Raw genomic sequence first — 55866 nt, 5'->3', positions numbered from 1 at the left:
GGAGAGGAGAATGGCACTATTCAAACGTGGGATCTCGCATCAGGGAGATCCTTCGGTCAACCGCTCATCGGGCAGGACCGTCGGCTGTTTTCAATCACATGTGCGACGCTAGATGGTCGGGTGATTGCTGTCTCAAGCGGAGATGGCATCGCAGAGGTCTGGGACTTGGATGCCGGACGACTGATCGGCGAGCCATTCATCCCCCATCACGGCAGTTCTGGGCCGGTAGTGGGAATTACTGATCTCGACGGACAGTGTATTGCCCTGACCAGTGGAGATGATGGCGCGGTACAGCCTTGGCTTCTGGCCACGAGACAATCCATCGGTGAACTTCTCGTTGGGCACGATGATTTCCTGAACGACATCGCGTGCACCGAATTGGAGGGTCGCCCCGTTGCCGTTACCGGTGGTTCTGACGGCACGGTTCGAGTGTGGGATTTCGCGAGCAGGCGTTCGGTGGGAAGTCCGCTCACGGGGCACCGTGAGATTGTTTTCGCGTCAGCGTGTACAGCCATTGAGGGTAGGCCGGTCGCCATCACTGGTGCTCGAGATGGCGTGGTGATGCTGTGGGATCTCACCTCGGGGAAGTCTATTGGTGAGCCGCTCACCATCGCGCGCGGTGAGGTGCACGCGGTGGCGTGTGCCGTAGTCGCCGGGCGATCGTTGGCCGTTACCTGCTCGTACGGCGGTGCGGTTCAGCTGTGGGACCTGACCTCCAGGAGGTTCATAGGTGAACTACTCGGTACTGGAAGTAATGCTGCTTCGGCAGTGGCGTGTGCCACGATCGACGGTCAGTCAATTGCCGTTACCGCTGGTCGAGATGGCACGATACGGCTGTGGGATCTGAGCTCGCGGAAACCCATGGGCAGGCTGCCAGCGACCGCGCGCAGTGGAGCACGTGCAGTGGCGTGCTCCATGGTCGATGGGAAGCTAGTCATTATCGTCTCTGGCATGGACGATCAGGAGCGGGTGTGGTCTTTACTTTTTCAACAGACCATCGACGAGATTCTGGGCGGCAGCGATGGCATTTTGGACTGGCCTGAATGCATGTTGACGGATGAGGAATCTGTCGCTGCTTCAGGGCCTGAACACAAACTGCTGACCCTCGACGTTGCCTCGAAGAAGCCCCTCGGCCACGGCGACTCGTTGAACGATGTCACCTGTGCCGTAATGGATGGTCGCCCCGTTGTTCTCACCGGAAGCATAGACGGCACAGTGTCGCTATGGGATTTGCTTACTCGGCGTTGCCTGGACACTTTTATTCTGCCCGGTACATGCACAAGTCTGGCAGCGAATGGCGAATATCTTATAGCTGCCTTCGGGGCAGACATTGCTACCTTTGAGAAATTTCGTTGAACTTAGTCGTGCACGTCCTCGGCAACCCCAAGGCGGGTCCTGGCAGCAGCCGTCACCTGCTGCATCAATACCTGATCAGGCAACAACGCCTGCTCTAGCCTTACCTTTCCGAGCAGGGCGAGAGTGCGCGTAAGTCCATCCTCTACCAGCCGCAGTCCAGACAGGCGGAAGGCATGTCGATCACGCTGGGGTCAGCCCTCGAGAAGGACGGAAACGATGTCGCGGTGATGTCTGTCGACACCGGTGAGGAGGAGTTACGCGTCAGGCAGCTGCACGTCAACGATGAGTGGCAGCGTGATCGTCTCTGGATCACCTGATAGCTGTGACGTGGTGAGCCGCTTTACGGAGCCAGTCCACAGTGGCGGGAACCCCTTTCTGGAGGGCTACGGGGGCGATTCTCGGGAACAGAGCTCGCAGGCGCCTGCTGTCAGCCTGTGAGTGGGGGACGTCGCCGACGCGACCCGGCACGTGTTCTCGGTGCACGCGGAGGCCCGTCGCCGTCTCGCTCCTGGACCAGGTCCAGCAGCGAGGTACGGGTACCGAATGCCAGGTTCACAGGGCAGGGGTCCGCGACCCGGCGGACGAGAGCGTCGGTGAGGACGTGGCAGACGGTGCCCACGTAGGTGAAGTCCCGAGTCTGGGTGCCGTCGCCGTGGATGGTCACCGGCTGGCCGGCGAGGGCGGCGCTGATCCACTTCGGGATGACGGCGGCATAGGCGTGGTCGGCGCGCTGGCCCGGGCCGTACACATTGAAGAAACGGAAGGGGAGGACTGGTAGGTCGAAGCTGTGGTGGTAGGCGCTCAGGTACGCCTCCGTCGTGAGCTTGGCGACCGCGTACGGGCTCATCGGGGCGGAGACGAGCTCCTCGTGCTTCGGCAGGTGGGGGTTGGCGCCGTAGACGGAGGACGAGGAGGCGGCGATCACGTGCGGCCCGCCGGCGCGGCGGGCGGCTTCGAGCACCTGGAGGGTGCCGGTCGCGTTGGCGTGGTGGCTCGCCAGAGGGTCCCGTAAGGAGCGCGGCACGGAGGGGAGTGCGGCCAGGTGGACGACGGCGTCGGCGCCGCGGAACGCCTGGTTGAGGAGAGCAGCGTCCTGGACGTCTCCCTCGAAGAAGTCCACGTCGAGGCCGGCGAGGTTCGCTTTGTCCCCGGTGGAGAGTTTGTCGACGACCCGGAGTCGGGTGACCTGAGGCTGCTCGGTCAGGGCGCGGACGAGGCTGCCGCCGATGAATCCGGCGCCGCCGGTGATCACGATCTTCACGTTGTTTTCCTTCAGAGGGAGTCGACGTGGGCGCCGGTGAGCCGGCGTCGGCAGTCGAGGATGTATGGGGCGTGCGCACTGATCAGGGGGTAGCCGAAGGCGTCGTGGTCCGCGAGGAGGACGACGGCGTCGGCCGCCGTAAGGCGGCCGGGGGCCACGTCGACCCGCTGGAGGCCCTCCAGGTCGGCGGCGCGGGGGTGGGCATCGTCCAAGACGTGGGGGTCGGCGGCCTGGACCTCGGCGCCCATGCCGGTGAGGAGTTCGGCGATGCGGGCCTCCGGAGTTTCACGGGCGTCCCCGGTGTTGGCCTTGTACGCCACACCGAGCAGCAGGATCCGGGAGCCCTTGAGTGGCTTCCCGCGCTCGTTGAGGCCCGCCACGAGACGCTGCACCACGTAGTCGGGCATGTGGTTGTTGACGTCGTTCGCCAGCTCAACGAAGCGGAAGTTCTGCCCCAGGGTCCGCTCGGCCCGCCGCGACAGGTACGACGGGTCGACGGGCAGGTAGTGGCCTCGGACTCCCGGGCCGGGGGTGAAGCGCATGAACCCGAACGGTTTGGTGGACGCCGCGTCGATGGCCGCCCGGACGTCGATTTTCCACGGCGTCGTGTCCCCTCACTCTGGTCAGTCCCAGTTGCGGACGTCGACGTGGGCGGACACGGCAGCGGCGACCTGCTCGTGCTCGGCCTGGCTCATGGCGGGGAAGCGGTCGTGGTGCCACTCGACGTAGAGGACGGAGATGAGGTTCCCCTGCGGACGGCGGGGCCGTCCCACCTTGGTTGTCAGAGCAGGTGCAGGTTGGGGGCCTGTGCGGCGTTCGCGTACTCAGGCAGTTCAACGACCGTTACGCCGGCGTCTTCGAGGATCTCGGTGCCTTCGGCGCTGGTGACGAAGGTGTCAGGCTCGCTCCAGGCGGTGACGACGCGGCGGAGGCCAGTGTCCTGGATGAGCTGGGCGCAGGAGCGAGGGCGGGATGCCCGTTTGGCGCAGGGTTCCAGGGAGCTGTAGATCGTGGCGGTGGCGAGCCGGGCATCCTCGGCGGGGAGCTTGGCGAGGGCACCCTCCTCGGCGTGGTCGTGGGGATCGCTCTCGCGGGAGTATCCGCGGGCGAGTTCGGTCCCGTCGGCCGCGACGATGACCGCTCCCACGCTGAAAGCAGTCTCCGAAGGCGGGCAGAGGGCGGCCAGCTCACAGGCGAGGGCGAGCCAGGCCCGGTCTGCGGTGTTGGGCTTGCGGCCCGCGCCTGGGGCGCCGGCTGAAGGGGTGGTGCTCATCGGGGCTCCGTCGCGGTGTCCTTGGGGGCGTATCTCAGGAGTACCACGTCGCCGATCTGGCGGGTCTCGAGAAGTCGGAGGCGGGCGGCGGGGCCGCTGGGATAGCTCGCTGGGCCGAGCATCCGTACCGCGTCCGGCTGGCCGACCAGGAGCGGGGCGATGACGAGCTGGAGTTCGTCGGCGAGCGCTGCTTCAAGGAGTTGTGTGTGGATGGTGCCGCCGCCTTCGACCATAAGCCGCTTGACGGCGTATGCGTCACCGAGGATGTCGAGCGCGGCCGGCCACACGGCCTCGGCAGGGACGTCCTGAACGGTGGCCAGGTCGCCGAGATTGGCGCGGGCCTTCGTGGTGGCCGCGTCGCCGACGGCCAGGACGAGTTTGTCTCCGCCGTGGTGCCAGAACTTCCAGCCGGGGTCGAGGTCGCCCGTTCCGGTGATGGTGACCTTCAGCGGGTACTCCGGCTGACCGGCGGCGACCCGGGACGCCCTGCGTTCTGCCGAGTTGATGAGGAGGCGGGGGTTGTCAGCGCGGAGTGTTCCGGCGCCGACGAGAATGGCGTCGACGCTGGCTCGTACGGAGTCGACCCGCTCAAAGTCCTCCTTGTTGGAGAGCAGGAGCCGGTCCTCACCCGGGCGAGTGTCGAGGTGGCCGTCGATCGATACAGCTGCGGACAGCAGGACGTACGGGCGAGACACGCTATCTCCAGAGGGTGTGCACAGATGGGTCAGGCGGGATGCAGGACGATGCGGTCGAGCGAGGCTCGGAACTCGGCGACGCCATCCTCGCTGGCTGCGGGGGCCAGCGCCTGGTCGAGCCGGTCAAGCTGACCGAAGATGCGCGCGGATCCGGTCTCGGTGGCGATCCCGACGGCTTGCCCGCCGATTCGGGCGGCCAGGGCCATGTTGCCTGTGCCCGCATGGGCGCGGGCGGCACGAGCGAGGTAGACACCGCGGTCTCGACGGTATGCGGGCGGAAGCACTGCGATGGCGCTGTCGAAGCCGGCTGCGGCCTGCTCGTAGTCGCCGAGCGCAGCGAGGGAGCGAGCTCGGGCGGTACTGATGTACGCCGTATCGAGCCAGGAACCCCAGACGCCATCGGCGCCCGCGCGGCCGAGAAGGGTGAGTGCGGTGTCGTAAGCCCTGTGGGATTCACCGCCTTCACCGAGTACGGCATGCGCATGGGCCTCGTGCAGAACGGCGATGACTTCGAGACGGCTCCCGGGCCGGGCGGTGCGCCGGGCGGCGGCGGCGAGGCCGAGGGCGTCGGCAGGATGACCGGTGTCGACCGCGAGCTGGGCCTTACGCCCGAGGATGTACGCGGTGAGATCAGTGTCGCCGGTGATGTGGGAAGCGTCGAGCGCCTTCGCGGTGTGACCGTGGGCGGTGCGTTCGTCGCCGATGTCCTGGGCGAACCAGCCTGCCAGCTCTTCGTATCGCGTCTCCAGAGCGAGGAGTTCGACGGCGTCGTTTCCACGGGCGGCTCGGCGTCTTGTAGCAAGGGAGACGAGGTGTTGTTGCAGCGCGGGCAGCACATGCCGGGGACCAATGAGGTTGTCGGTCTGGATCATTACTCGGCGGAGCTGCGCGAAGTGTTCGAAGGGGGAACCCATCTCGGCGAGTTCTGTGGCAGCCGCTGCCGTCGTGGCCGGGATGGCTGTCGCAACCAGGCCGGCGATCCCGGAGGCGAGAACAACACGGCGGGGCACGGGCACGAAGAGGATCCTTCCGTGGATTCGGGCAGGGACGACGACCGTGTCGTCTCCAAGTGAGCCTGCCTGCCCGAACCGGCTCGCGGCCAGGGTCTCCAGGTCGCTGGCCCCATGGCCCCGTGTATTGGCCCCATGAGTCATTGTCTCGGCTCTGGACACAAGGACAGAGCCGTTCTGGGGAGCCTCGCGCTCCGCACTGTCCCAGCGACGAACCAATGCACCAGCGGCATCGAGGACATCGTCGAGGACGATGGCTGCGTGCCGTGGAACAGGACGCTCAGCGCGCTCGAAGCGCCCGAGATGTGCGCGGTCGATCAGCGCCTTGCGAGCGAGAGCCTGCTGCGACAGCCGACGGGCCTCGCGGAACTGCCGTAGCTCGTAACCCCAGTGATGCCACGGGCCGGCATCCGGAGTCAGCTCGTTCGGCTGCTGCCCCACGCTTCCTCCTCCACCGTGAACTTTCGTTCGCCCTGTGATCGACGTCAGAGGCACCGGCTGGCTCTCGATGGGGCCTGAGGAGCCAGCGTGCGGGGCCCCATCCAGGGCCTCCCATCACGGGGTCCCGGACCGCTTTCATCGTTGGTACGAGCTGATCACACGGTATCCGAACGACCCGTGTGGCGGCCCTGATTCACGTCAGTACTGACACAGCGGCCAGCCGGTTCGAACGCTTCACTGCAACCGTCGGGTGAGTCCTACAAGGGCTGAGCGCGATCTGGGGGAAGGCGACCATGAAAAGAATCAGAAGTCTGCATAGCTTGATCATCACCCCCGGGTATCGATTCAGTCTGATGCAGGCGTCCAGCGACTGGAAGGACGCCGATAACGCTCGGGTGCAGAGGCGGGACCGCGGACCCGCCATGCTGGAACGCCCGTCGCGTAGCGGGCAGCTTCGTCGGCTCCGGCAGCGGTTCCGCCGCGAGGCCGCCGAAAGGCACGATCGTCACGCCGGCGATCGCCAACTCCGCGTTTTGGCCTACAGCTTGGTACTGGGCCGGGGCGCGAGCCCGGACGAGGACTGGAACACCCTCCAGGTCGAGGCCGAGCAGCGCGGTTACGCGGTAGGGGCAAGGCTCCACGATGTGGCCATCCCCGTGACCACGACGTACTTCCCCGGCTCGCGCACCAGTCGTGGCGTCTACACGCCACCCTGGAAGCGCCCTGGCTGGGGGGAACTCGAGCGGCTCATCCGAGGCGGTTTCGCGGACGGCGTGATCGTCCTCGACCGGCACAACATCAGCTCCGATGACGACGAGTACCAAGCCGTAATCAAGGAGTTGGGCGAGCGGTACCAGGCGTTCGTACACCTCGTGATCCCCGAGGAGCCGGTCGCGCCGACTTGAAGGCGTCCGCTGCGCTGGATGGACGCGAAGGGTTGGGGCTGGAGGCAGATCAGCGCCCAGGTCCTCCTCATCGCCACCGTGTTCGCCGTGATCACCATCACCTACCACTTCGCCTGATCAGGGAAACCACCATGACGTTCGAGGGACACACCGACCGGGCGCCGCGAGTCCTGCCGCACCGCGAGCAGGGCGAGGCCCTACTCGCCATCCAGGAGGCTGCCCCGAAACTGCCCAGCGAGGCCGGGCTCGATCTCTTCGCCGTCCCCGCCGGCGAGGTGCGGGGTGGCGGCTTCGACCTCTCCCGCTTCCACCGCCTCTCACGTCTGCCTGCCCCCGGGAACCCGGCGTCTCCCAGTTCCACCGGAGACCCTCAGGACGCGGCATGACGACGGCCGTGGACCACCTCAGCCCCGCCCAGTGGGATACGTGGTACCGCGAGGGCCGCGCCATAGACCGTCTCGTGACCGCAGCCGAGGCCGACCGATTCCTCCAGCACATCAACCCGTCCGCCGGGTCGTCCGTGCTCGATGTCGGTTGCGGCATCGGCCGCTTCAGCAGGCAGCTCGTTCGCTGGGGCTACGACGTGCTGGGCTTGGACTTCTCGCCGGCGGCGATCCAGACCGCCCGAAGGCAAGGCACCGAAGGTCGGCTGCGTTACGGCGTCCGCGACTTCGATGCGGACGCGATCCCGACCCAGTTGCAGCCCGCCTCGCTCGATCTCATCGTCTGCCGCAACGTCCTGCCGTTCATCGATCACCAGCGCTTCATGGTCGACGCACGACGTTGGCTGCGGCCTGGTGGGCAGTTGTACGTCCTCGTCCGCGTCTGGTCCGAGCGTGGAGCCGAGCCGGACGAGAGGCCGTGGCAACGCGGCTTCACCGAGGAACAGGTCCAGGCCCTCCAGAACGGGTGGGCCGAGCAGGAACGCTGCTGGCTCGGCAGGCACACTGCTCTGTTCCTGTCCGGCGAGCGTCGTCGGACTTTGTGACATGGGACGTTCGCCCACCCGCCCACCACCTCTTCCCTTCCTTCGAGGAGATCTCGCCGTGACGACCCGCCCGATTCCTCCACCTTCGGCTGGCTCTGCGCCGACAAAGCGAACCCCTTCCGGTACGCCGCCACGTGCCCTTCTCCTCGACCTCGACGGCGTCCTGCTCGACACCCGGCCGGTCATGGAGAAGGCGTGGTGTGAGGTCCAGGCGGCTCATGGCTTCGACATGCCGTTCGCCTCGTACGAGCGCCACTTAGGGCGCGAGTTCAACGACATCATGCGCCGCCTCGGAGTGAGGGACGCCGAACTCGTCCATGAGACGTACGAGACAGCGTCCCGGGCCGCCTCCCACCTCGCCCGGCAGTTCGCCGGCATCGCGGAGGTCCTCCACGCCTTCGCTGCCGCGGACTGGCGGCTGGGAGTCGTGACGTCAAAGCCCCTGGACCGCGCCGCACCGCTTCTCGCTCAACTCGGTTGCCCCTTCGCCACCGTTCGCACGCCGAGCAGCGTGGGCCGCGCGAAGCCGGCACCGGACCCGATCCTGCTGGCCCTGATTGACCTGGGGGTCGACCCCTCTGCGGCCACGTATGTGGGGGACATGGCGGTCGACCAGGAATCGGCGGCTCGCGCCGGCGTCGCGTACGTCCACGCGGGGTGGGGATACGGGCAGCCCACCTCACCCATTCCGGAGATCGTCGCGTCGCCGCAGGAGCTGCTGCAGCTCCTCCACTTCGTCGGGCCGTCCGAGCCGTTCGTTGAGGGGAGCCTGGTGTGAGTACCCGTCCGACCGGCGGCCTGGGCCTGGTCCGTTCCGACTTCGGCGGCCAGCCCCGATGGGCTCTCGTCGGCAGCGGCGCCCTCGGCCACGTACAGACCGAGTGCATCAAGACGGCCGAGCTGGAGGCCATACCCCTCGACCGAGAAGAACTGCGCGACCTCGTCGAGACCGTCATGGCCGCCTTGGAGAGCTACAGCGGTGCGCTCGCCTTCACACCCGGTGGTGTCGGCTGGTTGCATGTGCAGCACGTTCCCGTTCGGCGCTTCGTGGCCGAGATCCTGCGCAAGCTGCTGGCCCTGAGCTCCTGGGAGCCGTTCGCGGCGGCTCCGGGGCCCGTGACCCTCGCCCCGTACGAAGGGCTCGTCGGTCTGCGTTCGAGCAGCTCAAGGGAGTATCTGGCCTACACCGTCACCTGGTCCGGCATCGCCTACCTGCTCGGAGCAGCGACCCCGTACAACCCGTCCCGCTCCGCCCAGTTGCGCAATCTCTCTCGGGCCAGCAGGGCGAACAAGGAGCCGAGCCCGCTCCCCTCGCGTCTACGGGAGAGAGACGTCGTAGCGCTGTCCTGGTCCTCCCGCCACGCGGCCACCCTGATGCCGGTGCTCGTCGAGCTGGAGCGCGACGGGCGGACGAGCCTCATGCTCGACCTCGCCACCGATCCCGTGGAGCGATGCCCGGCACCGGCGACCACGGGCATCGACCTGTGCACGTCGCCGAGCGACCTCTTCACCCTTTCCGGCACCGCCGAGGACCTCTACCTGCCCGAGGACCACCACACCGTCCGCATCAAGGACCACTCCGTCCAACTCACACGGCTCGTAAGGCTCTTGTCCGTACTCCTGGAGTCGAGCGGCGGGTGCACACAGCCCTCGTGGCGGGCCCTCGTCCAGACGGAAACGTGGCTGGGCGGTGTCCTTGCCGCGACTCGGCCACATACCGTCCTCCTCAGCAACGACACCAGCCCGCTGGGTGCGCTGTCCGTGCACACGGCGGAACGCCACGGCGCGAACACGGTCCACGTCCAGCACGGGGCGTGGACGGCGGAGTCGGTCGCATGGCCGGCACTGCACAGCCGCGACGTCGTCGTGATGGGGGAAAGGGACCGCCCGCTGGCGACAGCGTGGGTGCGCCACCCCGCCGCCGAAGTGCACGTGCTGGGACAGCCCCGCTTCGATGCGCTCGCGGGCCTCGGCCGTGAGGCGCAGCGGCGGTACTTGGAGAAGTTGCTGGCTCCCGGCAACCGCCGCGCTCCCGCCCGGATCGCGGTATGGGCCTGCCAGCCGTTCGGCCCCGATCGGCTCAAGGCCCAGGCAGACCTTCTCCTGGACGGACTACGTGCGGCGGACAGCGACTGGGGGCTCGTCATCGCCCCGCACCCGGCTCAGAGCACCGACGTCTTCTCCCTACTGCTCCGGAGTGACGGAGAGGACCTTGTGGCCATGGCCGATCCACGAGTCGGCGCCCGGGGCTGCCTGGCTGGAGCCGACGCCCTGGCGAGCGCCTACTCGACGTGCGGGATCGAGGCCGCTCTGCTCGGCGTCCCGGTCCTCGAAATCGGCTCGCCGAGCGAACGCACCCTGGACCTGGCCTGCCATGGCCTCGCGAAGCGGTGCAGCAACGCTCACGACGTCGCCGAGGCGCTCTCCGCACTGCGCGATCCACACCCACCCGTCCCGCAGACGGCCACGGACGCGGTGTGCCGGTGGCGCGGCAACAGCGCGGCCCAGGTCGCGTGCCTCATCACCCAGCGCGCCGAAGCCCGCGCCACGTCTTCCGATCACGTCCACCACGATGCCCACGGCGCGGCCTCTGTGCCGCCCCAGGGTGAAGGAGTCCCTTCCCGATGACGCACCTCACCGCCGACAGCATGGCCGAGCTGTTCGCCGGCGCCATCACGCTGGCCAAGTCCGGCGAGAAAGTCAGCCCCCGGAGCATGGCCACCCGGGAAGTCCGCGACGTCCACCTGCTGCTCACCCAGCCGCGCGCCCGTCTGCTCTACGCGCCCCCGGCCAGGATCGTGAACCCGGCCTTCGCGGTTGCCGAGACCGTCTGGCATCTGTCCGGCTCCGACGCCCCGTGGATCTTCGACTACAACGCGCGGCTCCGGCAGTACGCCGACGACGGCGTACTGCTCGGCGCGTACGGGCCCAGGATGCGGAACTGGGCCGGCAAGGTGGACCAACTGGCCCGCGTCGTGGAGATCCTCAAGGAGGACCCCGACTCCCGTCGGGCCCTGATCCAGCTCTACGACCCGGCCCAGGACGCCGCCGGGCACAAGGACGTGCCCTGCACCCTCGGCTTCCGCTTCCACCTTCGCGTCGGCCGCCTGCACATGGCGACCACGATGCGCGGCCAGGACGTGTGGATCGGCATGCCGTACGACGTGTTCTTCTACACCGTGTTGCACGAGCTGGTCGCCGGGTGGCTCGACGCGGAGCTGGGCGAGTTCCACCTGCACGTGGGCTCGCTGCACATCTACGACAACCACGTCGAGCAGGCCGAGCACCTGACCTCGCTCGCGGCGAGCCCGGTCATGCCCGACCTGAGAACGCCGTGGAAAGGCTTCGACGGCCTGCTCGACCAGGTCGAGGCCCGTGACGTGACCAGTCACCCCGGCTGGGACACGATGGCTGTGACGCTGCGCAGCTACCGGCTGTGGAAGGACGGACAGCGCAAGCAGGCGTGGCGGGCAGCCGACGGGATCGACGGTCCCCTCGGCCAGGCCCTCACCGCCTGGTACGGCGAGCTGGAACGCCGCTCGTCCAAGCCCGCCGCGACGGCCGGGGCGAGGTGACGGCCGCCATGAAGCGCACCCCTTCGGTCGTCCTCGGTCTGTGCTCGTACACCCATGACTCGTCGGCAGCCCTGCTGTTGGGCGGCGAACTGATCGGCTTCGTCGAGGAGGAACGCCTCTCCGAGCAGAAGCACACCAAGGCGTACCCGGCCCACGCGGTCGAGTGGCTGCTCGACCAGGCCAAGCTCACCGCCGCCGACGTGGACGCCGTCGCCTACAACTTCCAGCCCGCCCGCTACCTCGCCGAGTCGCCCGCTGCTCTTCGGCTGACGCTCTCCCCGGCGACGCGCGACCGGGCCATCGCCCGAGCACACGGGTTCGCCAAGGTGGCCGTGCGCACCCAGCGGCGCATGCGTCTTATCGGCCGGCAGTTTCCCGCCGCCCGCGTCGCGCCGGTCCTGCATCACCGCGCCCACCAGCTCACGGCCTTCGCCGCGTCGGGCTGGGACGAAGCCGCCGTGCTCGTGGTCGACAGCCTCGGCGAGCGGCAGACCACCACCATCGCCCGCGGCCACGACACGCTCCGCCCTCGAACGCAGACCCTGGAGGCGATCAACGACCCGGCCTCCCTGGGGTACGTGTACGGCGCCGTCACCGAGCACCTGGGCTGGCGCCGGGGCGACGAGGAGGGCACCGTGATGGCGCTGGCCGCCCTCGGCGACTCCGCCCGGTTCCGCCGCCTGTTCGCCCAGGCCGTCCGCACGACGGCAACGGGGTTCCGCATCAACCCCGCCTACTTTCCCGCGCGCACCCTCACGTCGGGATACCCGCGGACGTCCCGCCGCTTCATCGCCGAGACCTGCCCCGAACGGCACCCGAGCGAGCCCCTGGCCGAAGCCCACCGGGATCTGGCCGCGGCCCTCCAGGAACGGACCGAGCAGGTCATGGTGCACCTGGCCCGCCGCGCTCGCGTGCTCACCGGCTCCCGGCGCCTGTGCATGGGGGGCGGTGTCGCCACGAACTGCGTGAGCATCGGCCGGATCATCGAGGCCGGCATCTTCGACGAGGTCTTCGTGCCGCCCGCGCCCGGTGACGCCGGTACCGCGATCGGTGCCGCCCTCGCCGTGCACGTCGACGGACGCAGCCCACGACCGGTGACCGGCGTCGCCCGAACCTGCTACCTCGGCCCGTCCTACGAGGACCAGCCCCTCGACCTCACGCCCTGGCCCGGCCTTCACCAGAAGACCCTGGGCATCGAAACCGCTGAGTTCCTCGCCGACCAGCTGGCCCACGGCACGATCATCGGCCTGTTCCAGGGGGCCGTCGAAGCCGGGCCGCGCGCCCTGGGCAACCGCTCGATACTCGCCTCCCCGCTGGAGCCCGGCGTCGTCGAGCGGCTGAACGCCACCGTGAAGTTCCGCGAGCCGTTCCGGCCCTTCGCCCCCATGGTCCTGGCCGAGCGCGCCTCGGACTTCTTCACCCTCCGCCAGCAGGCGCCGTACATGTCCATGGCCTCCGGCGTGACGGACAAGGCGCGCGAGCACGTACCGGCCATCGTGCACGCCAACGGCACCTCCCGGCTCCAGACCGTCACCAAGGCGCAGAACCCGTTCATGCACGCGGTACTGGCCGCCTTCGGCCGCCGTACCGGTGTGCCCGTGCTGATCAACACATCCCTCAACGTCAAGGGCAAGCCGATCTGCGGAACACCGGAGATGGCCCTGGACTGCCTGGCCAACTCCGGGCTCGACGCCCTGCTCCTCGAAGGGCGGTGGATCACCAAGTGAAGATCGGATACAGCTTCTGGGGCTTCCTCGGCAACGGCGTCACCGACACCCCGGACGGGGGCCGAAGCCACCGCCGCCCCTTCATCGACGCCCTCCTCGACCACGGTCACGACATCGTCTTCCTGCAGGCCGACCGCGACCGCCTCGAAGCGGGCGACGACCTCGGCAACGCGTACACCTTCGACGACGGCCTCCCGGACATCGACGCCCTGCTCCTGGAGTGGCGCTGGGCGATCACCGGCCGCAACACCACCGTGTGCGGGACCGAGGGGCACACTTGCGACCTGCACCGCCAGGCCCAGCTCGTCAACCACTACACCGTGCGGCACCAGACGCCCACCGTGATCTGGGACAAGGACCGCACCCTGCGAGCCGAAAGCGTGTGGCGCCGCACGTCGCACACCCGCGTCTGCGAGGCCGCCCTCGCACCGAGCCCCGGTGCGCGCTCGTTGCTCTTTCCCGTCGCCGAGGACCTCCTCGCCCAGGCGGACCCCGTGGCCCTCACGGCACGGCCGCGGGACCTCGCGCTCGGCTACGTGGGCAATCAGTACGATCGCGACGAGCCCTTCGACCGCTTCTTCGCCCCGGCCGCCGCCCGCGTCGAGCACCTGGTCGCCGGGAAGTGGACGAAGACCGACCGCTGGCCGCACGTCCACTTCCTCGGCCGGATCCCGTTCGAGGCCGCCGCCGGCGTTTACGGCCGGTCCCTGGCCACGGTTCTCATGCTGCCCGAGCGGTACGCCGCCGTCGGGCAGATGACCCAGCGCATCTTCGAGGCCGTGCTCGCCGGGTGCCTGCCCCTGGCCCCGGCGGACATCCGCTACGTCGACCGGTTCGTACCGGACGAGATGATCGTGCGCTCCGGCCGAGACGTGATCGAGCGGCTCTCCTACCTCCGCGAGATCGCCGGCACCCAGCAGCACGCCGACCTGATCGCCGCGTGCGTGGACCACCTGAGCGTGTTCGGCCTGAGCAAGCAGGTCGACACCCTGGAATCCGTACTGCACGGGCTCGTCCGGCCGGGCAGGACCGAGCGGGGAGCTGCCTGATGCAGACCGCTCCACAGGCCATGGCGCCTGGATCATCCGAATGTGTCCTGGGGGAAGGCCCCGCCGGACACCCGAACCTCTCTACGCTGGAGCACCATGAAGAAGGTCGCCATCGTCGGCTGCGGAGGCAGCGGCAAATCCCACGTGGCCCGCGAACTGGGCAAGATCCTCGACGCCCCGGCGACGCACCTGGACGCCGCGTTCTACGACGACGAGTGGAACGCGCTCCCCATGGACAAGTTCACCGAGGTGCAGCGCGAGCTGGTCTCGCAGCCGCGGTGGGTGATCGACGGCAACTACAACTCGACGCTGCAGGTGCGGCTCGAAGCCTGCGTCACGGTGGTCCTGATGGACGTGTCGACCGTGGCGGCGCTGTACGGGATCTTCTCCCGGCAGATCCGGCACGGGGCGGGGCACAAGGGCAACGGGGTGCACAACCGCATCCACTGGGGCGTGATCAAGTACGTCGCCACGTACCGGCGCAAGATGCGGCCCCGGGTGCTGGCGAAGATCGAGGAGTTCGCGGCCGGAGCCGACGTGGTGCTGCTGGCCAACCGGCGGCAGACGCGCCGCTGGCTGCGGAAGGCCGCCGCCGAGCAGTCCTGAACGGCCCGCGCCCCCGGACAGGGGGTGCGGCATGAACGAGCCCAACCCGTTCCTGGACCCCGCCCGGCAGCAGGAGCTGTACGGGCACGCCTCCCGGCTGGCCGGGCGGACCAGCGCCCTGATGCGCGCGAAGACCTCCGGCCGCCCCGTGCCCGAGACGATCGTCAGCCTGGTGCAGACCCACCACGCGCAGCCGGACCGGCTCGGCGTGGTGCTCGACATCGGTTGCGGTCGCGGCACGAGCAGCCTGGCCATCGCCGAACAGCTCCGGCCGCAGCGCGTCGTCGGCCTGGACGCCGCCCCCTCCCTGCTCGCACAGGCCCGCGAGCGCGCCAAGGAACTGCCCGACGCAACGGTGGACTTCATCGAAGGGGATTTCCACGCCATCCCGCTGCCCGCCGGTTCGTGCGACGTCGCCGTCGCCGCGTTCTGCCTCTACCACTCACCGCAGCCACAGGACGTCATCGCACAGATCGCCAGGGTTCTCGCACCCGGGGGTCTGGCCGTGCTCGTGACAAAGGGACTCGACAGCTATCGGGGGATGGACCAGCTCGTCGCTTCCGCCAGCCTCGACGTGCGGGCCGACCAGCACGAGAGCCTCTACACCGCTGCGCACAGCGGGAACCTCGCCGACCTGGCCACCTCCTCGCTCGACGTGATCGCCGTCCGGGACGAGGAACACGCCTTCACCTTCGACGGCCACGATCACCTCGCGCAGTACCTGGCCACGAACCCCAAGTACAACCTCGCGCCCGGCCTGTACGGCCATCCCGAAGCCCTGGCCGCCACCATGCACGAGGCCCTTCCGGACCAGCCGCTCACCACGCGGTCCCTCATCACCTTCGTCATCGCCCAGCCGAAGAGAGGGCCGGCATGACTCCCCTGTACTTCACCAAGCACTACCCGACGCCGGAGCGCACCGCTGCGGCGGTCCGCCACTACCGGTGGATCGGCCAGCACGTGAAGCCGCTTCGCCAGCCGGCGCTCATCTCCACCGGCTCCGACAGCCTGACGTTCGAAAGGATCGAGGGCCGCCCGGTACGTCTCGAGGACCTCCCGCGCATGGCGGAACTGCTGGGCCATGCGCATGGTGCCGCCTGGAGCAGTGACCTCCAGACGGCGTCGTTGAACACTCCGCACCGCTTCCAGGACGGCACGGCGTTCGATGACTACCTCGGCCCGCGAGAAGCTGCCCTCCGACGACGCCATGCACAGGGCTACCTGCCGGACAAAGTGTCCTTGTACGCGATGCTCGGCCTGCTGGAAGAGACAGCACAAGGGCCCTCCGCTTTCTACAAGGACAGCAACCCCCGGAACTTCATCATCACCAAGGCCGGGGACATCGTCACCGTCGACACCGACGACCTGTCCCTCGCGCCGATGGGCTTTGACCTCGCGAAGCTGATCGCGGCGCTCCATCTGACGTACGGACCGCTCACGGACCAGGCCATCAACGCCGCCCTGTTCGCCTACAACGCGGGGGCCGGATGCTACGGCGCACGCCTCGGCGCCACGGACCGCGAACGCCTCGACAACTTCCTCGCCCTGCACGCCGTCCTGACCGCCCCGTACGTCGGGCGCAACGGCTACCACTACAGCTGGCCGATGCGCCCCCGCCCCCGAGGAACCTCATGATCACCACCGAACTCGTCTTCGTACGGCACGGCCAGGCCCAGTGCAACGCCGATGGTCTCGTCGGGGGCCCGCGCACCTGCACCGGGCTGACCAACCTCGGGTACGCCCAGGTCGATCAGGCCGCACGCCGCCTGGCCGCCGAGCACCTGAAGCAGCCCTTCGACCGCGTCTACACCGGTCCGCGCATCCGGCTGATCCAGACCGGCGAGATCATCAGCCAGGCCCTGCAGATACCCATGTCCACCGACGAACGCCTCGACGGCCCCGTCCACGGCGACGCCGACGGCAAACCCTGGACCACGGTGAAGACCGCTGCGGAGGGCGGCCCCCACGCTCACCCGGACAAGCAGTGGGCCACCGGCTCCGACACCTGGAACGGCTACCTGGAGCGCGCCGGGACCTTCCTGCGCGAAATTATCGATCAGCACCAGGGGCAACGCGTCGTCTTCGCCGCTCACGGCGAGACCGTGGTCACCGCCCACACGCTGCTCCTGGGCATCCCGATCGGTTCCCCCGCTGGCTTCACGGTCAACCACGCCTCCATTGCCCGTTGGCAGGAGCACCGCAACCGGCTCGGCCAGACCCGCTGGATGCTCGACCGGCACAACGACACCGAGCACCTCGTCCTCCTCGCGCCGGAGGCGTCCTCGTGACCACGGTGGCAGACGACCCGCGGATCCAGCTGGCGCACGACCTCCTCGGAGCAGTCGAGATCGTGCCGGACCCGCTGCTCCCTCCCCGGGTTGTGCGGGTGGTGGACGCCGACGGGCGGCACTTCGTCGCCAAGCAGCACGACGAGCACGACCGGTACGCGCGCGAACTCCACGCCTACCGAACATGGGGCACCCATTTGAACGGGCACGCTCCGGAGCTGGTCGGCCGCCACGACGCCACCCGCGCTCTGCTGCTGACCGCGTTCGCAGGCGATCGGGCGAACACGGTGGCACCGGGCTCACCCGAGGAGGAGCTGGCCCACCATGAGGCCGGCCACGTCCTCGGCAAGCTCCACCGCGCCACCTCCATGCCCCAGGGCGGCGCCGTCGGCGCAGCGCTGGCACAGCGCCTCCAGAGCTGGATCGAGCGGGCCGTTCACGCCGACCTGATCGACACGGCCGAGCGGAACCTGCTGAACCATCACGCGGCCATCCTGGACAACAGCCTCATGGGCAGCGCGGTCTGCCACCTCGACTACCAGCCGCGCAACTGGCTGGTCGGCGACGCCTTCGGCATCTGCGACTTCGAACACATGCGACGCGACGCCCGCATCCGCGACTTCGCCCGGCTCGAGTTCCGGCGCTGGCAAGCCGCGCCCCACCTGCGAACCGCCTTCCTCGACGGGTACGGACGCCCGCTGACCGACACCGAACGGCGCCTCCTGGAGTCCTTCGGCGCCATCGAGGCGGCCACCGCCCTGGTCAAGGGCCACAAGGAGAACGACCTCACCCTGAGCGCGCACGGCCGAACCGTCCTGTCCCGGCTCACCTGACCTTCGCCCCCTTCGACCACACTTCTCTGGAGATTCCCGTGCCGCAGCACGAGCAGCACCCGACCACCGCTGCCCCCCGCCGGGCCGTAGTGACCGGCTCCGCCGGCTTCATCGGCTCCCACCTCGCACACGCCCTCGTCCAGGCCGGCACCACCGTCATCGGCGTCGACCGCCGCGACCCGTCCAGCGACGCCACGGCCGCCGCCAACCTCGCCGCCCTGCGGGGGCTCTCGGGATACCACCACGTCACCGCCGACCTCCTCAACTGCGCGATCGACCCTCTCCTGATCGACGCGGACGCGGTCTTCCACCTCGCCGGAATTCCCGGCGTACGGCCTTCCTGGGGTCCGCAGTTCAGCGACTACCTCGCGTCCAACGTGCTGGCCACCCACCGGGTGCTGGAAGCCTGCACCCGCATTGGCGTCCCGCGGCTGGTCGTCGCCTCCTCCTCCAGCGTCTACGGTCCGACGGACGGCGGCGCGAGCGGCGAAGGCGACCGTCTGCAGCCGGCGTCGCCGTACGCGGTGACCAAGCTGGCCGAGGAACAACTCTGCCTCGCCTACGCCGCGCGCCCCAGCGGTCCCACCGTCGTCGCCCTGCGGTACTTCACCGTCTACGGCCCCCGGCAGCGTCCGGACATGTTCACCCACCGCGCCCTGCAGGCAGCTCTGACCGGGCAGCCGCTGCGCCTGTACGGAGACGGTCACCAGCGACGCGACTTCACCTACATCGACGACGTGATCGCAGCCACGATTGCCGCCGCCGCGGTGCCGACAGCGCACGGCGCGATCAACGTGGGCGGCGGGTCGAACGCGTCGCTGCTGGAAGTGATCAACATTGCCACCAGCCTCATCGGCCGCGACGTCCAGATCCAGCAGGACCACGCGCGCAGCGGAGACGTCCTCCTCACCCGCGCCGACCCCAGCCGTGCCCGAGAGGTCCTCGGCTGGCAGCCGCGAGCCGACCTCCACAACGGGCTGCGCGCTCACATGCAGGCTCTGGCCGCCCAGACCCCGAACAACAGCCGAGCTGCATAACCCCGTGACCCGGAGCCCGAGAGGAGACGCAATGGAAAGTCCCGAGCGAGCGCGGCTGGACGCCTTCTTCCGGCAGGTCACCGCGCAGTTCCCCGCCGGCGACACGGTCACGACGCTGGTCATCACGCATCTGCTCCCCGAGCGGCCTGCGTTCCTGCGCGCCATGAACGCGGTGTCCACGGTAGGCGCTGTGCTGCCCAAGCCCCGGTCGATCCACCAGCCGACCCTCGACGAGGTCCGCCGCACCTTCACGGTCCATGACCTCACCCGGGAACGGTTCACCGACGACGCCCAGGCTCTGGACTACCTGGAGGAGACAGCCAGCGGCCGGGACATCGTCCTGGTGGACATCGGCGGCTACTTCGTGGCGAGCCTCGACACCCTCGTGGGGAAGTTCTCCGGCCGCATCTTCGGCGTCGTCGAGGACACGGAGAACGGACACCAGCGGTACGCGGCGCTCGACTCCCTGCCGTGCCCGGTCGTCTCCGTGGCCCGCTCCCCGCTCAAGGACTGCGAAGACCACCTCGTCGGCCGGTCGATCGTGTTCTCCACCGACGCCCTCGTCCGCGCCCGCGGGGACATCCTGACCAGTCGCAACGCCTGCGTCATCGGCTTCGGGAAGATCGGCCGTGCCATCGCCCAGACCCTGCGCGCCCAGGACCTGCGCGTCACCGTGTACGACAGCGATCCGATCAAGCGGGTCCAGGCGCACTCCCTCGGCTTCCACACCAGCGCGTCCACCGCCGAGGCCGTACGCGACGCGGAACTCGTCCTGTGCGCCACCGGCAATCTCGCCCTGCGACAGGGAGACTTCGCCGCCTTGCGCAACGGCGCGTACCTCGGATCGGTGACCTCGTCCGAGGATGAACTCGAACTCGGAAGCCTCCACGACCTCTACCAGCGCAGCCCCGTCAGCGCCCAGTTGACGCGATACGAGGTCACTGGCCATTACTTCTACGTCCTCGCTGACGGCGGTGCCGTCAACTTCGTGCACGGCGCCGCCGTCGGCGCGTACATCCACCTCGTCCAGGCCGAGATACTCGCCGCCACAGCCGCGCTCAGCCACGCCCGCTTCCAGCCCGGACTGCACGAGATGCCGGCGACCGACCGCGACGCCATCGCCAGAACCTGGCTCCACCACTTCGAAAGGTGACCCCCAGTGCCCCCTCCGTCCACCACATCCGCTCCGTCACCGAGGCGTACCTCGCCCGCCACCCGGACGAACGCGACTCCCTCTCTATCCTGTTCGCCGCACTCGCCGCCTCGGACGACCCCACGAACCGCAAGACGTTCCCCGCCCACGTGACGTGCAGCGCCATCGTCATCGACGGCGACCGGCGCGTGCTGCACATCGTGCACAAGGCGTCCGGGAAGCTGCTGGCGCCCGGGGGTCACAACGAAGCGGATGACCGGCACCTGCGCGACGCCGCTCTGCGTGAACTGCACGAGGAGGCAGGCATCCCGCCCAGCACCGTCGTTCCCCTCTCCGGCTTCGAGGACGTTCCCCTCGACATCGACGTGCACACCATCGACGCGAACGCCTCGAAGGACGAGCCGGTCCACCACCACGTTGACTTCCGCTGGGGCTTCCTTCTCGGCGCAGAGCACGCGGTGACGCTCCAGGAAGAGGAGGTCGACGGCTACGAATGGCGGCCGTTCACGAGCGCCGCCTCACCCACCGTCCGCTCGAAGCTCGCCCTGCTGACCTGAACGCCCGCACTTACCCGACGACCAGGAGGACGCCGTGGCCGCCACCACAGCCCTGCCGACCGACGCCACACCGCGCCGGCACATCGCCGTCATACCCTGCCGCTGGGGCGCTTCGCGCTTCCCCGGTAAACCGTTGGCCCGCCTCGGCGACAAGCCTCTGCTCTGGCACGTCCACCAGCGCTGCCTGGAGGCCAAACGTCTCGACGGAGCCGTCGTGGCGACCGACGACGAACGCATCGAAGCGGCGTGCCACCAGCTGGGCATCGAGTGCATCCGTACCGGAGAGCACCTCACCGGCACCGACCGTGTCGCGGAGGTCGCCGAGCGCCTGCAGGCCGATGCGTACATCAACGTCCAGGGCGACGAGCCGTTCATCTCGCCGACCGCCATCGACGCCATCTCCGGGGCCCTGGAGCACCTGCCGCCGGGCACGCTCGCCGTGAACGCGTACACCGAGCTGGTCGACGTCGGCGCCGTCCTAGACCACAACGTCGTCAAGGTCGTCGTTGCGTCCCAGGGCGACGCCCTGATGTTCTCGCGCCAGCCCATCCCCTATCCGAAGGGCGACCGACCGAAGTATCTCCGCCAGCTGGGCCTCTACGGCTTCACTGGCCCGGCTCTCCAACGCTTCCGACAGCTCCAGCAGGGGCCCCTGGAGCGCGCCGAGGGAGTGGAGATGCTGCGCTTCGTCGAACACGGTCACGCCGTACGGATGGTGCCTGTCGCGGACGACGGCGTCGCGGTGGACACTCCAGAAGACCTCGCGCGAGCCAGCATCCTGCTCGCGCAGTACGTAGAAGTATGACTTCTACTCACCGACCGGCTACACCAGGACAGGAAGCGATGCCAGCCCGCGAACGAGACGGGTGCGCCGCCAGTCCAGTCGGTCAGGTGGCGCAGCAAGCCGGATTCAGGGGAACCGAGCCAGTACCGCTCGCAGGGCGATCTCCGCCTCGGCCTTGGCCAGGCGAGCGCCGACACAGCGATGGATGCCATGGCCGAAGCTGAGATGAGCGGCGGCGTCGCGGTCCAAGTCGAGCAGGTCCGGCGACGGGAACCGCTCCGGGTCGCGGCTGGCGGCTCCAAGAGCGACCAGCACCGGGACACCGGCCGGGATATCGGTACAGCCGAGCGTGACGGCCTCCGTGGTGAACCGGAAGGTGGCTGTATTGACGGGGGAATTGAACGAAGCAGCTCGTCCAGCACGGCTGGGACATCGTCCGGATTTTCCTGAAGGCGATCCAGCTCGGCAGGGTGCTGGAGCAGCGCCAGGGCGGCGTTGCCGAGGAAGTTGGTGGTGGTCTCGTGTCCGGCCACGAGCACCAGCACCGCCAGAGAGACCAGCTCTTCCTCGCTCAGATGGTCGTCTCCGTCGCGAGCCGAGATGAGCCGGTCAAGAAGAGAGCCATCGGGGTCCATGCGCTTTGCGGCGATGAGGACCGTCATGTTGTCGGCCATGGAATGCGAGGCCGCGTCGATAACGTCGGGCTTGCCTGCCGCGAACAGCTCTCCGGACCAGCGCTGGACGTCGGGCCGGTCTCCCTCCGGGACTCCGAGCAGCTCACAGATCATGATGACCGGCAGCGACACCGCCAGGCCGGCCACGAAGTCGAACCGCTCGCCGACGGGCCACTGATCCAGCAGCTTGTCGGTGACCTGGGCAATGAACGGACGCAGCTCCGTGACGGCCCCGGTCGTGAACGCCTTGGTCACTAGCGGTGGTTTGTTGACGGCGGGTCAGGGCCGTAGTAGGCCGGTAGCAGAGGAACGTCGCCTCGCCGCCTGGGGGCTTGTGATGACTCGCCGTCTGCCGTGTCCGCCCGCTCCGGGCCCGCTGGAAGCCTACGCCGCGCGCTTCGATGACCTGCTCTCGACGTTGGCACAGCGCCGCGGGTTCCGCGAGTACCTCGCGGGACTGCTGCTGCCGCGGGACCAGAACAAGACCCTGACCTGCCTGGCCGGCACCGAACCCGTCGTCGGGGCCCAGCACGCCTCGGTGCAGCGGCTGCAGTTCTTCCTGTCCGAGTCGTCCTGGGACCACGAGCGGGTCAACGCCCGCCGACTGGAACTGCTGCTGACCGATCCCGCGACCGCCCCGCACCCAGGCGGGGTGCTGGTGATCGACGATTCGGGCGACCGCAAGGACGGCAAGGCGACCGCGCACATCGGCCGCCAGTGGCTGGGCCGGCTAGGCAAGACCGACAACGGCATCGTCACCGTGACCACCTGCTGGGCCGACGAGAACCTCTACTACCCGCTGCACGCCGTGCCCTACAGCCCCGCCCCTCACTTCCCCAAGGGCAAGAGCGACCCCGGCTTCCGCACGAAGCTGCAGATCGCCGCAGAACTGGCCCGCACCGCGAAGGCTGCCGGGGTAGCCTTCCGCGCCGTGGCCGCCGACTGCGCCTACGGCGACCAGGACGGCTTCCGCAGACAACTCGACGCGGCAGGACTGCCGTTCGTCATGGCCCTCAAACCGAGCCACGGCACCTGGGCCTACGGCAAGGATGCCTACACCCCCGTCCATGCCGCCCACGCCTTGACCTGGACGGACCCCGAGCACCCGGGTGACTGGACCTCCGTCGAGCGCACCTTCCGCGACGGACACACCGAGACCTGGTGGGCCGCCGACGCGACCCTTGGCTGGTGGGGACCCGACGGAAACGTCCGTCTCGTCGTGGCCACCACCGACCCTGCCACGCTGCCCCCGCAGGCCACCTGGTACCTGGCCACCGACCTGCCCCGCCCCGGCGGACCCCGCGAGGCCGACAGTTCCGAACCGGCCGCCGACTTGAATGAAGTCGTCCGGATCTACGGCATCCGACACTGGATCGAGCAGAGCTACAAGCAGATCAAGGACGAACTGGGCTGGGCCGACTTCCAGGTCCGTTCCGATACCGCCATCCGCCGCCACCAGACCCTGGTGAACTGCGCGTTCTCGTTCTGCTGGGACACCTGGTTCGCTCAACCTCCGGACCGGGAGCCTGCCGTCGTCCCCACGGCCCCGCCGACTGTCACAGCGGTGGGGCCGGCTGAGAGGGGGCCCCAGCAGACCCCACCAGCCCCAACCGGCCAGCTGGCCGCAGGCGATTCGCGCCGTCCGGGCCTGGCTCGACCCCTGGACCACCCTTCAACGCTGCTGGCGAGCCTGGAGCAACGCACCCCCGCCACCCGAACTTCAAGCCCTGATCAACGCCGTCGGCGCAGGCCACCCACTCGATCTCTACTCCCCGGTCTAACAAACCACCGCTAGCAGGTGAGCGGTGATGTCGATCGGGGACGAGCTTGGAGAGATGGTCCGGATGCTTGGGCGCCTCCCGGCTGAGGAGCTGGATCGTTTGCTGCTGGACCTGGGCGGTGCTCCCCGGGCGGAGAGTGAAGTCCCTGGGGAGCGATTCAGGCCCTTGCCGTCCGCGAGGGTGCCTTCTCGGGTTGTCGTCCGAACACGCACTGTGCAGTACTGAGCTCGCAGGAGGGGCAGGCTGGGCAGTGCTCGGCCAGTGTCGGTGGCAGGGCCTAGGGTGCGGCGCATGTCTGCCTCATCACCTTGGCGCAATGCCGAGACTCCCCTGTCACCGGTGTACCCCTTCAACGAGCCAGGGGAACCGATCACCCTGTACGAAGGGCCGGTTACCGGGCCGGCCGGGACTGAGGTGCCCGGGGTTGTCCAGTACGACTGCTCTCCGAAGCCCGGGATCTCATGGAGGCTGCATACCGAGGACCATGACCTCGCCTCTACGGACCGGACCGAGCTGAGTCTGCTTGACCTCGGCTTCGAGCTGCCGGTCTTCGCCAGGGATGCTGTGAGTGGCTGGTCCAACGGCACTTCCTACGGAGACCCCACCGCTCCGCTCGACCGTGTCGTCGCTCACTGGGTCAACCTGCCCCGATGGCACGGATCAGCCCACCTGGCAGCCCGTGCCGCCGATGGAACGCCGCTACTGGTGCCCGCTGGGCGCTGCGTGTACGAGGTGGACGAATGGAAGATCACGCTGGACGTCCGCCCTGACCACAAGGCTGTTCTCTCTGACGTGCGGCAGGCCGACGTGTACGTCATGACGCACGTGATGGAGATCCGTCGGCTGAACGGAAACAGGTTCACGGCTGCCGAGGTCAGCCCTGTTCTCGGTGCCCTGCACGTCGGGCTGTCCTTCGCGCTCGGCCGGTGGGTCGCTCCCGCCCTGCCCGTCGGACAGAACGACCAGGAGCAGACGGTGTGGGGCCAGTGGGGCCCGATGCTCTGCGACCCGGCGCGCCGCATCAGCTCAGGCTGGTGGTACCCCGAAGACCAGGAGTCCTTGGCCGATCTGCTGGCCTGCCTCCTGCCCGCGTTCCGCGATCCCGACAAGGGACAGGCGCTTCGCCTGCAGATGCAGTACGCGATCACTGCCATAGCGGACCGAGGATTCGTCGAACAGCGGATCATGAGCGGAGCTGCCGGACTGGAGCACGTGATGTGGCAGGAACTCGTACTCAGCGGTCGGCTCACGGAAGCCGAGTTCACACCCCGCGCCTGGCCGGCGCATAGAAAGCTGCGTACGGTCCTGACGGACGCGGGGGTAGAACTGGAAGTGCACGCAGACCGCCTTCCTGCGATTACTGCCTTCGCGGCGGCGCAGCAAGTGAGCGGAGGGCGGTCGGCGGATGGCGCCGATGTCGTCACACGAGTCCGTAACCGTCTTGTGCATCCTAAGGAGGCACAAGAACCCGTCTACGGGGTTAAAGGGCTGGTCACCGAGACCTGGCTCCTGACCCGCCATTACCTGGCCCTGCTGGTGCTCCACTCGATCGGCTTCCGAGGTTCCTACCAGGACCTTTCCAGGACCAACAGGTGGGTCGGCGAGACCGAGCCTGTCCCCTGGGCCTGAGATGTGCACATGAGTTCACGGGTTCGCTGCGCTCCTGCCCGAAGGCCGATTCGGCAGCCGAGGAGCAGCCCGATCCATCGCTCCGCCGATACGGTCCCCGTTGCCAGGCGCCTGACGTAGCGCCCGATCGACGAGTGTTGGAGGAGGGTGCCGTGGATATTGCCCGGCATGTGAAGCCCCTCTGTGCTCGCATCACATGCAGCACAATGGCCTATAGCCGGGAGGATGCAACAGCAATCCGCGGCTTCAATGCAGATACACGGCGAAGCGGGGCGGGGCAAGACGTGGAGACAGTACAGGTCGTCGGTGTACACGGAATCGGGCAGTCGAAGACTTCCGGGCATCGGCTGACCGCCGACTGGACCCGAGCGCTCCAGCGCGGCATCGACTCCCTGCCCGACATAGCAGCTTGTAGGGCGTCTCTCGAAGTTCCGCACTGGACGGCACTCCTGGCGAGGGGAACGGACCGCCTCGGCCCCGAGGACGATCTCTTCGGTGAGTCCGTGCCGATGGAGCCATCGGAAGAGGACTTCGTCGCCGAGGCTATAGCCGACCTTGTACGGCCCGAGGACGTAGCCTTTGCCGAGACCCAGCCCCTGGGCACGCTGGGACCGCCCAAGATGTGGTCACCGCGCCTGACCCGGCTGGCGATGGCCTATGACCGCCGTTTCCCCGGCGGTGGCGTGCAGTTCCTCGTCCGGCGCATGCGGGAGGTGCGCTACTACCTCACGAAACCAGCCCTGGCCGCCGAGGTCCGGGCGTTCGTTCGGGACGAGTTCACGCTAGATGCTGCCGTAGTTATCGGTCATTCGCTCGGCAGCGTCATCGCCTACGATCTGCTCCGCCGCAAGGAGATCGGTGCTGCGGGCATGCCCGGCTGTAGCCTACACATGCTGGTGACCTGTGGCTCGCCGATGGGCATCCCCGCCGTGCGGCGGCTCATGGGAATCACCGACGGCACACCCCTCCAGCTCGACTCGCACATCAGGTGGGTCAACGTCTATGACCCCGACGACTTCATCACCGGAGGCGCGAGCCTGTCCGCCGTCGCGCGGGGACTCACCGAAGCCCCGGTGGATAATGGCATCGGCGACCCGCATAGCGCCCTGCGCTATCTCCGCAGCGTGCCCGTGGCCCGCGCCGTGGTGGGCGGCCGACCGTGACACGCGCGCCAGCTCCGGATACCTTCGCCCGCCGCCTTGTCGTCATCGCGGTCTCGGAGTACGACGACGGATCTGCAGCCGAGCAGGAGGCGTTCGGCAAGGCGATTACCGCGCAGGTGACGGCGGTGAAGGACTGGTGGGCACATCCCTCTCTCGACGACGAGCGCCGTTTCGAGCCCTCCGAAGCCAAGCAGCTTCACGACTTGCGCGACCTGCGCACCTTCCTCCTGGAGGAGGACCTCGGGAACGCGGACGACGACGTAGCCCTCGTCGTCTACGTCACCGGGCACGGTCTGGCCCCGACGAACTCCCCCCAGCACTTCCTGCAACTGCGGGACACGTACGTGGACAGGCCGTACGCGACCGCGTTCCCGACCGCTGAGATCATCACCACCGTGCTTGACTCCCATGCCACGCACGTCTTGGTGATGGTGGACTCCTGCTTTTCGGGCCGGCTTGAGGCTGAGCTCAAGACCACGCTGAACGGTCTGCGGCAGGAGCGCCGCGCCCTTGCCTCGCTGGTGGTCCTCGTCGCAGGGAATGACCAGAGCACGCCCAGCCTGAATGCCTTCGCCAACGTCCTGCGGGCAGTGCGGGCACACTGCGAGAACAAGACCAATGGCTTCGCCGAGCCGCACCTAAGCTGGCAAGAATGGAAGAGCATCGTTAGAGAGGTGTTCGACCAGAGCACCATGGCCGACCTCGTGTACGCCTGGCCCACGCCCTCGGCCACTACAGAGAGGGCGCAAGAACAGCTGAGCCCCTGCCTGCCAAACCCTGGCCAGACGGGGATCGAACCGGTCTTGAAGGCTTCCTCCCATCAGGTCGGGTGGACACGCGCCCAGCTCGACACGTTCTGGATCTCCCGCGCTGCAGGTACCTCCGAACCGGACAATCCGGGCTGGTATTTCACCGGCCGTACCGAGCTGGTCAAGCGCATCCTCGCCTTCCTGACCGGCGCCGAAGGCGTATTGATCGTCACCGGCGTGGCCGGCTCCGGGAAGTCCGCCCTCCTTGCCCGCACCGTGACCCTGAGCGACAGCCGCTTCCGGGCCGACGAGACGTACCGCGCGCTGGTCACCCAGATCCCGGCAGAACTTCAGGTACCGGAAGGGTCCGTGGATGCTGCGGTCCTCGCCCGCAACACCGACCCGGACGAGCTCGCCCGGGCGCTCTGCGAGGCCCTCGGCGCCGGCCCGGGCCGGGCAATCCCGTCCCGGGCCGGCGGCCACGAGAGCGGACACCTCGCTCGGCTGCGGAACCTGTTGCAGAGCGAGGCGAGGCAGCGGGGCGAGTCGCTCACCCTAGTAATCGACGGCATCGACGAAGCCAAGAATCCAACCCGCATCATCACCGACCTGCTGCGTCCCTTGGCAGATCTTCGGATGCCGGACGAACGCCCTGCCGTCCGGCTGCTGCTCGGCATTCGCAGCACCCGCGCCAACACCTCAGCCGCCGCTGACGCTCCCGCCCCGCTCGCCCAGACCCCAGACCTCCTCGACTTGCTGGTCCGGGCCACCGCCGCCGGTACCCCCGTCCGCACGGACGGGTCCGACACCGCGCAGGACATCGCCTCGTACGTCCACGCGCTGTTGGAAGCACCGTATCGGGGGCAGGGGGGCCAGGAAGTGTCGTCGGCTCCGCCGCTCGGCCGCTACGGGGAACTGGCGGAGGCGGTGGCCCGGGAAGTGACCCCTTCATTCCTGGACGCCCGTATCGCGGCCGAGCGGCTGCGCGCACGATGCGTCCTGCCGGATCCGGAGGACCCTGAGTGGCTCCAGACCCTGCGCGAGGGCACCGAAGCCCTCCTGCGGGAAGACCTCCGTGAGGTCGCCGGAACACACTCCACGGCCGCCGAGCAACTCATGTCCGCATTGCGCGCCACTGCGCTCGCGTACGGGGCCGGCCTGCCATGGGCCGACATCTGGCCAGCCGCCGTGAACTGCCTGTCACCGACCTCCGTCGCCGACCCGGATGGCGTCATCCGGAAGGTGTGGCACAGCCGCCTCTCCGGCTATCTCACCACCGCGGTCGAGGACGGCCGGACCGTATACCGGCCGGTGCATGAGCGGATCGGTGAGACACTCCGGTACGCACCGCACACACTCCTCGGTGCCTCGCAAAAAGGCGTGCGTGAGAGGCTGTCGGACGAGGAGATCTCGGATAGCCACCGGGCTCTAGTCGGGGCATTTGAGCGGCTCATTCCTCGCGCGGGCGACCAGATCGCCCCGCACCCCTATCTGCGGCGCCACCTGGTGGCCCACGCTGCAGCCGCCAAGGTCCTCGACGGCAGCCACGTTCCGGCGCACTTCCTCCCCTGGGAGACCAGCGGCACCGTACGGGGCGCTCTCGGGCTCCCGGCCAACCCCACGTCCCGTACGCTGCACTTGGCCTCGTGGGCACGCATCGAGCCCTTCCTCGCCGATGCCCCACCCTCGGCACGCGCCGACAGCCTGGCCCTGACTGCTCTCGGCGTGGTCCGCGAATACGACGGCACCGCACTTAATACGCAGGATGCGACGGAGAGCGAAGCCGCGCCGACCCCGCGCGGCGAGAACGACGTGGCACCAGTACATCCGCGTGTCGTCCCGCGGTGGAACGAGCTGCGAGTGCCCGGAAATCTGCTGGGGCGCACCCAGGCAGAGGTGTCCTCGCTCGTGTCCTTTACGCTGCCCGACGGCACTCTCCTTGTGGCGGCAGGGGACAGCGACGGCGAGGTCCGCCTGTGGGACCCACTCACCGGCACCGACTTCGGGCTGCCCGTACGACGCGGTCCGTACGCGCGTGCTCTGGCAGCGCTGGCCGGCCGCCGGGGAGAGCCACTGCTTGCGGTCGGCTGCGCAAAAGGGGCCTGGCTTTACGATCCGCAGAGCGGCCGGATCGACCATCTTCCCGTGTCGGTCCCCGTGCACGCCCTGTCCGTCTTCTCCACGGCGGGCAGCGGCACCCGGCTGGCTCTGGGCACCACCGAGGGCCTGGTGATCTGCGACCCCCTCGCACGCCAAGTGCTGTCCAGAACACCCCGCGCAACCATGTGGGGCTACTCCATCAAGGCCCTTGCCGCGCTGCAGCTCCCTACCGGCCAGACTCTGCTCGCTCTCGGCGGAGAAGGCAGCACGGCCGAAGTCCTCGATGCCGAGTCGCTCACGCTGGTCAGTGAGGTGGGGGGGCAGGGCAGAGGAGTTTCGGCTCTTGCCCTGTACTTCGGCACTGATGGTCGGCCGCGGTTGGCCGCAGCTTCACGCTCCACGGGGCGCGTGCGTAACTACGACGCGTGGACAGGCAAGGAGAACGCTGCGGCCGTCATTCGTGAGTCCGCTGTGGCCATCTGTCTGTATCCTGCCGGGCGCGATCCCCGCACGGGAACACTGCTCGCTCTGGGACCCAGCCGCGGCGGGCGCGTCCGCCTCTGGGATCCGGAAACCGGATTGGCGGTGCACGACTTCGCCGCCAACCACGACAAGAGAGTCAAGGGCCTGACCATCCTTGACACGGGAGGACAGGCACCGATGCTGGTGTCTGGGTCCGACGATCACGCCGTCCGGGTTTGGGATCCTTCCACCCCTGTAGCACGGCGAAGCAACCGCCAGGAAGAGCCGCGCGACGGGTCGATCATGGCGCCGTTCCCCGTGCGAGGAGGTACAGCCCTCCTCCTGAAATCGAAGTCGCTGCGCTCCCTTAACGTCATCTCAGTCGTCACTGGCGAGGTGCGGCAGCAGATCCACCTGCCCGAAGAGGTGGCCTTCCAGGGACTGACAGCTGTCACCAGCCACTTGTGGCCCGGTGGATTGGTATCCGTGATCGCGGGCACGTACGGCGGCGCCATCATCCGTTGGGACCAGGAGAACGGATGGTTCCGCATGCCTGAGCCGACGCGCATGGTCTTCTCGAGACCAGTCCATGATCGGACCCGGATGCGTGCGCTGACAACGTTTCGCGACCACGGCACGGGCCAGGTGCTCCTCGTCAGCGGCACCAGTTCAGGCACCGTGGCCTTCCACGATCTGGCCACTGGAGAGCCGTGGCCCGTCGTCCGTGCATCAAGTGCCATCCGTGCCCTGGCGGCCCTGCCGAGTGAGGAAGGCACGATCGTGGCCTACTCAGCGGCTGGGGACGTACGGTTCTGCCGTCCCGGGCAGCCATCCGCAGGGCGCCTTCCCTCCCGCATCGGCATCGTACGCTGTTTGGCCACCTGGACAACGGAGGACGACACCGTGCTCCTCGCCACCGGCGGCTCCGACGGCGCCGTTCGACTCTGGTCACCAGATGCACCGAAACAGGAGGCGCTCCCCGTACTGCACGGCCATCAGGGCCCGGTCACTGCCATCACAAGCTTCCGGGTCTCACCCACCGCCCCACCCCTCCTCGCCACGGTGGGGCAACGGGACACCACCGTGCGGGTGTGGGAGCCCCGTACGGGTGAAGAGCTGACGCGTATCGTCACTGGCGCTGCCTTGACATCGCTCTGCACCCTGCCCGCACTGGGCGATTCACAGCTCGCGGATCCGGTGCTCGTCTTCGGCGGAACGGCGGGAGCGGGCGCCGTCTCAGTTCGGCTGCCAAGCGCGCCAGACGAATAGCCCGCGCTAGAAGAGTCGGCGCTCTCAGCGACGCGCAAAGCCGGGCTCATCCTTGTGTAGGACAGTGGGTTGCGGGAGGCGGGCGACACCCCGGACAGAGTAGTCATCGGGATGCTGGATGCGGCGGTTGGTGAGAGTGACGCGCCGGTATCACGAAGGAGCCAGCAGGCTGGTCGGCTCAGGTCGTTGCGTCGATCTTCTCGATCAAGGGCCGTGAAGCCTGATAGAGCGTCATATTGCCCCCGAAGTCGCTGTCGTCATCATCGCTGGTCAAAGAAAAGCCAGCCCCAACAACGCCCATACCTTGCCCCCACCATCATCGAACAGCCGCCGATCTTACTGGCCTGGGCGTCGGCACAGCCGACCCGTTGATGCCGCCATGGAAGCAGTCACTCAACGTGACTGCCCACTTGGCGCACTCGGCAGGAACCAATACTGCCCACCGCCAGTAGCTGCCGCCGCCACGGATGCTCTGGAGCTACTGCCTTGATCGCGTCCGCCAGCCAGGCGCGTGCCGATGCGTCCAGAGCGTGCCGAGGGAGCGGAACGCTGCTTTCGTCGGACACGGCTGCACAGCCCTGATGCTCTCCGTTACGGACAACGCCATGGCGGTCGATACACCAGAGGATCTCGCGCGAGCCATCGCATAGCTGCCTCAGCGCGCCGCGCGAATCAGCTGCTCACGGAGCCGTGCCGAGGGCTTGTGAGGGCGGGGCGAAGTAGCTGGGCGGCCTCACCGAAGGAGCCCGAACGTGACTGCCGCCGCTGCCGCCCCCAGGGCGGCGCCCGCGATCGTCTGGGCCGTCGTGTGGTCGCGTAGGGCAACGCGCGACCAGCCGATGGCGGCCACAGCAAGCACCAACGGACACAGAACGAGACCGTAGACCTGGATGAGGATGACTACGACACCGCCTGCGACGGCGGTGTGTACGGAGACTTTCCACCAGACCGTGACCGCCATGGTCGCGGCAAGGCCCACGAGCATGGCCGTGACGAGGGCGAAGACCTCGCGGGGTGCGTCGAACACCGCGAGCAGGGTGATGCCCAAAAGGACCGAGGCCATGGTGGCACTCAGGGGAATCGCGCGCTGACTCCGCACTTTGACGTGCTTGTCGGTCCAGTGACCGAGCTTGACGCCGAGCAGGATGACGGCGAAGGGGATACCTCCGCAGAAGAGTGCGGCCAGAAGCCCCCAGCCGAGCCCCGCCCAGTCATCGGTGCTGTGCCAGCCGACAACGAGCAGGATGGCTATCACGAGATAGGCCGGAGCCAGGGCGTCGGTTATGACCCGGGCCAGGCGTACAGGCGGATGGGGAGTGCTCATCGAAAGTCCTGACGGTTGGATAGGGCGAAGTCACGTACCAGGTCGGACCGGTAGGCCGTGGACAGCTGCTTCAGAGCCTGGATCTCGGTGCGGAGATCTGGGCCGCCGCTGGCGGGTGGAACGATGCCTCCGGAAGCGGAATGATTACCGGCGGTGTGGTTGAGCCGTGCGGTAAGTACCCAACACGCCTCGGCGGTGACGGCTGCTTGGGCGCCGACGAGCCCTTGCTGTGCGACGTAAGCGTGGGCTTCTTCACGGAGACTCGTAGGTGCGTGGGATCCGAGCGCGAGTACCGCATCGCGGATCTCGATTCCCCGGCGGTAGAGCCGGTCCCGACTACGTCGGACGTCGAGGGCTTCGGGGATACGGCCTCGTGGCGCTTCGTAGCGAACTGTGGGTGCCACGCTGGTGAGGTCGAACCAGAGGGGGCGCAACAGTACGAGATCGCGATGCGTGGGGTACCAGGCGCCCAGACGGCGTCCAACGGGCAAAGTGCTCCCGGCGATGATGAACAGCAACGCGCTGAAGAGGAGAGCGTTGCTGATCGTGCTGTCCGCCTCGGGAGAGAGCGCGTCCACTCCGAAGAACCGAAGGGCGAGGGCGACTACGCGGTGCGCGGCGTAGACCATGCCGATCGCTGTGCCGATGCCGGTCAGCTGCAGTCCACGCCCCAGTAGGCCTGCGTCAGGGTGGCGTCCCCACTGTCGGCAGAGGCGTGTGGCACTGAGCAGAGCTGTTGCCAGGAACGCGCACCAGATGAGGCCGTAGAGCGCGATACGCCAGTCCGTGGCGTACTCGGTCAGAATGTCCTCCGCCTCCCGCGGTCGCGGAGCTGAGAGGAACAGCACGGCAAGGCACGCGGCGGCCGTCACAGGGACGGCGACGTGCTGTCTGGAGCTGGGTAGTTCAGGACTGCGTTCGTCGGCCATGTCGTGAACGAACGTCAGGACCGAATAGGCGGCCAGGATTCCAGCCAGGTGCTTACAGAGAGTTGCGACATTGTGAACGCCGAGGGCTTCGTCGAGTGCGGAGGCTATGTCGACCGGTTTGATTGTCATGGCAATCGCGAGAGCGATGAACGCACTCCACAACGGACGCTTACGCTTGTCGCGCATGGCGGCGGGCGCTCGCCACAGGGCAACAGCCCATAGGAGGACTGCCGGAACGAGGAAGATCATGGGAATTTCTCAGGTATCGCTCAGGGCGTCGTCGAGCCTCTGAAGGACGGACTCTCGGTCGCGGTTTTTCTTCGTGGCCAGGTCTGCCTTGGAGGCGATGAGCCCTGCCAGGTATTCGGCGCTTCGCTCATCTTCGGTGTTGTAATTGGCCCGCTTCATAAGGCTCGTCACCATGGCCGGCGACAGGTCCGGGAACAGGGCTGCGCCGATTCCCGTTCCGCTGTCGTCCAGAGCGGACTGGTGTCCCAGAAGCATGTGGCCCAACTCGTGCAGGATGATGTGCGTCCGGTGCAGTGGGCTGGTCGACTGTTCGTGAAAGATGTGGTCGGCCTTTTCTGTTGCAAGCCAGGCGCCGCATGGAATGTCTGTACCGGTAACGCCAGGTGTGTTGTGTAGATAGAGAGGACGTCCGCGCTGTTCGGCGATGCTCCTGCACAGGGCCTCCACGTCGAAGGGGGCCTGGATTTCGAGGGACTGAACCAGATCCTCGCAACGCTCCCGGCTTCGGGGTGCGCGGCCGGCGGATTCACGACGACTACGCAAAGACAAGGCGCCTCCGCAGGTTTCTTTTGGCCCGTACTCAACGTGAGTCGGTGCAATAAATGGTGCGTCCCCCGCACTTGCAACGTTAACGGATATACGGTGCACTCAATCGCGAAACTAGATGAATCTGCAATCAATTTCATGATCAAGTGACTGTTGGTCAATTGATCATGTGGTCAAATTGGATCAAACGACCACAAGGGGCGGTCGTTGTGAGCGAACGTGGGTTGCGCATCAAATTGGTGACGAACGTCACCCTGGATTCAAGTGGGTCATCCCCTGGGCTTCCCTGAAGGTTCTTTTGTCCTGGCAGGGGTGTCTTTTTGCTCTACGGGGGAGATGGGGATGGGCGAACGCCCAGCAGTGAGTGGGTCGGATGGCAACCTGTGGGGTTCGCTTCCGCCCTTTCGTTCCTGCCTGATCTCAAGGGGCCCTCTTTTGAACCCGCTTGTGCCTTGCGCCTTGTGGCGATGTGGCGGTCGGCGTTACTGCCGAACGAGCTGAAGGGGCTTGTGGCCGCGGACGTGTACGACGAAATCGGCCATCGCTATCGGGTACCCGGTCGCCGAGCCGTGGCGATCCGCGCGCCGTCGCCTCTCATGGCCTGCGGCCGGCGCTCGTTGGTGCCCCTGTCGTTTCGCGGCGGGCGTTGCGGGCGCGTTCCTGCACGGGTGACCATCGGCGTTGAGGTGGCGGCATCCAGGCTTCCTGGATGCCGGGCAGGGTTCCGTCGAAGGTCCCGCGATTCATGAGCGGATCCTTGTGTGTCTACGTGCGAGGCCGCCAACTGCTTTGACCTCACGTGAGATATCGAACGCGCTTGCCGGGATGCGGCATGCTGCTCAGTCCTCGTCGCTGAGCCCCTCCAGGGCGCGCGCTCTCTCTACGAAGCCGCGGATCGTTTGAAGGGTCTCCGATGAGAGCCCGGAGGATCTCAGGGCGACGCCCCGAACCTCGGCGTCGCGGAATGCGGTGAGGAGTGCCAGTTCGGACTCGACGCGTTCCGAGTCCTCAGCGGAGAAGAAGTATGAGGGGGGTACGCCGAAGAAGTCCGCGAGGGCTTCCAGGTGGCGCATGGTCGGGTTGTCCTTCTTGCCGGTCCGCAGGCTCCAGATGTAGCTGGCGGAGACGGTGGGTCCTCCCCGTTTGGCGATCTCGGTCGCGACCTCTTCGTGCGTGTAAGCGGCTCGGCCGCGAGGGCGCACCGCCTCGAACAGGTAGTCGAGCTTGCTGGCGAGGGTGCGCTTCCCCTCGGGGGTTCCGTCGCTCACCATGCCTCCTTCCCTGTTCGGCGATTCGTGCAGTGTGACTGATGAGAACGATACCCCAGTGTCGCCATTTTCCCTGGTTGACGGTGATCATATTTGCTGGTCTAGTGTCGTCGCACGGTCATCGACTCATGGAAACGGGGTGGCGGGCAGGGCGGGCGAGATGGGTGGGTCACCCACAAGCTCTGCGTCCCAGCAGACAGAGACGAGAAACGGCGCCCAGGAGCTGGTAACTCCCAGGCGCCGTGAACCCCGAGAGGGGCGGATTCATACATCGGAGAGCGGCCGGGCTTTTGCACGAGAACGGCCACTCACCGTCCAAGCAAGGGAGTATTGCATGCTGCTGTCCGCAGAGGAGTGGGCGAGTGCCCCGCCGGACGTCGCGGATCGCGAGTGGCGCTTGGTGTCCCACGCCATCGTCAATGACGAGGCTGGGGAGACGTTGCAGCTGGGCCGGGCGACCGCTGGAGCCGCAGTCCGCCGGCTTCAGGAGGGACGGCCGGAAACGGACTGGAACCGGTCGTACGCCTTCGACCTCGCCGACGCGCCCCTCACCCGCGGCGACCTGATCGCCGCTGGTCGGGGCCGCTGACATGGCGCGGATACGAACCATCAAGCCGGAGGCGTTCGTCTCCGAGTCGCTCGCCGAAGTGAGCGTCGAGGCCGAGCGGACCTTCTTCGGACTGCTCACGCAGGCCGACGACCACGGCCGCCACCGCGACAACGCGGCGATCATCGCCGGGCTGCTCTGGCCTCTGCGCGCCGAGCACACCTCGGTTCATGTCGAAGACGACCTTCATCAGCTTGCGAACGCTGGCCTGATCTGCCGGTACACCGGCTGCGACGGCCGCCGCTACCTGCACATCGTGACCTGGTTTGAGCACCAGAAGATCGACAAGCCGAGCCAGTCCCGCCTGCCCTCCTGCCCGCAGCACCACGGTGCCGACCGGTGCGCCCCCTGCAAGGGCACCTGCACCAAGCGGACCGAGAAGTCGCCCACCCCTCCCCGAGGGCTCGCCGAGGCTTCGCCGAACGTTCCCCGAGCACTCGATCTGCCCGCGCAGCCGGCCGCGACGCCTCGCGGCCACGCCGACCAGGCTCCCGCCGCCCAGCAGGACGCCTTCGACGGCATGGCCGGCACCCCTAGCCGCACGGACGCGAAAAGTGCAGGTCAGGACGCATTCGCCGAGGGTTCGCCGAACCTTCCCCGAAGCCTCGGGGAAGGCTCGGCGCCTGGACCTAGGATCTTGGATCCTGGATCGTATTTCCCTACGGGGCGTACAGCGCCCGCAGCCACCGTCTCGGCCAACCAGCTCGTCGGCGAGTACATCGCTGCCTGCGACGAGCGCCCGCCCAGCGACGTGATCGGTCACCTCGGGCGGATCACCAAGAAGCTCCTGGGCGAGGGCATCGCCCCGGAGCACATCCGGGCCGGGCTGCGGAACTTCGCGGCCAACCCCAAGCACCCGAGCGTGCTGACCAGCATGGTCAACGAGGCCATGAACGCCCGCCCCGGCGGATTGGCGCGGCCGGGAATCCGGCCTGGCATGCCCGCCCACCAGGCGTGGACCAACCCGGCCAACGCTGCTACTGCCTACGTCGAGGAGCTGTGATGCGCACCCGTACCCGCGAACCGCAGACCCTCGGCAGCGAGGGCACCCTGGACCGGATGGCCCGGATCCTGGCCGCCCGCAACATCGACCCGGCCACCGTCGCCGAACTGGCCGACGACCCCGAGCTCTTCTCCCCGCTGGACGCCCTGTCGGCCGGAATGCCCCCGCGCTACCAGGGTGCGGTCGCCGACCACCCCCAGGTCCTGGCCTGGGCCCGGGACGTCGCCGAGGCGGCCACCGCCCCCAGCCGGGGGGCCCGGCGGCAGGTCGCCACCGGACCCAGCCTGCTGATGGCCGGGGTCGTCGGCGCGGGCAAGACGCACCAGGCGTACGGCGCGGTCCGGCGGCTGGTGCAGAGCGGAGTCGGCGTGCGCTGGCGCGCGACCACCGCCGCAGACCTGTACGCCGACCTGCGCCCCCGCCCCGGGGGCGACAGCGAGCGGGAGCTGGCGGCCGTCAGCCGCTGCCCCCTGCTGATCATCGACGACCTCGGCGCGGCCAAGACGTCCGAGTGGGTCGAGGAAGTGACGTACCGGCTGATCAACCGCCGCTACAACCACATGCTCCCGACCCTGATCACCACCAACCTGGCGATCAAGGACCTCCGGGCCTACCTCGGCGACCGCGTCACCAGCAGGCTCGCGCAGATGACCACCCGGGTCGAGTTCGAGCCGGTCGACCGCAGACGCCACCGCACCGCAGCCTGACCCACCGCAGGCCGCCCCACCGGGCCACGCCCTCAGCGCGCCGCCCCACGCACCTCCTCGACCCAGCGCACCCCTCCGCCGACGCCCCTGCGCGCGGAGAGCGATCGGAGCAACCCGCATGACCACCACGACGATCAGCCCTGCCCGCCACCGCCTCCTCGGCGACCACACATGGCAGGACCAGGCCGTCTGCCAGTCCACCGAGTACAACCCGGTGGACCCCGAAATCTTCTTCCCCGAGCCCGACGAGACCGCCAAGATCACCGTCGCGAAGTCGCTGTGCGGCCAGTGCCCGGTCCGCCGCGCCTGCCTGGACGCCGCCCTGGAAGGCCGCGAGACTCACGGCATCTGGGGCGGGCTGACCGAGGAGGAGCGCGGGCCGCTGCACGAGAAGCTCGCCCACCGCCTCGACTACAGCCGCGTCAACGCCACCATCGCCGGTCGCGACGTCCACCTCACCAAGGCAGAGCGCCGCGCGGTCGTCCAGGCCGCCTACCGCCACGGCGTGACCGAGCAGCGCCTGGCCTGGCTCCTGAAGATCACCGAGGAGCACGCCCAGAAGCTGTACCGCGAGACCCGCCGGGCGCTCGTACACCGTGACCTGGAGCCAGCCACGAATACCACCCCGCCCCCCGAGACCGACGGAGAGCGCCTGGGCCGCGACGACTTCGGGACGGCGGCGTGAGTACCGCGAGCATGCCGAAGGCGGCGCACATCACCGGCTGGGACCGCGCGGTCGTCATCGCCCTGGGCGGCGCAGGATGCGCCCTGTCGTACGACGCCCTCCAGCAGATGGCCGTCGCCATCCACATCCGCGGATTCCTGACCTACCTCTTCCCGCTCGTGATCGACGGCTTCATCGCCTACGGCGTCCGGGCCCTCCTGGTCCTGCGCGACGCACCCCTGCGCGCCCGGCTCTATGTCTGGACGCTCTTCGGTACGGCGACGGCCGCCAGCATCTGGGCCAACGCGCTGCACGCGGTCAGGCTCAACGAGGAGGTGGGTGCGGTCACCGGTCTGCGGCTCGGGGACACGGTGGTCGCGGTGCTGTCCACCATCGCACCGCTCGCCCTGGCCGGGGCTGTCCACCTCTACATCCTCATCGCCCGAGGCCCGGTCAAGGACAGTGACCGCGAGGACCTCGGTCACCCCGGTCAGGTCGGTCTCTCCGGTCACTCCGGTCACCGCGGTCAGGCTGACCGGCCCGAGGGCGTCGAGGTCACCCGGGCCGACTGGACTGACCGGGTCGGTCAGCCGGAGTCGCAGGCCGGTCAGGTCAGCGCCGGACAGTCGGTCACTGCCCTGACCGACCGGCCGCACCCGTCCCCGGACAAGCCGACCCCGATCCCTCGGTCACTGACCGGGGACAGCGCCCCGGCGGACAGCGGTGACCCGGTCACCGGTCAGCACGGTCAGCCGCACCAGGCCGCTGACCTGCCCGGACAGCCGGACACCACACCGCAGGTCACTGACCGACCGGTCGACACCGAGCCGGTCACCGGTCACCGGGGGCCGGTCACTCCGCACCCGGTCACTGACCGGGGCCCCCGGACAGCCGGTGACCGGCGGCCTGACCCGGACACCGAGGAGCTGCTGAAGATCGCCCGGTCAGCGGTCAGGGCCGAGGACAAGCTGACCCGCAAGGTGGTCGCCCAGGCGATCCGCGGTCAGCAGATCCCGCTCTCCAGCGACACGCTGACCGTCCTGATGGCCCAGCTCCGCGCGCAGCACGGACAGCCGGTCACCTCCACCCGGAACTGACCGGGCAGCCCGAAGCGGGTGACCGAGCCGGACACCCCGGCAGGTCACCCGCCCCGGATACGTACCCCCGCACCCTTCCGAAGCGAAGCGGAGAGCACCTCATGCGCACCCGCCCGGCCACCCCCGCCGAGGTCGACTCCTGGCTGGCCGTCCTGCACCAGCACGGCCACCTCCACCACGCCAAGTCCGCCCCCGACAACACCTGGACTGTGCAACGAACCCCGCACACCCGCCCCTGGACCCTGCACCACCCGGTTCTCGCGATGGACTGGATCGAGGAACTCGTCCGCGAAATCCGGCAGCAGAACCCGGAGACGACCCGGTGAGCGCCAACGACCCGGCGGTCCCCAGGTCTGGACAGCAGCGTGATCCCACGGCGACTCCTGGCGGAGCAAGCTATCGCGTACGACGGTCCTACGGCCCGTCGTACGCACTTGCCCCCGCCCAGGAGGGCGGGGGAAGCCCGGCTGGTTCCCGAGCGAGGGCGCTCGGGAACCAGCCGGGCAACCGGCACCAGGGGGCGCCGGTCACCGGGGGAGAAGCAGACGACACCGACGACCGCGAGCAGCCACGCCCCAGTACTCCCGCGTTCCCCGACCGCAAACCGCGCCGCCGCAGCCGCAACCCGAGCGAGCGCACCCGCAAGACGACCACCCGCCTTTCCGACGACGAGAAAGCCGAGATCGTTGCCGCCGCCGCGCAGCGCGGCGTCACCGTCGCCCGATTCCTCGCCGCAGCCGGCCTCGCCGCCGCCCGCGGTTCGACCGCCCTGCACACCAACGAACAGCTCGACGCAGCCATCGACGAGCTGGCCGCGCTGCGTACCGCCCTGGCCCGGATCGGCAACAACATCAACCAGATCGCCTACGTCCACAACGCCGGCGGGCAGCCCCGCCCCGGCGAACTCGACCACGCGCTGGGTGTTCTGACCCGGTGTCTCGGCAGCCTCGACGACGCGGCGAACGACCTGGTGACCAGGCGGCTGTGATGGTTCCCGACATCGGACGCGGCTCCCGCACCCACGGACTCCTCATTTACCTCTATGGCCCCGGCAGGCGCGAGGAGCACACCGACGCGCACCTCGTCGGCTCCTGGGACGGCTTCGCCCCCGACCCCGGCCGCGACACCAGCCCCGACCCTGATCCGAAAGTCACCCTCGCCCGACTCACCGCCGCCCTCGACCTCAGGGTCAAGCAGGCCGGCGACCGCGCACCCGCCAAGCACGTGTGGCACTGCTCGGTCCGGACCGCCCCCGGCGACCGGCGGCTCTCCGACGAGGAGTGGAACTCCGTCGCCCAACGCATCGTCCACGCCACCGGCATCGCCCCGGACGGTGATACCGACGGCTGCCGGTGGATCGCCGTCCGCCACGCGGAAGACCACATCCACATCGTCGCCACCCTGGTCCGAGGCGACCTGCGCAACCCCCGCCTCAACTACGACTTCAACAAGGCCCAGGCCACCTGCCGCCGCATCGAGAAGGAGATGGGCCTGCGCCGTCTGAACGCCGGTGACGGCACCGCAGCGAAAAACCCCACCAGCGCCGAGAAGTTCAAGGCCGAACGCACCGGCCGCCCCGAGACCTCCCGCGAGACCCTGCGCGAAGCCGTCCGCCAGGCCGTCGCGGGAGCGGACGACGAGAAGGAGTTCTTCACCCGGCTCCACGAGGCGGGCCTGCGCGTGAAAATGCGCCACGCCCCGTCCGGTGACGCGCTCGGCTACAACGTGGCCCTGCCCGGCGACCGCAACCGCCACGGCGAACCGGTCTGGTACCCCGGCTCCAAACTGGCCCCCGACCTGTCGCTCCCCAAGATCCGCCTCCGGCTGGCCGACGGTACCGCCGAGCGGACAACGCCTTCGACCGCCGACGGCCGACCCGACTGGTCCCCGCCCGCCCGAGAGCGACGGAGCGCCACCGGGATCGCCGAGCGTGCCGCCGTCCTCCTCGACAGCGACGACGACGAAGCCGCAGCCCAGCTCGTCGGCGTCGGAGAACTCCTGGACGCGGTCGCCCAGACCTCCCCGGCCGCCACCCGCGCCGAACTGGGCGCAGCCGCTAGGGCCTTCGAGCGTGCCACCCGCAGTCACGTCCGAGCGGAGCACGCCGACACTCAGGCGATCCGCACGGCGGCCCGGGGCATCATCCGGGCCGGCAGCGCACTCGGCCGAGGCGAGGACGGCGGCACCACCGCCATGCTCGTCTCCACCCTGATCCTGGTCACCATCGCCGCCGCCCGCTGGCACTCCGCACGTGGCCACGCCCAGCAGGCCCACGCCTCCCGACAGGCCGCCGAGCACCTACGAGCCGCCTACCGCCAGACTGCCGCCACGCCCATGCGGGCACTGCGTGACCAAGGTCGCGCCCTGCCCGAAGCCGAACGCCGAACCCACGAGGCCACCATCCGTGCAGCCCTGCCGGAACAGGGGCTGCGAGCAGACAGCTCGTCGACGAAGACCGATGCCCTGGCCGCCACCCTCGCCCAGGCCGAGCAGGCGGGCCACGACCCCAAGGCCCTTCTCCAGCAGGCCATCGACATGCGCGAACTCGACACCGCCGAGGACGTGGACGACGTCCTGGTCTGGCGCATGCGCCGTCTCGCCCATCTCCCCGCGCACCCGGGCGAAGCGACCCGCCGCCCGCAGGCCAGCACGATCCGACCCAAGACCGCGACCAACCACACCATCAACCGAATGGCGCCCACGGCAGCAGCCCGCCCCGCAGCCTCCGACCCCCGCAACCGCCCACCGCGCCGCTGATCAGAGTCCGGTCTCCGGCCCGCCGGAGACCACGAAACCCATGGACAACCGACCCCACCAGCCGCTATGGATGAAAACAGAAGGACCCCGACCGGAAGATGAAACTCGTGCTCAGAACCACCCACCGCCCCACAGAGCCGACAACACCCGTGCAGCCCACCCCTCCCACCGGAACCGATCCACTGCTGCAACACGAGTACGAGACACAGCCACCCACCGGCCCCGGCGTGACACGCTGCCTCAACCACCCACGCGAACTGGCACTTCGCGGAATCCCGGCGATGTGCACAGCCTGCAACGCCCGACGAGACTGGCTGCTCATCAACCACGGCCGCAACGTCTGGATCGTCTGCCGCTGCAGCAACCAGTGGCTCGAACCCGAGATCAGCCGCGCCGACTTCGACGCCCTGATAGACATCCCAGACGGGACCACCTACCCCAGCATCAAGCACGGTCTCGCCGCGCTCGGCTTCGACGGGACCTTCGCCGGCACCTACCTGGACTAAGGGCTTTCTCGCAACGTTGAGGCGGGCGGTTGAGAGACCGAGAGGTTCGCCGCTTATCCTCCTGTTGTGCAACTGCCTCGGGATCCGTCGAACGTCGCCTATGCCCTGGTGGCAGCGTTTCCGACCCGTCTTGCCGGTGACGTGCAGAGTGTCCTGGCGGTCATGCCGGAGGCCAGGCTCGCGCCGATGATGCCCTTCGAGGTCGAGGTGCAGGGCGAGACCGTCGCCATCCCGTCGCGCATCTACAACGAGGAGCCGAGCGCCGACTCGGAGCGGCCCCTGGCCGGAACTCAGCAGGTGATTTTGCACTGCCTGTACTCCCGGCACAGTGATGGCCGGGTCCGCCAGCGGCACCTTGAGCAGATTGTGGCGTCGGGCGAGCCGTGGGTGGTCCCGTTCGTGGTGCAGTTGGCCGGCGAATACGTGCTGGAGATCATCGAGGCGATCGGCCGGGGTCTTCCCGGACTCGCGGTCCCGGGCTCGGCCCAGCGCCGCGTCTACGGGGAGTTCATCGCTCGGAATCCGGCCTTCTTCGCGCGCACGGAGCGGCGCGTGGTGAGCTACTGGTCGTGCTACTACCGCTGGAAGTACGGAGCGTTTGGGACGTATCCCGGATGCGTCCTTTTGGAAGCGTTCCGGGCCGCTGTGGTGGAACAGGTGGGCGCGCAGTGGCCGCGGCACACGCCGCACCCCGCTGGCGGACGCGGGTGAGGGACCTGCCTGAGTTCGGCCATGGTCCTATCCAGCAAGGTTGAGATTGTGCAGTCGGGCGATGCCGCGCATGGCGTGGTGGACACCGTCGCCCTTGAGCCGGCAGTCGCGGAGGATTTTCCAGGTTTTCATCCGGGCAAAGACGTGCTCCACTCGTGCACGGACCTGCTTGTGTGAGCGGTTGTGCTCCCGCTTCCAGCCGGGCAGTTCCTCGCCCTGGGTGCGGCGGTGCGGCATGATCAATCCGGTCCCTGGATAGCCGCCATCAGCTATCACGGTCGTCCGGCCGACCGCTGTCTTGGCCCCCGATTCCTCCCACGCCTTGCAGTCGTTCCGGTTGCCCGGCAGCGGCCGTCCGACCACAACGACCAGGCGGGTGTCGGCATCGATGACGACCTGGTGATTGGTGGAGTACCGATAGTTCTTCGACTGCTCGGCCACCGCGTGGTCTCGGGTGGACACCAACGTCCCGTCCACGATCAGCACAGTGCCCCTCGCGAACCGGCGTCGGGGCGGCAAGGCCAGCAGAGGGCCGATGTGGTCGATGATCCGGTCGGCCGCCGACTTCGAAATCCCGAACAACAGGGCCAGTTGGCGCATGGTCAAGTTGGTGCGCCAGTAGGCCGCGACCAGGAGAATACGGTCCTCAAGCGACAGGCCCCACGGACGGTTCGTCCGTGGTTCGGCTGCACTCTCGCGCTGCACCGCGGTCACCAACTTGCCGAAGCAGCGCGGGCTCAGCCCGGTGAACGGACGTATCCATGACGGCTCTGACGCCGTGATCACACCAGCCACACCAAGATCATCTCATCCGTGACCAGCAGTTACGGGACACCTCTTAGGCTCACGTCTGCGCGGGAGTGCCATGAATCAGGTGTGAATCTCCCCGAAGGAGTGAGCCTGATGAGTACGACGACTGGTCACCTGATCGAGACCGTGGACGGCGTGTCGCTTGCCGAGGGCCAGCAGGCTGGCTGGGAAGTCGTGCGGACGTATCTCCAGAAAGTTCCGGTGCGGTTCACGTAGAGCATTGCGTTGGAGCCGTCGCGGAGTCCGACTCTGTGAGGCAGAAAGTCAACGACTCGAACTCGGCGACAGGCAGAGGTCGAAGCCGTCAGGTGCGTATATCTCCAGGATGGGCTGCATCGCGATCACCTGGCCGAAGTGTTCCGAACCCCCGCCGGTGGCGCCTCCCGATTGCGCCGAGCACCCTCATCTCGGGTAAGGAAGCTGAGCACTTTCGGTTGTACCGGCCTGAGCGGATACGGAGGGTACTCCGACGACTGGGAGCGGTAGGTCCGTGGCAGTGGGCCGAGGACGGCGCGAAATGTCGCTGAAAGTCCGGTGTACTGACACAGCGTCGTCTCCCTAGAGTTGTGACCCGGGCCGGATTGAGGGAGGGCAAGGATGGACGCGGAGATCACCCTTTTGGCGGGCACCGCCGGGACGACGATCGCGGCGCTGCTGGCGACCGACACGTGGAACGGCGTGCGGAACGGCGTGGTCAGTCTGTGGCGACGTGTCCGGCCGGACCACGAGGAGCAAGTCGGCGCCCAGCTCGACACGTCGCGCCGGGACCTCCTGGGCGCGCAGAGCAGTGGTGACGAGGAGGCCGAGCGGGAGATCGCTGCGGAGTGGCAGGGCCGCATTCGCCGCCTCCTCGTCGCACACCCCGAGCTGGTGGCGGAACTGCGCTCCCTGCTGACCGAACTCGACCCCGGCACACCCGCCACCCCGACCGTCACCCAACGTGCGACCGCCTCCGGCAGCTCACGCGTCTACCAGGCCGGCCGCGACCTGAACGTCGACCAGCGGTGACCGGCCGCAATGACGGCCGGGCCACTGATCAGGGGCGCGTCTACCAGTCTTCCGGTGACCAGCACATCACCGAGCACCACCATCACGGCGCCGCCTGGGCCGGCCCGGACTCGGTGCGACATCCGCCCATCGGCCGAGCACCGGCGATCCTGAGGGATCGCGGCGAACTCATCGGGCGCCTGAAAGAGGCGGTGACCGAGGACGCCGGAAGCACCGTGTTCGTCCTGCACGGCCTGGGAGGATGCGGAAAGACGGCGGTGGCGTGCGCACTCTTCGAACACGCCACCCGGGAACGCGGACGCCTGGGCCTGTGGGTTAACGCCTCCGATCAGGCATCCCTGCGGGCCGGGATGCTTGCTGTGGCCGCCGACCGCGGCGCCAGCGACGGTGAGCTGATGGCCGCGCGCAACGGCTTACGCGCGGCCGCAGACTTGGTCTGGGACCATCTCGACCGGTCCGATGCACCATGGCTGTTGGTGCTGGACAACGCCGATGACCCAGCGGTGCTGCGGGACGGCGGATGGCTGCGCACCAGCCCGCGCGGAACCGTCCTCGTGACCACACGGCAGGCCGCCGGCCACTGGTGGCCCGCTGCCGAGCTGCTGTACGTGGATGTCCTGCCGCGTGAGGAGGCGGCTCAGGTCCTGCGTGATCTCGCCCCGGGAACGGGTTCCGCCGAGGACGCGGCCGCCATTGCTGACAGCCTCGGCCGCCTGCCGCTCGCCCTGACTCTGGCCGGCGGGTTTCTGGCCCACCAGGTGATCGCCCCCTGGACGATGGAGGAGTACGGGCGTCGTCTGCAGGAGCGTCCGGATCCCATCGAACTGATCGACCAGGGAGCCATCGACGCGGGCAACGACTCGCGTCACCTGGTCAGCGGAACGTGGCAGCTTTCGCTGAACTCCCTGGCCGGGCAGAACCTGCCCGAGGCTGTCACCCTGTTGCGCCTTCTGGCCTGCTGGTCGAACGACCCGCTGCCTCTGTCGCTGCTGGCCAACGTCCGGCTCGACCTGCCCCTGCCCGCAGACCGGGTGGAAATGGCACTTCGGGGGCTGCTTGACCACTCGCTCACCGAACTCGTTCCCGGCGACATCCGCTGCCTGCGTACGCACGGAGTGCTGCTCGACAGCGTCGCGCGCGTCACCCCGGCCGGTGAACGCGACCAACTCGCTGCCGCGGCGGCCGGACTTCTTCTGCACTCCCTACCCGCGTCCCCGGAACGCGGCTTGCGTGACAGCCTGCTCACCCCCCTTGCCCCACATGTCCTGGCGCTGCTTCGCCGCGTCATCACCTGGCCCGAGACCACGATTGGCACCGTTGAGTCCGCTGCCACGTGCGCCCTGCGTCTGGTGACGGCCCAGCATCGTTCCGGCGATTACGCATCTGCGCTGGCCATGGCCGAACAGGCGACGCTTCTCGTGCGACGACGACTGGGAAACGATCACGTCCTGGTGCTGCGCCTGCGGCAGCGGATCGGGAAGGCGACCGATCGTCTGGGGCGCCTCGAGGAGGCAGCGGATCTCCACCGCGGGCTGCTCGACGACTTCGAACGAGTCTGCGGTCCCGAGGCGCTGGACACCCTGACCACCTGCCTCCATCTGTCCCGCCCGTTGGTCTGGCTCGATCGAGTGACGGAAGCCGTGCAGTTGATGCACCGGGCGGTTGCCGGCCGGGCCGCGCTGTTGGGCCCGTGGCACCCGCTGACGCTGGAGGCGAGGGCATGTCTGCTCGAGCTGCCTCCCGGTCCGGACCTGGACCGTGAGGCACTGGCAGGAACGGATTTGGTCGCCGACTGTCGCCGTGAGCTGGGCCCAGACCACCCGATCTCACTGTCGGCCGACCTCAACTGCGCGGGAGCGCTGCTCAACACCGGAAAGCACTCCGAAGCACTGCTGTCGGCCCGCCGTGCGCTGACGGCGCACGAACGCCGGTTCGGAGCCGGCTACCCCATCACGCTGGCGGCACGAAGCCTGCTCAGCAACGTCCTGCACGCGGTCGGCGAGGACCGGGAAGCCATCGAACAGGCGGAAGTCGTCAGGGAATGGCGCGAGCGGGTACTCGGTCCGGAGCACCCGTGGACGATGGTGATCCGGGACAAGCTCGGGCGGTACCGGCGTTCCCTGGCGGAGGCAACGTCACCGGACCCGAACTGACTCGCGGTGGTTCGGTGTCCGTTCAGGATTCGGAGTCCGCCACCGGTACGGACTCCGTGATCCACACGGGTCCATCTCCACACATCACCTTGATTCCGTCCGTCGGCTGCAACGATGTGCGCAGAACTCGCAGACGACGGTCAGCCACCATGGCAACTGGGCCGGATCTTCCCGAGCTGCCGAACCTGATGGCGCGCACCTGGTTGTGGATCTCTTCCCTGGCGGTGTTCCAGTCGATCTGAGAGAACTCGGGTTCCATCCACCCTGCGTAGGTGGCCGACCTCTCCTCCTGCGGTGTACCAGGCGAACCGGCCACGGCCAGCGAGAGCGCGCGGGGCAGAAGCCGCTCGATGTATCGGTCGACCTCTTCCCACAACAACCGGGGGGCGACATCGTCGCCCAACGCGATCCCCGCCTCCTGCGCCAGGATCCCGCCGGAGTCGAATTCGCTCTCCATCCAGTGGATGCTGACGCCGATTTCCTTGTCGCCGTTCCTGATCGCCCAGTTGACCGGAATGGGGCCTCGGTATTTCGGCAGCATCGACGTATGCACGTTGATGGCACCCGAGTTCGTCGACCGGAGTACCGCCGGTGGCAGCTTCCAGGGGAAGCCGTAGCAGACGATGAGATCGGCCTGGTATCCCGCGACGATGTGCGGCAACATACTCTTCCGGCCCGGAATCAGCAGATCCATCCCGTTCGGCAGTGCGTCGACGATCTCGCCCACGGCATCGCCCGCACCGCTTCGCGTCGGCTCGCCCGGCCGCAGCGATCGAGCGTGCAGGTAAGCGACGGGAGTGTGTCCGGCCCGCTCGCACACGCTGTGCAGGAGGGCGAAGCCTTGTGCGGAGTATGAAATCAGGATAATGCGCATATGTAACCCTTATGGTGCAACCGGCATCCGGTCGAAACTCTCATGCCCATCCCGGACTCTCCACCGAGTGCCGGGCGGGATTACTCCGCCCTACTCCTCGGTCACGGTCGGCGGAGGCAGCCGGGCGACCTGGCGGCTGAAGAAGTCGTCCAACGGCTCACCAGCCTGGTGCATCTCCTGGATCGCCTTCCGGCATCGGGAGATGACGTGCGGATCGTCGAAGCGGATACCGCCGGCGAGTTTCCCGTCGTCGTCATAAAGCACCTCGTACATCACCGAGGAGCCGAGGACCACGATCTCCGAAAGCGGGTGCTGCGCTTCGTACCGGAGGATGCCGTCCCCGCTGAGGACTCTCGTATCCTCCCCGCACTGGGCCTTCAGGTTCAGCAGGTGGAGTTCCCACTGGAGGTACGGAGAGATGGGCTCCTCCACACAGCGGACACGGTGGAGGGCGAATCCGCTTCCGGCGATTCGCCGGAGGTACTCCTCGTAGTGACCCCGCTGCCCCTCGATCAGTGCCAGGGACTCGTCCCAGTGCCCCTTGTGGAAAGCCTCCCAGCTCTCCACCCCGGGCTCCCGGAAGCTCTGCTGACGTTCGAGCTTCCAGAACCCCTCGGGGCCGGAACGCCAGAAATGGCGACCGAAGTCCTCGGTGTAGTCGTCAAGTCCGAGGCGCTGACCTGGTCCGTCGGCCTGTGGGCTAAGCATCGGGAAGGTCCACCTTCGCCGCAGCGGCTGTCCTGCGGGGGATTACGACGATCCGTTCGTCCGGGGCGACGACGAGCCCCGGAGGAAGGTTGGGCAGGTAGGAATCGGTGAGGTCGCGGCCAACGACGGCGATGTCCCCGTTCTCCAGTTCCCAGATATCCGGGCATCCCTGCTCGCCGCCCGTGGTCCCGAGCTCGGTGGGGGATTTACCCAGGCGGCGCACCAGCGGCGAAGAGGGATCGGCTTCCCAGCCCCGAATCATCACGGTTCTCCATTCAGTCCCCCCGAAGGTAACCTAGATCACATCTGACGCAATGTCGGGCAGAGACTTCCAGCCAACGGCTTGTCCCCTGCATCGACCGGACAGTCGGGCGGGTCACGGCGAAGTCGCCCGGGGCGGACCGGAAGGAACGACCGGACTTACGCCCGGCCGACCGTGACAGCGCTTCACGCATATGCACTGCCGCCCCGTCTGTCCCTGCGAGTCTTGTAGCAGTCGATGGGGCACGCTGGAGGGAGAGCGCACCGGTCAGGTCTTCGAGGCCCGGCCCCTCGACGAGTTGGCTGCGGAGTTGGAGGAAGGCGCTGCGGTCCCGGTCAGACCCGGTCAGACCCGGGCGAGGCGGTTCGAGAGGTCGAGGGCGGCGGTCGCCACCGTGAGGGCGGCGCACAGGCCGAGTACCTCGTGGATGGTCGGGCGGACCAGGAGCGGCCAGTTGTCCGGCGAGGCAGGCCAGGAGGCGAGATGTACCTCGGCGGTGGCCAGGCCCAGGTGGGCGGTGACGTTCCAGCCGGTGGGGGAAGCCGGCTCCCAGCGGAGGCGAATGCGCCCGAGAAGGAGCCTCGGGGATTCGGCGGCGAGCCAGGTGACGTGGAGCGGCCCGTCGGGCGGGACGGAGACGCGCTGGACCAGTGCGCCGCGTACACCGCTCGGCATGGGGTGCGCGGCGATGCTGTGGAGCGGAAGGACGTGCGACGAGATAGGGACCTCCAGGGCGTTGATGGGGTTGGTCATGTCCAGTTGAGGGCCTCGCCCACCGCCGCCGGGAGGTAGCCCTCCTGGCCGTCGTCGGCGATGAATGCTTTGCCGTCCCGGACGATGACCTCGGCTCCCACGTGGTGGGCGAAGGGGAAGTCGGGGTTGACGGCGAGGCGGATCGGCAGGTTGGGGTCGAGCTCCTGGAGCTGACGGAGCACATGGCCGACGGTCAGGTGGCGGGGCACGGAAGGCCTCCAAGATCGGTAGGGAAGGGCGGGTGCGGGGAGGGCTGGTTCGTCTGCGCGTCAGGGCAGCCGGACAGGGCCACGTGCGTTGTGCGGGAGATCAAGTCTGGTGTCCTGCCGCCATTCGCGGTCCTCGCGGGCGCGCTCACGTCCGTGGTGGTAGGAGCGGGGGGTTGTGGCCCGGGCAGCAGTTGTAGCGCCGCATCCCGCGTCGGGTCATCATCTTGTCGCGCGTCATGTCGTGCGGTCCCTTCTTGATGCCGGATCGCACGGGTGCGGTGGTGGAGAGCCGTGGTTGTTCAGCGACGTGAAAGCTTCATGCGGATGCGGTGTCCGCGAAGTCGCGCTGCCACTGGCGTCGTTCGGCGTACCGGGCGGCACGGCGGCGGACGGTTTTGGAACAGCGACCGTACTCGCCGGGTAGGTAGTAGCAGGTGCAGCCTCGTCGGGCGTAGGCGCACGTGCGGCGGTAGCCGGGGCGGGTAGCCAGGAGCATGCGCATGGCCGGAACCTCCTGTCTGGGCGGTGCTGTCCGGAGCGTGCGGTGTGGTGACGTGGTCAGCGGTGGGCGACGAGGGCGGCGATGAATCCGGCGACGGCCTCGGAAGGGGCGTGGATGTCGAAGTCCTGAACCCATGGGGCGTCTTCGGCGGGCTGGACCCGGATCTGCCAGACGATGTCGCGTTGCCAGGCGGCGGGATCTTCGGGGAGCCAGCCGACGTAGATACTGGGCTCGTAGCGTGGACGTTGGCCTCCGGGGTCTCGACGACCGTCCAGCCGAGGGCGTTGAGGAGGTCGAGGACCGGGGCCGCGCAGTGGTCGGAGGAGAGCCGGCAGCGGTCGTCCGGGGCGGGGTGGATGACGGCTGGCAGGAGGGTGGCGGAGGCGTTCACGGTTGGACGATCCCTTCGTTGACCTGCGGTTTTTCCCGACACCGCTACGTTGGCATGCGGTGAGCCGAAGTCCGTAGTCCTTTCCGGGGAAGTGGCGTCTGCCGTGGGCGAACTGGCCGCCGGCAGCAGATGGCCAGCGTCCCGGGAATGGTCCGGCGGACCCGGTTGTCGTATCTGGGTTGCGGCAACGGGTCACACGGAACCGAAGGGGAGCAGGGATGGCGGAGCCGGGCAGGCACCGGGACGGAACCGGGCTGGAGCGCAAGATCCGGGCGGCCGGGCGGCCGTGGACGGTCGGCGACATCGCGATGGTCGCCGACGGCCAGTGGGCCGTCGGTGCGCGGTGCGGGCGCTGGGATGAGGGCGCGGTGGTGGAGGAGCAGATCGCGGAGGGGTGCCGTGTCGAGTTGACGGTGGAGGAGTTGGCCCGCGCGGTGGGCTCCCGCATCGGGGATGCCCACCGCGACGAGGACCTCGCCTGACCGGTCAGCGGCGCTGCCCCGTGCCAGCCACCGGCGGGCCGACAGCTGCCGAAGGGGCGGGCTGATCGGGTACCTGGCCCAGGGGGCGTGGCGTGTGCCCGGAGCGGGCGACGGCGGCCTGGGCCAGCCGGACTGCCGGGGCCGAGGCCGTGGTCGCGGCGGCTTCGCGGGCTTCGATCACGTGGCTGATGGCCTGCAGGGATGTACTGCTCTCTGCCTTGGCGACGCGAAGGTCTGCCGCTGAGCTGGTGATCCGTTCCAGGTCGTAGAAGGCCGGCACGTGGCCGGGGCGGGTCAGGGCGTGCAGACGGTCCTGGTGCACGGTCGCGGCGCTGTCGGTGATGACCATGGCCGAGCGGATGCGCATGGCCGAGCGCAGGAGCGGGTCGTCGCTGGGACGGCGGACTGCGAGGGATTCCAGAGCGTCGATGGGGCGGTTCCAGGCTTTCTCGATCATGGCTGTGGCCTGGTCGAGTGCGGTGGTGTTGGACATGAGCGGCTCCAAATGGTTTGGGTAGAGGGCGTGTTCGTCAGCGGGCGTACCCGGAGCGCGCGGCCTGCGGAGCCGGCAGCGAACGCGGCGACGGGGTTACGGGACGAGCTGCGGTAGTCGTCGGCAGTACCGTGGAGCGGGAGTTGGCTGCCTGGATGCGGCGGATGTCCAGGGGTGTGGGCATACGCGGTTTGACCGGTGTCACGGTGGCCTGTGGGGAGAGGCGTTGCAGGTCATAGCCGTAACGGATGACTGGCGACGGGTCGGTGAGGGCGGTGTTCATCGCGGTCACCAGCCTCTGCGGGGTGAAGGAGGAAGCGGTGGCGTACCACTGGTTTCCTGGCGGCCCGGCAAGGGTGAGCCAGCGTTCTTGATGGCCCCGCATCTCGGCGGTGTGGTCACGGTGGTTGTGGCGCAGGTAGACCTCGGCCAGGTGGTCGGGCGACTGGAAGTAGACGTTCGCGGGGCTGTAGCTGTGGCTCCAGCCCGCCGCTGCCAGCGGTGTGCCGGCATCCAGTGCGGTCAGGGCGCTGTCGCCGTGGTGGAGGTAGGAATCGGGGCCCTCGGCGTAGGCGGCGGCGAGCGCCGTGGTGAAGCCGGCGACGATCTCGGTGGGGGTGCCGCTCTGGAAGGTGACCAGCCAGCGTGGCGTCGCGTAGTCCGAGCTGTACGCGGTGATCTTCCACAGGGCGTCGTCGTCGCCCTCGGGCAGGTAGGCCAGGCGGACCCGCTGGTCAGGGGTGTTGACGTACACGTTGCCCACGTCGTCGCCGTTCAGCAACCAGCCGCTGTCGAGGAGCGGACGGAGAGCGGGGTCACCGGTGAACGTTGATCCGGCGAGGTAGCGGGGGCTGACGTGGTACTCGCGCCACTGCTCATCATCCGAGCTGAAGGTCATGGAAAGTTCCTGAAGAAGAAAAGGGGGAGGGGGACGCGCCTGCGTACGCCGTGGAACGGGCTACGCGCCTGCGTACGCCGTGGAACGGGCCGTTCGGCCGCACACGGGCGCCGTGGAAATGAGCCGAATCACCGGCTCTGGAACGGGTTGTGGGGGCTCACTCGGCGGTTTCCATCCGGGCGAGCAGTGAACGGACCAGGGTGGGCAGGTGGCCTGGGCCGTCGCTGATCCAGACGTGGTCGGTCGCTTCGCCGAGGACGTGCGTGGCGTCGTCGAGGAGGCCGCTGGAGATCTCCATGCAGGCGTCGGTAATCCGGGTGATGGCGAGCAGGGACTCGGAGAGCACGGCGACGTAGTCGCCCGGCGGGAGGTGGGCGGCCTTGGCGGCGGTACGGATTTCCGTCAACTCCAGGTCGCTGAAGGCGAAGTCGAGCTCGCTGTCCTGCTCGTCGCCGTCGAGCGTGGTGAAGGTCGGGTCCGGTGGCTGTGTGGGGATGCCGACGCGGGTGCAGATCTGGTCGACCGAGGTGGTGAGCTCGGCGAGGGACTCGGTGAGCCATCCCAGCGCGGAGGCGTAGGAGGCCAGGGTGAACAGACCCGCCGGCGTCGCGGGGCGCGGCTCGGCGGCCAAGAATTCTTCGAGCCGGTCGTTCAGCTCGCAGATCACCCTGGGTCCGGCCGACAGCGCACCCAGTACGGGGTGCAGATAGGAGCGGCTGGCAGCCGTCGGGTACTCGGCGGTGAGGATCCCGGAGACACTCTGCGCGGCGTCTGTGAACAGGCCCGCCAGTTCGGCACGAGTCAGCGGGGCGCGGTCGACGATCATCGGTGGGGAGCCTTTCGGGAAGCGGTGGCAGTGGGCTGGGCCGCCGCCACTGGGAGGGGCGTCGGCTGGTTTGCCGCGTGGGGAGAGCGGGAGCGTGCGGCCTGCACGCGTGCTTCGGCGGCGGAGGCTGTCTCGACGTCCTGGTGGGAGCCGGTGCGCAGGTGGGCCGTGCGGTAGACCGCGTACTCCTTCCGGCTGCCCGCGGCGACGAGATAGACCTCGCGCTTGTGGTGCGAGGTGGGCGGGGCCGGGCGGAACTGGATGACCATCCGATAGGAGACGGACGGGTCGACGTACACCTTGTGAAAACCCGCGAGACGGCCCTTCAACGGCAGGCAGTCGTCACTTCCGTGAACCAGGTTCTGCAGCTCCAGCAGCGCCAGATCACGTATCTCGTCGGGGAGTTCGCGCAGGTCAGCGATGGCATCTGGGTGCGCGGCGAAGGCGAAGCGGGCGCGGCTCACATCGACCTTCCCGGGCTGAGTACGTCACTCATGCCGCCAGCCCCAACGGCTCGGGCGCGGGGGTGGCCAGCACGCGGTGGTTGGGCCGGGTCGGGCTCGTCGTGCACGCGGCGAACGGACCGTCGGGAGCACGGAGGTGGACCAGCGTCTGGTCGAGGTGGTCGCGGTGCCACGTCGAAGGACCGGACAGGCCGGCCTCGGCGTCGGTGAGCTGCTGCCATGCGAGCCAGAGGGCATGCAGCCGGGCCACGGCTTCGGGGTGTTCTTGCCACAGCCCGCACCACGGGCGGGTCGTGCTGATCTCTCGCCCGTAGATCGGGAGGAAGAGATGGTTCACCCAGGCACTGAGGGCGGCGAGTTCGACGGCGTACGCCTCACCGCCCAGGGCGATGATGAACACCGAGGTGGGGCCGGCCGCCGGCTCGGAGCCCGCTGCTGTTGCCGGAGCGCCGTCGGTCGGTTGGGGGGCGGGTGTGGGCTCGGAGCCGAGGCGATCGAGGAGGACGCTGTGCTGCCTGACCTCGGCCATGGTCTTGGCGAGGCTGCTGGCCAAGTCGTCGAGGTTCTCGTCGGGGACGCGGAACGGCTCGGGGCCGGGGGCGGTCGTGCTGGTGTCGGACATCGGGGCGTGCTCCATCTGTGGGACGGCGACATGGGGAAGAGGATCCGGAGAAGCCGCGATTTGGCCCGGCCGGGAAAACCCGGTAGCCGGGCGCTACGCCGCCATGCAGCGAGGGCAGCGAGGGAAGGGAGGGGCCAGCAACCGCACAGCCCGAGCGGCCTGTTGGGGTACGACACCGTTGCCGAGCGCGGTGAGCTGAGCGGGGCGGCCGAGCCCCGGGGTGGCGGTGACCCAGCCGGCATCGAGGCCCTGCATCCACTCCACGAAGTCGGCACGCAGCCGTCCGGCCGCGTCGGTGGGCGCCGGGGCAGGGCGGGTGAGCGTCTCCCATCGGGTGATGGCGGCTGCGTACGCACCCCATCGCCGGTCTGCTCCGATTGCTTCCAGAGCGGCAGAGCCACCGTTGGCGAGGGAGTCGGCCGGCCCTTGCCCGGTCGGCGTTCCGGGGTGCCCGTGTCGCGGGCCGGCGGTGTGGGCAGCAGGGACGCTGCCGCGCTCGGCAGGGTCATGTCGCCGTTGCCGTACCGCTGGTTGGGCGAGCCCTTGGTTCCGTCCGACGCCTTCGGGGTGGGCAGGAGCCACTCCACCTAATTCCCCTGTAAGGAGCTCACCGGCCCTCGCCGGTCGGTGAGGTGGTTCGAACGGGTTGTGACGCCTGCACTCCACCGGGCCGTCCAG

General features: G+C 68.4%; 58 protein-coding genes and 3 pseudogenes (1 of these 61 only partly in view). 37 read left to right on the top strand and 24 right to left on the bottom strand.

The features are described 5' to 3' along the window. Together ACZ7IB_RS39465 and ACZ7IB_RS39460 are read left to right on the top strand one after the other, a co-directional pair. Positions 1-1356 carry the end of a caspase family protein gene (locus ACZ7IB_RS39465; RefSeq protein WP_470919398.1) on the top strand. 2814 nt of this gene lie to the left of the window's left edge, so 1356 of the gene's 4170 nt are visible here — the last part of the coding sequence; its start codon lies off the left edge, out of view; it ends in the stop codon at positions 1354-1356. A gap of 173 nt (positions 1357-1529) precedes the next feature. After that, positions 1530-1673, top strand: a complete 144-nt coding sequence (locus ACZ7IB_RS39460) for a hypothetical protein (protein ID WP_470919396.1) — start codon at positions 1530-1532, stop codon at positions 1671-1673. Positions 1674-1783: 110 nt separating this feature from the next. On the opposite strand, the gene ACZ7IB_RS39455 is transcribed toward ACZ7IB_RS39460, so the two are convergent. The 5 genes and pseudogenes from ACZ7IB_RS39455 to ACZ7IB_RS39435 form a co-directional block, all read right to left on the bottom strand. Next, on the bottom strand, positions 1784-2617 hold the full coding sequence (locus ACZ7IB_RS39455) for an NAD-dependent epimerase/dehydratase family protein (protein WP_470919395.1): 834 nt from the start codon (positions 2615-2617) through the stop codon (positions 1784-1786). Between the two features lie 11 nt (positions 2618-2628). Continuing rightward, positions 2629-3210, bottom strand: a pseudogene (locus ACZ7IB_RS39450) (UDP binding domain-containing protein); the annotation flags it as partial. A 30-nt stretch (positions 3211-3240) separates the two neighbouring features. After that, the gene (locus ACZ7IB_RS39445) at positions 3241-3390 is read right to left on the bottom strand and encodes a hypothetical protein (protein ID WP_470919394.1); all 150 of its coding nucleotides are present in this window, start codon (positions 3388-3390) and stop codon (positions 3241-3243) included. A gap of 8 nt (positions 3391-3398) precedes the next feature. After that, positions 3399-4585: pseudogene (locus tag ACZ7IB_RS39440) on the bottom strand (dihydrofolate reductase family protein). A 29-nt stretch (positions 4586-4614) separates the two neighbouring features. Next, positions 4615-6036: a helix-turn-helix domain-containing protein gene (locus ACZ7IB_RS39435; protein WP_470919392.1), complete on the bottom strand. Its 1422-nt coding sequence runs from the start codon at positions 6034-6036 to the stop codon at positions 4615-4617. Between the two features lie 533 nt (positions 6037-6569). Here ACZ7IB_RS39435 and ACZ7IB_RS39430 point away from each other — a divergent pair. The 17 genes from ACZ7IB_RS39430 (at position 6570) to ACZ7IB_RS39350 (ending at position 21559) form a co-directional block, all read left to right on the top strand. Next, positions 6570-6941, top strand: coding sequence for a hypothetical protein (locus ACZ7IB_RS39430; protein ID WP_470919391.1), 372 nt, complete (start codon positions 6570-6572; stop codon positions 6939-6941). A 131-nt stretch (positions 6942-7072) separates the two neighbouring features. Beyond that, the gene (locus tag ACZ7IB_RS39425) at positions 7073-7327 is read left to right on the top strand and encodes a hypothetical protein (RefSeq protein WP_470919390.1); all 255 of its coding nucleotides are present in this window, start codon (positions 7073-7075) and stop codon (positions 7325-7327) included. Then, positions 7324-7929, top strand: coding sequence for a class I SAM-dependent methyltransferase (locus ACZ7IB_RS39420; RefSeq protein ID WP_470919389.1), 606 nt, complete (start codon positions 7324-7326; stop codon positions 7927-7929). The genes ACZ7IB_RS39425 and ACZ7IB_RS39420 overlap by 4 nt, the downstream gene beginning before the upstream one ends. Positions 7930-7987: 58 nt before the next feature. Beyond that, complete coding sequence (locus ACZ7IB_RS39415) at positions 7988-8707, top strand: HAD family hydrolase (protein ID WP_470919387.1); 720 nt, start codon at positions 7988-7990, stop codon at positions 8705-8707. Continuing rightward, entirely contained in the window at positions 8704-10557 is a 1854-nt protein-coding gene (locus ACZ7IB_RS39410) for a hypothetical protein (protein WP_470919385.1), read from the top strand. The genes ACZ7IB_RS39415 and ACZ7IB_RS39410 overlap by 4 nt, the downstream gene beginning before the upstream one ends. Next, positions 10554-11504 (top strand): thymidylate synthase, encoded by a 951-nt coding sequence (locus ACZ7IB_RS39405; protein ID WP_470919383.1) that lies wholly within the window; start codon positions 10554-10556, stop codon positions 11502-11504. The genes ACZ7IB_RS39410 and ACZ7IB_RS39405 overlap by 4 nt, the downstream gene beginning before the upstream one ends. An 8-nt stretch (positions 11505-11512) precedes the next feature. Next, positions 11513-13231 (top strand): carbamoyltransferase family protein, encoded by a 1719-nt coding sequence (locus ACZ7IB_RS39400; RefSeq protein ID WP_470919382.1) that lies wholly within the window; start codon positions 11513-11515, stop codon positions 13229-13231. Next, the gene (locus tag ACZ7IB_RS39395) at positions 13228-14280 is read left to right on the top strand and encodes a glycosyltransferase family protein (RefSeq protein WP_470919380.1); all 1053 of its coding nucleotides are present in this window, start codon (positions 13228-13230) and stop codon (positions 14278-14280) included. The genes ACZ7IB_RS39400 and ACZ7IB_RS39395 overlap by 4 nt, the downstream gene beginning before the upstream one ends. Before the next feature lie 96 nt (positions 14281-14376). Then, positions 14377-14886: a P-loop NTPase family protein gene (locus ACZ7IB_RS39390; RefSeq protein WP_470919378.1), complete on the top strand. Its 510-nt coding sequence runs from the start codon at positions 14377-14379 to the stop codon at positions 14884-14886. A 31-nt stretch (positions 14887-14917) separates the two neighbouring features. Then, positions 14918-15763 carry a class I SAM-dependent methyltransferase gene (locus tag ACZ7IB_RS39385; protein WP_470919377.1) on the top strand — a complete coding sequence of 282 codons (846 nt, stop codon included), beginning with the start codon at positions 14918-14920 and terminating at the stop codon, positions 15761-15763. Beyond that, positions 15760-16521, top strand: a complete 762-nt coding sequence (locus tag ACZ7IB_RS39380; protein ID WP_470919375.1) for a phosphotransferase — start codon at positions 15760-15762, stop codon at positions 16519-16521. The genes ACZ7IB_RS39385 and ACZ7IB_RS39380 overlap by 4 nt, the downstream gene beginning before the upstream one ends. Then, entirely contained in the window at positions 16518-17174 is a 657-nt protein-coding gene (locus ACZ7IB_RS39375) for a histidine phosphatase family protein (RefSeq protein ID WP_470919373.1), read from the top strand. The genes ACZ7IB_RS39380 and ACZ7IB_RS39375 overlap by 4 nt, the downstream gene beginning before the upstream one ends. Further along, positions 17171-18007 carry an aminoglycoside phosphotransferase/kinase family protein gene (locus ACZ7IB_RS39370; RefSeq protein WP_470919371.1) on the top strand — a complete coding sequence of 279 codons (837 nt, stop codon included), beginning with the start codon at positions 17171-17173 and terminating at the stop codon, positions 18005-18007. The genes ACZ7IB_RS39375 and ACZ7IB_RS39370 overlap by 4 nt, the downstream gene beginning before the upstream one ends. A 38-nt stretch (positions 18008-18045) precedes the next feature. After that, a complete protein-coding gene (locus ACZ7IB_RS39365) occupies positions 18046-19044 on the top strand; it encodes an NAD-dependent epimerase/dehydratase family protein (RefSeq protein WP_470919369.1) in 999 nt (332 codons plus the stop codon). 31 nt (positions 19045-19075) lie between these two features. Next, positions 19076-20197, top strand: a complete 1122-nt coding sequence (locus ACZ7IB_RS39360; protein WP_470919368.1) for an adenosylhomocysteinase — start codon at positions 19076-19078, stop codon at positions 20195-20197. Further along, positions 20194-20754 carry an NUDIX hydrolase gene (locus ACZ7IB_RS39355; RefSeq protein ID WP_470919366.1) on the top strand — a complete coding sequence of 187 codons (561 nt, stop codon included), beginning with the start codon at positions 20194-20196 and terminating at the stop codon, positions 20752-20754. Before ACZ7IB_RS39360 ends, ACZ7IB_RS39355 begins: the two co-directional genes overlap by 4 nt. A gap of 34 nt (positions 20755-20788) precedes the next feature. Continuing rightward, complete coding sequence (locus ACZ7IB_RS39350) at positions 20789-21559, top strand: 3-deoxy-manno-octulosonate cytidylyltransferase (RefSeq protein WP_470919365.1); 771 nt, start codon at positions 20789-20791, stop codon at positions 21557-21559. Positions 21560-21577: 18 nt separating this feature from the next. Here ACZ7IB_RS39350 and ACZ7IB_RS39345 read toward each other — a convergent pair. Then, positions 21578-22470 (bottom strand): annotated as a pseudogene (locus tag ACZ7IB_RS39345) (cytochrome P450); the annotation flags it as partial. 79 nt (positions 22471-22549) lie between these two features. On the opposite strand from ACZ7IB_RS39345, the gene ACZ7IB_RS39340 reads away from it, so the two are divergent. The 4 genes from ACZ7IB_RS39340 (at position 22550) to ACZ7IB_RS39325 (ending at position 31365) form a co-directional block, all read left to right on the top strand. Then, entirely contained in the window at positions 22550-24007 is a 1458-nt protein-coding gene (locus tag ACZ7IB_RS39340; RefSeq protein WP_470919363.1) for an IS701 family transposase, read from the top strand. A gap of 277 nt (positions 24008-24284) precedes the next feature. Next, entirely contained in the window at positions 24285-25622 is a 1338-nt protein-coding gene (locus ACZ7IB_RS39335; RefSeq protein ID WP_470919362.1) for a hypothetical protein, read from the top strand. A 284-nt stretch (positions 25623-25906) separates the two neighbouring features. Beyond that, entirely contained in the window at positions 25907-26785 is an 879-nt protein-coding gene (locus ACZ7IB_RS39330) for a hypothetical protein (RefSeq protein ID WP_470919361.1), read from the top strand. Further along, positions 26782-31365 (top strand): AAA family ATPase, encoded by a 4584-nt coding sequence (locus ACZ7IB_RS39325; RefSeq protein ID WP_470919359.1) that lies wholly within the window; start codon positions 26782-26784, stop codon positions 31363-31365. Before ACZ7IB_RS39330 ends, ACZ7IB_RS39325 begins: the two co-directional genes overlap by 4 nt. Positions 31366-32098: 733 nt before the next feature. On the opposite strand, the gene ACZ7IB_RS39320 is transcribed toward ACZ7IB_RS39325, so the two are convergent. From ACZ7IB_RS39320 to ACZ7IB_RS39305, 4 genes are all read right to left on the bottom strand, one after another. Beyond that, positions 32099-32689, bottom strand: a complete 591-nt coding sequence (locus ACZ7IB_RS39320; RefSeq protein ID WP_470919358.1) for a hypothetical protein — start codon at positions 32687-32689, stop codon at positions 32099-32101. Next, a complete protein-coding gene (locus ACZ7IB_RS39315) occupies positions 32686-33867 on the bottom strand; it encodes an MAB_1171c family putative transporter (RefSeq protein WP_470919357.1) in 1182 nt (393 codons plus the stop codon). The genes ACZ7IB_RS39320 and ACZ7IB_RS39315 overlap by 4 nt, the downstream gene beginning before the upstream one ends. Before the next feature lie 9 nt (positions 33868-33876). Next, a complete protein-coding gene (locus tag ACZ7IB_RS39310; RefSeq protein WP_470919356.1) occupies positions 33877-34416 on the bottom strand; it encodes a hypothetical protein in 540 nt (179 codons plus the stop codon). An 836-nt stretch (positions 34417-35252) separates the two neighbouring features. Continuing rightward, positions 35253-35684 carry a helix-turn-helix domain-containing protein gene (locus tag ACZ7IB_RS39305; RefSeq protein ID WP_470919354.1) on the bottom strand — a complete coding sequence of 144 codons (432 nt, stop codon included), beginning with the start codon at positions 35682-35684 and terminating at the stop codon, positions 35253-35255. 331 nt (positions 35685-36015) lie between these two features. Between ACZ7IB_RS39305 and ACZ7IB_RS39300 the strand changes: the two genes are divergently transcribed. From ACZ7IB_RS39300 to ACZ7IB_RS39255, 10 genes are all read left to right on the top strand, one after another. Further along, the gene (locus ACZ7IB_RS39300) at positions 36016-36270 is read left to right on the top strand and encodes a hypothetical protein (RefSeq protein ID WP_470919352.1); all 255 of its coding nucleotides are present in this window, start codon (positions 36016-36018) and stop codon (positions 36268-36270) included. A 1-nt stretch (position 36271) separates the two neighbouring features. After that, positions 36272-37291, top strand: coding sequence for a hypothetical protein (locus tag ACZ7IB_RS39295; RefSeq protein ID WP_470919350.1), 1020 nt, complete (start codon positions 36272-36274; stop codon positions 37289-37291). Next, positions 37291-37998: an ATP-binding protein gene (locus tag ACZ7IB_RS39290; RefSeq protein ID WP_470919349.1), complete on the top strand. Its 708-nt coding sequence runs from the start codon at positions 37291-37293 to the stop codon at positions 37996-37998. Before ACZ7IB_RS39295 ends, ACZ7IB_RS39290 begins: the two co-directional genes overlap by 1 nt. 118 nt (positions 37999-38116) lie before the next feature. Beyond that, the gene (locus ACZ7IB_RS39285) at positions 38117-38683 is read left to right on the top strand and encodes a WhiB family transcriptional regulator (protein ID WP_470919347.1); all 567 of its coding nucleotides are present in this window, start codon (positions 38117-38119) and stop codon (positions 38681-38683) included. After that, positions 38680-39759 (top strand): DUF2637 domain-containing protein, encoded by a 1080-nt coding sequence (locus tag ACZ7IB_RS39280; protein WP_470919346.1) that lies wholly within the window; start codon positions 38680-38682, stop codon positions 39757-39759. The genes ACZ7IB_RS39285 and ACZ7IB_RS39280 overlap by 4 nt, the downstream gene beginning before the upstream one ends. Positions 39760-39860: 101 nt before the next feature. Continuing rightward, on the top strand, positions 39861-40085 hold the full coding sequence (locus ACZ7IB_RS39275) for a hypothetical protein (RefSeq protein WP_470919345.1): 225 nt from the start codon (positions 39861-39863) through the stop codon (positions 40083-40085). Next, on the top strand, positions 40082-40747 hold the full coding sequence (locus ACZ7IB_RS39270; RefSeq protein WP_470919344.1) for a plasmid mobilization protein: 666 nt from the start codon (positions 40082-40084) through the stop codon (positions 40745-40747). Before ACZ7IB_RS39275 ends, ACZ7IB_RS39270 begins: the two co-directional genes overlap by 4 nt. Further along, a complete protein-coding gene (locus ACZ7IB_RS39265; protein ID WP_470919342.1) occupies positions 40747-42516 on the top strand; it encodes a relaxase/mobilization nuclease domain-containing protein in 1770 nt (589 codons plus the stop codon). Before ACZ7IB_RS39270 ends, ACZ7IB_RS39265 begins: the two co-directional genes overlap by 1 nt. A gap of 98 nt (positions 42517-42614) precedes the next feature. Beyond that, entirely contained in the window at positions 42615-43022 is a 408-nt protein-coding gene (locus tag ACZ7IB_RS39260) for a hypothetical protein (RefSeq protein ID WP_470919341.1), read from the top strand. 66 nt (positions 43023-43088) lie between these two features. Next, positions 43089-43733, top strand: coding sequence for a hypothetical protein (locus ACZ7IB_RS39255; RefSeq protein ID WP_470919339.1), 645 nt, complete (start codon positions 43089-43091; stop codon positions 43731-43733). A 27-nt stretch (positions 43734-43760) separates the two neighbouring features. On the opposite strand, the gene ACZ7IB_RS39250 is transcribed toward ACZ7IB_RS39255, so the two are convergent. Beyond that, on the bottom strand, positions 43761-44528 hold the full coding sequence (locus ACZ7IB_RS39250; RefSeq protein WP_470919337.1) for a transposase: 768 nt from the start codon (positions 44526-44528) through the stop codon (positions 43761-43763). Positions 44529-44636: 108 nt separating this feature from the next. Here ACZ7IB_RS39250 and ACZ7IB_RS39245 point away from each other — a divergent pair, with 108 nt between their 5' ends. The 3 genes from ACZ7IB_RS39245 (at position 44637) to ACZ7IB_RS39235 (ending at position 47704) form a co-directional block, all read left to right on the top strand. Then, a complete protein-coding gene (locus tag ACZ7IB_RS39245) occupies positions 44637-44759 on the top strand; it encodes a hypothetical protein (RefSeq protein WP_470919335.1) in 123 nt (40 codons plus the stop codon). A 381-nt stretch (positions 44760-45140) separates the two neighbouring features. Next, entirely contained in the window at positions 45141-45551 is a 411-nt protein-coding gene (locus tag ACZ7IB_RS39240; protein WP_028442939.1) for a hypothetical protein, read from the top strand. Further along, positions 45548-47704, top strand: a complete 2157-nt coding sequence (locus ACZ7IB_RS39235) for a tetratricopeptide repeat protein (protein ID WP_470919333.1) — start codon at positions 45548-45550, stop codon at positions 47702-47704. The genes ACZ7IB_RS39240 and ACZ7IB_RS39235 overlap by 4 nt, the downstream gene beginning before the upstream one ends. A 22-nt stretch (positions 47705-47726) precedes the next feature. Here ACZ7IB_RS39235 and ACZ7IB_RS39230 read toward each other — a convergent pair whose 3' ends face one another. From ACZ7IB_RS39230 to ACZ7IB_RS39200, 7 genes are all read right to left on the bottom strand, one after another. Further along, on the bottom strand, positions 47727-48578 hold the full coding sequence (locus ACZ7IB_RS39230) for a methionyl-tRNA formyltransferase (protein WP_470919331.1): 852 nt from the start codon (positions 48576-48578) through the stop codon (positions 47727-47729). 90 nt (positions 48579-48668) lie between these two features. Further along, positions 48669-49286, bottom strand: a complete 618-nt coding sequence (locus tag ACZ7IB_RS39225) for a DUF6879 family protein (protein WP_470919330.1) — start codon at positions 49284-49286, stop codon at positions 48669-48671. Then, positions 49279-49548, bottom strand: coding sequence for a hypothetical protein (locus ACZ7IB_RS39220; protein WP_359112839.1), 270 nt, complete (start codon positions 49546-49548; stop codon positions 49279-49281). Before ACZ7IB_RS39220 ends, ACZ7IB_RS39225 begins: the two co-directional genes overlap by 8 nt. A 345-nt stretch (positions 49549-49893) precedes the next feature. Further along, a complete protein-coding gene (locus ACZ7IB_RS39215) occupies positions 49894-50301 on the bottom strand; it encodes an esterase (RefSeq protein ID WP_470919328.1) in 408 nt (135 codons plus the stop codon). Further along, positions 50298-50510 carry a hypothetical protein gene (locus ACZ7IB_RS39210; RefSeq protein ID WP_266412455.1) on the bottom strand — a complete coding sequence of 71 codons (213 nt, stop codon included), beginning with the start codon at positions 50508-50510 and terminating at the stop codon, positions 50298-50300. The genes ACZ7IB_RS39215 and ACZ7IB_RS39210 overlap by 4 nt, the downstream gene beginning before the upstream one ends. Positions 50511-50826: 316 nt before the next feature. Continuing rightward, positions 50827-51012: a hypothetical protein gene (locus ACZ7IB_RS39205; protein ID WP_470919326.1), complete on the bottom strand. Its 186-nt coding sequence runs from the start codon at positions 51010-51012 to the stop codon at positions 50827-50829. Positions 51013-51068: 56 nt separating this feature from the next. After that, on the bottom strand, positions 51069-51707 hold the full coding sequence (locus tag ACZ7IB_RS39200) for an SPDY domain-containing protein (protein ID WP_470919324.1): 639 nt from the start codon (positions 51705-51707) through the stop codon (positions 51069-51071). On the opposite strand from ACZ7IB_RS39200, the gene ACZ7IB_RS39195 reads away from it, so the two are divergent. Next, a complete protein-coding gene (locus ACZ7IB_RS39195; RefSeq protein ID WP_470919323.1) occupies positions 51622-51885 on the top strand; it encodes a hypothetical protein in 264 nt (87 codons plus the stop codon). The two genes, ACZ7IB_RS39200 and ACZ7IB_RS39195, sit on opposite strands and share 86 nt — an antisense overlap. Positions 51886-51889: 4 nt before the next feature. Here ACZ7IB_RS39195 and ACZ7IB_RS39190 read toward each other — a convergent pair whose 3' ends face one another. The 6 genes from ACZ7IB_RS39190 to ACZ7IB_RS39165 form a co-directional block, all read right to left on the bottom strand. Beyond that, positions 51890-52378, bottom strand: coding sequence for a hypothetical protein (locus ACZ7IB_RS39190; RefSeq protein WP_470919322.1), 489 nt, complete (start codon positions 52376-52378; stop codon positions 51890-51892). A gap of 37 nt (positions 52379-52415) precedes the next feature. Continuing rightward, on the bottom strand, positions 52416-53276 hold the full coding sequence (locus ACZ7IB_RS39185; protein ID WP_470919321.1) for an SPDY domain-containing protein: 861 nt from the start codon (positions 53274-53276) through the stop codon (positions 52416-52418). Between the two features lie 157 nt (positions 53277-53433). Then, positions 53434-54102, bottom strand: a complete 669-nt coding sequence (locus ACZ7IB_RS39180; RefSeq protein WP_470919319.1) for a hypothetical protein — start codon at positions 54100-54102, stop codon at positions 53434-53436. Continuing rightward, entirely contained in the window at positions 54099-54566 is a 468-nt protein-coding gene (locus tag ACZ7IB_RS39175) for a hypothetical protein (RefSeq protein WP_470919318.1), read from the bottom strand. Before ACZ7IB_RS39175 ends, ACZ7IB_RS39180 begins: the two co-directional genes overlap by 4 nt. Before the next feature lie 28 nt (positions 54567-54594). Next, entirely contained in the window at positions 54595-55188 is a 594-nt protein-coding gene (locus ACZ7IB_RS39170; RefSeq protein ID WP_470919316.1) for a DUF4913 domain-containing protein, read from the bottom strand. A 93-nt stretch (positions 55189-55281) separates the two neighbouring features. Next, a partial coding sequence (locus tag ACZ7IB_RS39165) for a hypothetical protein (protein ID WP_470919315.1) occupies positions 55282-55866 on the bottom strand: 585 nt, incomplete at its 5' end.

Source organism: Streptomyces sp. NPDC037301 (assembly GCF_055602785.1).
Note: the sequence above shows the minus strand (reverse complement) of the source record. Positions and strands in the feature narration are given on the sequence as shown.

What these genes read in the sequence shown, in the direction of transcription:
- ACZ7IB_RS39460 (WP_470919396.1), top strand. Translation starts at nt 1,530, where the DNA reads ATGTCGATCACGCTGGGGTCAGCCCTCGAGAAGGACGGAAACGATGTC.
- ACZ7IB_RS39425 (WP_470919390.1), top strand. Translation starts at nt 7,073, where the DNA reads ATGACGTTCGAGGGACACACCGACCGGGCGCCGCGAGTCCTGCCGCAC.
- ACZ7IB_RS39420 (WP_470919389.1), top strand. Translation starts at nt 7,324, where the DNA reads ATGACGACGGCCGTGGACCACCTCAGCCCCGCCCAGTGGGATACGTGG.
- ACZ7IB_RS39405 (WP_470919383.1), top strand. Translation starts at nt 10,554, where the DNA reads ATGACGCACCTCACCGCCGACAGCATGGCCGAGCTGTTCGCCGGCGCC.
- ACZ7IB_RS39400 (WP_470919382.1), top strand. Translation starts at nt 11,513, where the DNA reads ATGAAGCGCACCCCTTCGGTCGTCCTCGGTCTGTGCTCGTACACCCAT.
- ACZ7IB_RS39390 (WP_470919378.1), top strand. Translation starts at nt 14,377, where the DNA reads ATGAAGAAGGTCGCCATCGTCGGCTGCGGAGGCAGCGGCAAATCCCAC.
- ACZ7IB_RS39385 (WP_470919377.1), top strand. Translation starts at nt 14,918, where the DNA reads ATGAACGAGCCCAACCCGTTCCTGGACCCCGCCCGGCAGCAGGAGCTG.
- ACZ7IB_RS39380 (WP_470919375.1), top strand. Translation starts at nt 15,760, where the DNA reads ATGACTCCCCTGTACTTCACCAAGCACTACCCGACGCCGGAGCGCACC.
- ACZ7IB_RS39375 (WP_470919373.1), top strand. Translation starts at nt 16,518, where the DNA reads ATGATCACCACCGAACTCGTCTTCGTACGGCACGGCCAGGCCCAGTGC.
- ACZ7IB_RS39360 (WP_470919368.1), top strand. Translation starts at nt 19,076, where the DNA reads ATGGAAAGTCCCGAGCGAGCGCGGCTGGACGCCTTCTTCCGGCAGGTC.
- ACZ7IB_RS39340 (WP_470919363.1), top strand. Translation starts at nt 22,550, where the DNA reads ATGACTCGCCGTCTGCCGTGTCCGCCCGCTCCGGGCCCGCTGGAAGCC.
- ACZ7IB_RS39335 (WP_470919362.1), top strand. Translation starts at nt 24,285, where the DNA reads ATGTCTGCCTCATCACCTTGGCGCAATGCCGAGACTCCCCTGTCACCG.
- ACZ7IB_RS39320 (WP_470919358.1), bottom strand. Translation starts at nt 32,689, where the DNA reads ATGAGCACTCCCCATCCGCCTGTACGCCTGGCCCGGGTCATAACCGAC.
- ACZ7IB_RS39315 (WP_470919357.1), bottom strand. Translation starts at nt 33,867, where the DNA reads ATGATCTTCCTCGTTCCGGCAGTCCTCCTATGGGCTGTTGCCCTGTGG.
- ACZ7IB_RS39305 (WP_470919354.1), bottom strand. Translation starts at nt 35,684, where the DNA reads ATGGTGAGCGACGGAACCCCCGAGGGGAAGCGCACCCTCGCCAGCAAG.
- ACZ7IB_RS39300 (WP_470919352.1), top strand. Translation starts at nt 36,016, where the DNA reads ATGCTGCTGTCCGCAGAGGAGTGGGCGAGTGCCCCGCCGGACGTCGCG.
- ACZ7IB_RS39295 (WP_470919350.1), top strand. Translation starts at nt 36,272, where the DNA reads ATGGCGCGGATACGAACCATCAAGCCGGAGGCGTTCGTCTCCGAGTCG.
- ACZ7IB_RS39290 (WP_470919349.1), top strand. Translation starts at nt 37,291, where the DNA reads ATGCGCACCCGTACCCGCGAACCGCAGACCCTCGGCAGCGAGGGCACC.
- ACZ7IB_RS39285 (WP_470919347.1), top strand. Translation starts at nt 38,117, where the DNA reads ATGACCACCACGACGATCAGCCCTGCCCGCCACCGCCTCCTCGGCGAC.
- ACZ7IB_RS39275 (WP_470919345.1), top strand. Translation starts at nt 39,861, where the DNA reads ATGCGCACCCGCCCGGCCACCCCCGCCGAGGTCGACTCCTGGCTGGCC.
- ACZ7IB_RS39265 (WP_470919342.1), top strand. Translation starts at nt 40,747, where the DNA reads ATGGTTCCCGACATCGGACGCGGCTCCCGCACCCACGGACTCCTCATT.
- ACZ7IB_RS39260 (WP_470919341.1), top strand. Translation starts at nt 42,615, where the DNA reads ATGAAACTCGTGCTCAGAACCACCCACCGCCCCACAGAGCCGACAACA.
- ACZ7IB_RS39245 (WP_470919335.1), top strand. Translation starts at nt 44,637, where the DNA reads ATGAGTACGACGACTGGTCACCTGATCGAGACCGTGGACGGCGTGTCG.
- ACZ7IB_RS39240 (WP_028442939.1), top strand. Translation starts at nt 45,141, where the DNA reads ATGGACGCGGAGATCACCCTTTTGGCGGGCACCGCCGGGACGACGATC.
- ACZ7IB_RS39230 (WP_470919331.1), bottom strand. Translation starts at nt 48,578, where the DNA reads ATGCGCATTATCCTGATTTCATACTCCGCACAAGGCTTCGCCCTCCTG.
- ACZ7IB_RS39225 (WP_470919330.1), bottom strand. Translation starts at nt 49,286, where the DNA reads ATGCTTAGCCCACAGGCCGACGGACCAGGTCAGCGCCTCGGACTTGAC.
- ACZ7IB_RS39220 (WP_359112839.1), bottom strand. Translation starts at nt 49,548, where the DNA reads ATGATTCGGGGCTGGGAAGCCGATCCCTCTTCGCCGCTGGTGCGCCGC.
- ACZ7IB_RS39215 (WP_470919328.1), bottom strand. Translation starts at nt 50,301, where the DNA reads ATGACCAACCCCATCAACGCCCTGGAGGTCCCTATCTCGTCGCACGTC.
- ACZ7IB_RS39205 (WP_470919326.1), bottom strand. Translation starts at nt 51,012, where the DNA reads ATGCGCATGCTCCTGGCTACCCGCCCCGGCTACCGCCGCACGTGCGCC.
- ACZ7IB_RS39195 (WP_470919323.1), top strand. Translation starts at nt 51,622, where the DNA reads ATGGCGGAGCCGGGCAGGCACCGGGACGGAACCGGGCTGGAGCGCAAG.
- ACZ7IB_RS39200 (WP_470919324.1), bottom strand. Translation starts at nt 51,707, where the DNA reads ATGTCGCCGACCGTCCACGGCCGCCCGGCCGCCCGGATCTTGCGCTCC.
- ACZ7IB_RS39190 (WP_470919322.1), bottom strand. Translation starts at nt 52,378, where the DNA reads ATGTCCAACACCACCGCACTCGACCAGGCCACAGCCATGATCGAGAAA.
- ACZ7IB_RS39185 (WP_470919321.1), bottom strand. Translation starts at nt 53,276, where the DNA reads ATGACCTTCAGCTCGGATGATGAGCAGTGGCGCGAGTACCACGTCAGC.
- ACZ7IB_RS39180 (WP_470919319.1), bottom strand. Translation starts at nt 54,102, where the DNA reads ATGATCGTCGACCGCGCCCCGCTGACTCGTGCCGAACTGGCGGGCCTG.
- ACZ7IB_RS39170 (WP_470919316.1), bottom strand. Translation starts at nt 55,188, where the DNA reads ATGTCCGACACCAGCACGACCGCCCCCGGCCCCGAGCCGTTCCGCGTC.